Source organism: Curtobacterium sp. PhB136 (assembly GCF_004346855.1).
Classification (GTDB): Bacteria; Actinomycetota; Actinomycetes; order Actinomycetales; family Microbacteriaceae; genus Curtobacterium.
Genome location: NZ_SMGH01000006.1, coordinates 170,939 through 228,609 on the forward strand (window position 1 = coordinate 170,939; position 57,671 = coordinate 228,609).

The following is a 57,671-nucleotide window of genomic DNA, read 5'->3' on the forward strand; positions in this document are numbered from 1 at the left end:
GTTCCTGACCGGGGAAGGTGTGACCGTGGTCCGGACCACGGCCCCACGCGGCGGTCCGGTCACGGTGCCGGACCCGGAACCGAAGACCGCGGTCGTGGTGGCCGACCACGTCGTCGACCCGGCGCTCCGTGCGGCGTGGACCCGTCGCGGCACCCCGCACCTGCCGGTGGTCGTGAGCGACGGGCGCATCCGGGTCGGCCCGTTCCTGGTCCCCGGCGCGGGGCCGTGCATGCAGTGTCTCGAGTACGCGCACGTCGACGACGACCCGACCTGGCCGGCGATCGCCGCGCAGGTGTGGGGGCGGCCGGCCGCGCCGCTCTCGCCGTACCGGGTCGGTGCGGTGGCCGCAGCGGTCACCCGTCTCGTCGTCGAGCGGTTGCCGCGGCGCGCCTCCGTCCCCGGCGACGACCAGCTCGTCTTCGACCGCGACGACCTCAGCGTGTCGCGTCGGCCGGCGCGGCCGCACCCCCGGTGTGCGTGTCGATCGCTGCCAGGAACCGGCTCGGAGCGCGCGCTCCGCCCCGAGTGGACCCCTGTCGTGACCACGTGATCGTGACCGTCCGGCGGGCTCGGGTGAGTCCGACGTAGAACAGCCGGCGCTCTTCGTCGACCTCGGCGTCGGTGGTTGCGTGCGAGATCGGGAGGAGGCCCTCGGCGGCACCGGCGATGACGACGTTCGGCCATTCCAGGCCCTTGGATGAGTGCAGCGTCGCGAGTGTGACGGCGTCGAGTTCGGGCTCGTGGTGGGTCGCTGCCCGGTCGACCAGGTCCTGGGTGAACTGCTGCATCGTCGTGCCCGCGGGGGCGTCCTCGGCGAGGCCCATGATCGCCTGCAGCGCGTCCCACTGCTCGCGGACCGCGCCGGTGCCCTCCGGCGGGGTCGGGGTCCACCCGCTGACCTGCAGCACCAGGCCCACGCGCCGGGTCAGTTCGTCGTCGGTCTGCCGGATCGCCTCACCGCGCATGTGGTGCACGGCGAGCTTCACCTCGGGACGGTCGAAGAACCGGGTGCCGCCCTGCACCCGGTACGGGATCCCGGACCGGCCGAGAGCCGCCTCGAGCGCTGCGGACTGGGCGCCGACACGGAACAGGACGGCGCAGTCGCCGTAGGCACCGCCCTCGCTGACCAGGTCCGTGATCCGGCGTGCGATCGTCGCAGCCTCGTCACCGTCGTGCACGCAGGGCACCACGACGGGCTCGGGGCCGGGCACCGGGTCCTGCGCCGCGAGGTCGAGTGCTCCGGGTCGGCCGCGCATCAACGCGTTGGCGGCGTTGACGACCTCTCGCGTGGACCGGTAGTTCCGCTCGAGCCGCAGCACGGACCCCCGCGGGAACTCCGACCCGAAGCCGAGCAGGTACTTGCTGGACGCACCCGCGAAGGAGTAGATCGTCTGGCTGGCGTCGCCGACGACGCAGAGGTCCTGCCGATCGCCCAGCCACGCCCGGAGCAGGTCGTGCTGGACGGGCGAGACGTCCTGGTACTCGTCGACCACGAAGAACCGGTACTGCTGCCGGACGTAGCTGGCGACGCGCGGTTCGGTCTCGACCATGCCGAGGGTGGCGAGCAGGACGTCCTCGAAGTCCATCTGCCGGCGGTCGTCCTTGAGCCGCTCGTACGCGCGCATCAGGTCGATGACGCGCGCCGGACTGGTCTCGCGCGGCATCACCCGGTCGACGGCCGCCGCCTCGTACTCGTCGAGGGTGAGCCGCTGGACCTTCCGCCACTCCACCTCGGCCGCGAGGTCCCGGAGCACCGGCTTGTCGACGTGCATCCCGATCGTGTCCGCGGCGTGCGCGATCATCCGCGCCTTGGACTCGACGATCTTCGGCGCGTGGCCGCCGACGGTGTCCGGCCAGAAGTAGCTCAGCTGCGACATCGCGGCGGCGTGGAAGGTCCGCGCCTGCACGCTCCCGGCGCCGAGCGCGCGGAGGCGGGAACGGAGTTCACCGGCCGCCCGGGTGGTGAACGTCAGTGCGAGGACGTGCGCCGGCGAGTAGGTGCCGGTGGCGACGCCGTAGGCGATCCGGTGCGTGATGGCCCGCGTCTTGCCGGTCCCGGCGCCGGCGAGGACGGCAACGGGGCCGAGGAGGGTCGTCGCGACGGTGCGCTGCTCCGCGTCGAGCGCTGCGAGCAGCGCCTCCGGGGAGGGTGGTGTCGGCCCGGCCGGGGTGGTGCTCACGGCAGGTCCAGCGGGCCGCCGTACCACTCCTCGATGATCGCCCGGGCGATCGACGTCCGTCCGGGCAGGAGCAGGGTGTCGCCGGCACGCTCGCGGATGTCCTCACGAGAGAACCAGCGGACGTCGAGGATCTCCACGCCGTCCGGGCGGGCGGTCGACGGGTCGCCGTCCACCGCACGGGCACGGAACCCGACCATCAGCGACGCCGGGAACGGCCACGGCTGGGATCCGAGGTACTCCGGCTCCTCGACGTGCACGCCGGACTCCTCGAACACCTCGCGGCGGACGGCGTCCTCGAGCGACTCCCCGGGCTCGACGAACCCGGCGAGCAGCGAGTACCGGTCCTGGTCCCACGCGGCGTTCGACCCGAGGAGGATGCGGTCGTCGGCATCGACGACACCCACGATGATCGCGGCGTCGGTGCGGGGGAAGAGCTCGTGGCCCTGGTCGTCGCGGCGGACCCAGCCGCCGGTGACCACCTCGGTGCTGGAGCCGGTGCGGGGCGAGAAGCCGTGCACCGCGTGCCAGTTCGCCATCGCCACGGCCTCGACCGCGAGGCCCTGGTCACGCGGGGACAGCTCGGTGCCGAACATCCGGAGGCTCTCCCAGGCGGCGTCCTCGGGCTCGATCCGCGCGGCGGTGTCGGCGTCGACGAGGACCGCGGCGAACCGGGTGCCGGCCGGAGCGTCGGCGGCATCGGACACGGAACGGCCGAGGTAGACCAGCGGTGCCCCCTCGGGCACGTCGGCCGCGGCGACGAACCGCAGCGTGCCGTCCGGGTTCCGGAGCATCGCGGCGCCGTGCACCGGCAGGAAGCGGGTCGCCTCGTCGTCGCGCAGCACCCGTCCGAGGTCGGGCGTGCTGCGGTACTCGGCATCACGGTCGAGCTCGTTGCGGGCGAGCGGCAGCCGGGCGGCGAACTCCACGGTCACGGATGACTCCTCGGGTCGGTGTCGTGTCGGGACCGGACCAGCGTGGCGCGCACCGATCCAGACGTCGGCGGACCTACCCTGTGGGGCATGGCGGGATCCCAGTTCACTCTAGCGGCGTTGGCGACGACGGCCGTGCCCGGACTCGTCGTCACGGGCACGCGCACCCTCGGCTCGGTCGCGGCCGGTGACTACGAGTCGGCGGTCCTCCGCGACTCGGACGGCATCGAGTCGGCGATCCGCCGCCCCCGGAACCAGCGGGCCGAAGCGCGGCAGTCGGCCGACCTCCTCGCGATCCGTGCGCTGAGCGCCGGGATCAGGTCGCGCCTCCCGTTCGCGGTCCCCGAGTACCGCGGTCAGGCGCCGATCGGCTCGACCCGCGCCATCGTGACCGGGTTCGTCCCCGGCAGCCACCCGTCGCTCGGCGCCCTCGGCGAGCGTCCGGACCTCGCCACCAGCGTCGGTCGTGCCGTCGCGGCGATCCACCTGCTGCCGACCAGCTTCGTGACCGACGCCGGCCTGCCCTCCCTCACCCCCTTCGAGGTCCTCCGTTCCGCCGTGTCCGTGATGGACCGTGCCGTCGCGACCAAGCTCGTGCCGGCCGCGCTGCAGGACCGCTGGGAGGGCGCCGCGCGCGACCAGCAGCTGTGGCAGTTCACGCCGACCGTCGTGCACGGTGCACTCGGCCCAGACGTCCTGCTCGTGCAGGGCGACGACGTCACCGGTGTCCTCGGCTGGGGCGAGCTCCGACTCGGCGACCCGGCGAAGGACCTGGCGTGGGTGCTCGCCGGCCGTCGCGACGCCTTCGACACCGTGCTCAGCGCCTACGAGGCGAACGGTGGCGGCCGAGACCGCCAGCTCGCCCAGCGGGCCCGGGTCTACCACGAGCTCGAGACGGCGCAGTGGCTCCTGCACGGCGTGCAGGCGAAGAGCACCTCGGTCGTCGACGACGCCGTCGCGATGATGCACCGTCTCGTCGACGCGGTGCACGCACCGTCGGCAGCGCCGCTGCAGTCGGTGTCGCCGGAGACGATGGAGATCGGCGAGGTCGAGCAGCTGCTGTCCTCGACCGAACGTCGGCACGGCTGACGCGGCCGTTCCGGCACTCTCGGCTTCTCCGGCATTTCCGGCCTGGAGGCACGGTGCGGGTCCGTCCCGCGCGTCGCGTCAGCCGATCGCGGCGTCCCAGGCGCGTTCGAGCCCGGCACGGTCGAGCAGCTCCGCCGGCCGGATCTCCAGGTCGTCCGCCACGAAGTAGAACACCGCGTCGACGTCCGCGATCGGGCGCCCGGTGAACTCGGCGTAGGCGACGCGGTACAGCGCGAGCTGCAGCTGCCGGCGTTCCAGGTCGGTCGCTCCGGACGGTGCCTTGCCGGTCTTCCAGTCGACGACCTCGATCCGCCCGTCGATCTCGTAGACCGCGTCGAGCTTGCAGACCACGCTGTGCCCGAGGAACGGGATGTGGATCTCCCGCTCCACCTCGACCGGGGTCAGGCCCGCCCAGCGTGACCGGGCGAAGGTCTCCTGGAACTCGCCGAGACGCCGGGCGTCGTCGTCGCTGACCGCCGCGTCGGGAGCGGCCGACTCGTCCGGGTCGGCGTCCAGCTCGCCGTCCCACACGTCGAGCAGTTCCGGCGATCCGAGCGTCTCGAGCGCCCCGCCGGAGCGCGCACGGAGTTCTACCCACTGGTGGAACAGGGTGCCGAGCCGGGTGGCGCGGTAGGGGCGCTCGGGCATCGGCCGGCGCAGACGCTCCGCGACGGCGTCGGGCTCGGTGAGGTAGTCCTTGAACCCGGAGGCCGGCACCCGGTGCGGGACCACCACGCGGTGCTTCGCGGACCGGGCAGCGCGGCGCTCCGCGAGCAGCAGGTCGATGTCCGCGGCGAAGCGTCCGGCCGCACCCGGGTTCGCGTTCCGCACCCTGTCCGCGGCAGCGGCGACCCGCGGCGCACGGTTCCCGAACGGGACGTGCGGCCACTCCTGGGTCGCGCCGGCGTCGCCGAGGGGGTTCTCCTCGTGCTCGGTGGTCTCCGGGATCCGGTCGGCTGCGACCACCCCGGCGTCGACGAGGTCCGCGAGGTACCGGCTCGGCTGCATCGGCTTCACCCCGCCGGCCCAGAACGAGCCGCTCACCAGCAGCTCGTGGCGCGACCGGGTCAGCGCGACGTACGTCAGCCGGCGCTCTTCTTCCTCGTTGCGGGCCTTCACCTCGTCCTTGAAGGCGTCGATCGCGAGCGTGACGTCCTTCTGGGCGTCGTGCCCCCGCCAGTCCAGGCGCGGGAGCTCGTCCGCGTCGCCGCGGAACTCGTACGGGAGGCGTCCGAACCCGATCCACCCCGATGACCCTTCCTGCGGGCGGGCGGGCAGCGCACCCTCGACCATCCGGGGGACCGCGACCGCGTCCCACTCGAGCCCCTTCGAGCCGTGGATCGTGAGGATCTGCACGGTCCCGGCCTCGGGCTCCTCGGATCGGGGACCCATGTCGTCACGGCGCGCTGCCGCATCGATCCAGCCGAGGAAGGCGCCGAGGTCCGCGCGGTCGTCCGTCCCCACGAACCCGGCGAGTTCGTCGACGAAGGCGTCGAGGTACGCACCGCTCCCCTGCTCGTGCGCGGCGACCTCGATGTCGAGGTGCATCTCCTGGATCACCAGGGTGACGAAGTCGACCAGGTCCCCGGCGGCACGGGACCGGAGCGCGGCGAGCTGCTGCCCGAGCCGGCGCATCCGGTCGCGGCCGGCCGGGGTGATGCCCTGCAGGGCGCCGTGCTCGTCCGGCGCGACCGCGACGAAGTCCAGGGCGTCCACGACCGAGCCGTGCTCACCGACCGCGACCGACGCGCGGAAGGCGGCGGTCACCTCGTCGTCGAGGCGCTGCTGCGTGTGGTCCCGCTTGAACAGCCACTGCGCCAGGCCGTGCAGCGCGACGACGTCCGCCGCGCCCACCCGCCAGCGGGCCCCGGCGAGGAGCCGGATCAGGTCGTTGCCGGCGGCCGGGTCGTGGAGCACCCGGAGGCAGGCCACCAGGTCGACGATCTCCGGACGCTGGAGCAGTCCCCCGGTGCCGAGCACGTGGTACGGCACTCCCCGCTGCCCGAGTGCCCCGGTGAACGCCGCGAGGTCCTTCCGGGCACGGAGGAGCAGCGCCATCGAGCCGCCCTGGTTCCGGCGGCGGTGGTCCTCGAACCAGGCGGCCACGGCGGCCGCTTCTTCGGGCAGGGTCTCGGTGAAGACGGCGTGCACGACACCGGCGTCGGCGCCGGGCCGTGGTGACAGGCGCTCCACGTCGACCTCGGACGCTTCGGACAGGGGCGCTACGACGGCGTTGGCCCCGGCGAGGACGTCGACCGGGTTCCGCCAGCTCGTCGAGAGGGCGAACGTGCGCGGAGCGGCGGCGCCAGCGTCGCCAGCGTCGCCAGCGCGTCCGAAGTCCCGCGGGAACCGGGCGAGGTTCGCCGCGCTCGCGCCGCGGAACCCGTAGATCGACTGGTGCGGGTCCCCGACGGCCATCACCGGGTGGTCGTGGAACAGCCGTGCCAGGAACCGGGTCTGCACCACGGAGGTGTCCTGGTACTCGTCGAGGAGCACCACCCTGAACCGCCCCCGGAGGTCGTCGACCACGCGCGGTGCGGCCTCGGCGGCGGCGAGGGCCAGCGCGATCTGGTCGGAGAACTCCACGAAGCCGCGGTCGACCTTCTGGCGGCGGAACTCCTCGACCAGGTCGGTCAGCGGCTCCAGTGCACCGATCGCCGCCACGGCCGCGGTGATCGCGGCGTACGGCTTCCCGCGGTTGCCGGGGAGCTCGAGCAGCTCGGAGAACTCGATCGCGAAGCGCCGGAGCCGCTCGGGCTCGACGAGGTGCTCCGACGCTGCTCCGGCGAGCGCGACGACGGCCGCGGTGATCGTGTCGACGTTGCGGTCGAGGCCGGCGAGCCGGTCGTCACGGGCGGCGACCACGACCCGGCGTGCCAGCTGCCACGCGGACGGTTCGGTGAGCACCTGGGACTCGCCGTCGCGCCCGACCAGCAGCGCGTTCTCGCGGAAGACGCTGTTCGCGAAGGCGTTGTACGTGGACACGGTCGGGGCTTCGAAGGCGTCGCCGGCCGTGATCAGGCCGGCGTCCTCGAGCGCCCGGATCCGGTCGTTGATCCGGATCGAGAGCTCCCCCGCCGCCTTGCGGGTGAAGGTGAGCCCGAGGATCTCGTCCGGGCGCACGTGGCCGTTGGCCAGCAGCCAGACGACCCGCGACGCCATGGTCTCGGTCTTGCCGCTGCCGGCGCCGGCGACGACCAGGGCCGGTGCGAGGGGTGACTCGATGACGGCGCGCTGCTGCTCGGTCGGGCGCGGACGGCCGAGTGCGTCGGCGATCGCGTCCGCGCCGTGCCGGACCAGGACGTCGTCCTCGAGCAGTTCGTCGGTCACCACGTCACCTCTCCCACCACGTGGATCCGGCACTCGACACCGGTGCGTGCCTTCTCGCAGTGGTCGTCGACGTTGGCGACGAACGTGCGGCCGGCCATGCCCCTGGCGACCTCGTGCAGCCGTTCCCGGTAGGACTCGCGCGCGTCGGGGTCGAACGCGTGCTGGGTCCGCTCCGAGTAGGCGTGCCCGCCCTTCGGGTTCTGCACGAAGACGAGCCGGGCATCGGTCATCGGCGATCCGGCCGGGACGCCCTCGACCGCGCCGTCCTCAACCGCGAGCTGGTAGGCGCCGAGCTGCGGGTGCTCGGGCATGTCGTTCTTCTCGCTCGGCATGCTCCGGCCGGTCTTCAGGTCGACGACGCTGACGCGGCCGTCGGGGTCGATCTCGATGCGGTCGATGCTGCCGCGAACCCGCGCCGGGCCGGTGACGAGTGCGAACGAGGTCTCGGCGCCGAGCAGCTGCCGTCCGGCGCTGGCGAACGTGCGCAGGTAGTCGCTGAGCCCCTCGATCATCCGACGCGTCCTGGCGCGTTCACGGTCGCCGATCCACGGGGACTCGAACGTCAGCTCACCCCACCGGGACTCGACCCGTTCCCACAGCGACTCGACGTCGATCTCGGTCGCGTGCTCCATCGCCTCGTGCACGATCGTGCCGATGCCCATCGCCGGGCTCGGTGCGCCGCCGCCGAACGTCTGCACGAACCAGTGCACGGGGCACTCCTCGAAGGTGCCGATCCGCGACGGGGAGACCCCGACGGTGGGCGGGACGAGGTCGCCGCTGACCGGGTCCTCGACGGCGTCTCCGTCCAGGTCGACGAGCGGGTCTTCCGTCGTCGGCTCGGCGGTGCCGTACCAGTCGTCCGGCGATGCGCCGGGGACCTCGGCCTCGGCCAGGCGCGCGAGTGCGGAGGCCGCCTCGTGGTCACCGGTCGCCACCACCCGACGGCGGAGCGAACCCGCGAGCCCCCGGAGTGAGAGCGGGTGCGCGGTGGGCTGGCGGTCCGGCGGCACGGGCACGAGCCGGACGAACGGGGACGGGGACTCGTCGTCGTTGGCGATCGTCCCGATGACCACCTGGGTCGTGGCGCGGGAGACCGCCCGGGCGAACAGCCGGAGCTCGTCGGCGATCACGGCGGCGCGGTCGTCCACGACGTCGTGGTCGGTCCCGGCAGCGGCGCGGACCAGTCCGTCGGGGTCGAGGAGGCTGCCCCGGACCCGGGTGTTCGGCCACACGCCGTCCTGCAGGCCGAGCACCACGACGACGTCGCACTCGAGCCCGATCGTCGCGGACGGGGTGAGCACGCGGACACGCCCGGCGGTCCGGTCCGGACCGATGCTGTCCTCGGGCAGGTCGGCTCCGAGCAGGTCGTCGACGAAGACCCGCGCGGGGGCGTCCGGCGTGCGCTCGACGAAGCGCTTCGCCGCGGTGAACAGCCCGACCACGGCGTCGAGGTGCCGGTCGGCCTCGCCGGCACCGACACCACCCGCGAGCGACTGGCCGCCCCAGATGCCGGCGAGACCGCTGCGCTCCCAGAGGCCCCAGAGGATCTCCTCGATGCTGGCACCGGACTCGGCGTCGGCGCGGGCCTGGACGAGGCTCCGGGCGAGGCGGGTGGCACGGCGGGCGAAGGCGGCGTCGACGGTGACGAGCCGCTCCGGAGCCCCGAGCGCGTCGACGAGGAGTTCGTCCGCGGTGCGGGTGCCGCCGCCGGCCAGTTCTTCACGCCGGAGCGCGAGCCGGAGCCGCCGCATCGCGAGCGTGTCGAGCCCGCCGAGGGGACCGGTCGCGAACGCGGTCGCGAGGTCGGCGTCGAGCGGCAGCACCCCCAGCGAGACCGCCGCGGCGTCGATCAACGACCGGGCGGCGGAGTCGTCGCGGGGTCGGGTCGGCGCCGCACCCGCGGTGGCGGGGACCTCCGCAACGGAGAGGGCACGGACGAGTTCGGGGATGGCCGCACCACTGCGCGTCACGACCACCATGCGGTGCCACGGGACGCCGTCCATCAGGTGGTGCTCGCGCAGGCGACGGGCGACGGCGACCACGAGCGCGGAACGGCTGCCGCCCTCGAGGTGCAGCACGGAGTCCGGCCGGCCGTCGGTGTCACGGGCGAGCGCGGTCCGCTGCCGCCCCGCCGCGGCAGCCCCGACGCGTCCGGTGATCCCGCTGACGAGCGCCCGGATCGGCGCGGGGTGCCGGTGCACGGTCCCGAGCACGACGTCCTGCACGTGCGCGACACCGAGCCGGGACGCGAGCCGGCCGAGGACGTCGGGCTCTGCACCGCGGAAGGCCGACGCGGCGATGTCCGGATCGCCGAACGCGACGACCTGGACGCCGGAGCGGGCCAGCGCACCGAGGAGTGCGATCTCCCCCTCGACGAGTTCCTGCGTGTCGTCGACGACCACGAGGCGCAGTGCGGCCACCGCGGGCGGGAGTTCCCCGCGGAGCACGGCGGCGGTGGCGAAGGCGACGAGCTCCGCGGCGTCGAGGCTCGTCGTCCGGAAGGCGGTCAACGCGGCCCGGTACTCGTCCACGAGGTCACCGACCGCCCGCCACTCCGGCCGGCCCTTCTCGTCCGCGAGCTCGCGCATGTCGTCCGGTTCGACGCCGGCGGCGACCGCCCGCATCATCACGTCGCGGAGTGCGGTCCGGAACCCGGCGCGTTCCCGGACGACGGCGGTGATCGGCTGCGGCCAGTCCGGGCCGGTGCCGTCGGTCTCGTGGCCGGCGAGCAGGTCAGCGAGGATCCGGTCCTGTTCGCCACCGGTGAGGAGGGTCGGCGCGGGCTGACCCTGCGCGGCCGCGGCGAACGCGACGATCTGGAAGGCCAGGGAGTTCACGGTGCGGGCGAGCGCGCCGGGCGTGACCCGTTCGACCGTCACCGCGAGGTGGTCACGGAGCGCGGTCGCCGCGGTGCGCGAGGACGTCAGGGCGAGCACCGTCGCGTGGCCGTCCGGGGTGATCGCGTCGGGGCGCCGGAGCCGGGTGGCGACGAGGCGGGCGAGCGTCGAGGTCTTGCCGGTGCCGGGAGCGCCGATCACCGCTGCGTGCACGCCGTCGGGCAGCGCGAGCACCGCTGCCTGCCCGGGGTCCGCGACCAGCGCGCGGGACACCTGCGTCGGCGCGGGTGCTGGCGTCAGCGTGGTCGTGGGCACGTCCGTACCGTACCGAGGGCGACCGACAACTCCGGTGACCGACCGGCGGTGCGCCGGACGCCGGACTCCGCACGCCGTGCGCCGGACGCCGTGCGCCGTGCGCCGTGCGCCCAAGGCGAACGGAGGGTCCCGCCGAACACGGCTCGGATATGGTGAGCACGTGGACATCAAGATCGGCATCATCAACAGCCCGCGCGAGATCGCCTTCGAGACGAAGCAGACCGCGGAAGAGATCGAGAAGGCCGTCTCCGAGGCGCTCGCATCCCAGACGCACCTCGCACTGCAGGACGAGAAGGGCCGCAAGTACGTGGTCGCCGCCGCAGCGCTGGCCTACGTCGAGTTCGGCTCCGAAGAAGCCCGCCGCATCGGCTTCGTCGCGTAGCACCGGCGTGGAACTCCTCTTCGCGATCCTCGGCGGCCTGATCTGCGGTGCCATCGCGCACGTGCTGCTGCCGTTGCGCTCGACGCGTGGTCAGCTGCTCGGCCCGACGGTCGGCGGGATCACCGCCGCCGTCCTCTGGGAAGTGCTGACCTGGGCCGGCTGGCAGTACGACGCCACCTGGATCTGGGTCGTCGCACTCGTCGGCGCGGGGGTCGTCGCACTCGCCGCGGAGTGGCTGCTCGGCCGACGCCGCACCGCGAACGACGCCGCCTTCTACGAGGCCGTCAAGAACCGCGGCGGCGCCGGAGCGACACGCCGCGCCTGAGCAGGCCGGACACTGCTGGCGGCACTGCCCGCGGTGCTGCCAGCAGCAGCGCCGCGCTCAGGCCGTGAGCCCGAGGGCGTCCATCCGCCGGGTGTGCGTCGCGATCAGCTCGGTCCAGACCGGCTCCAGCCGCGACTGGTCCTCGCGAGCGTGCGACGCCAGCGCCGACCGTGCGACGAGCAACGTGTCACCCACGAGCCGTCGTCCCCACATCGCCAGCCGGGACGACACCTGCGGTTCTTCGTCGATGCGCGCGCTGAGCTCGTCGACGACGGCCGCTTCTTCGCGCGCGTCGAACACGCCCTGCAGCCGCTGCTGCACGTCGTTCGGCAGTGAGCGCAGCAGGTTCGCGAAGAGGTCGTTGAGGATGCCGGCGGTGACGTAGCCCGTCAGCATCGACTCGTACCAGTCCGCACCGCTCGTCCGGTCGAGGAACAGGTCGATGGCTTCCCGGTGCGGCGCCATCAGCTCGGCCGGGTCGGCTCCGGTCCGCTCGATCTCGGCGACGATCGACCGGTGCCGGTCGAGCGCGGTCGTGGCGAGCACGCCGGTGACCAGCCGTCCGGACAGGGTCGGCGCCGACGCTCCGGCGCGGCCCATCGTCTCGTACAGCGAGAGCTGGAGGTAGGCGGCCTGCCCGAGGTAGACGTCGAGCTCGGGGCTGACGTCGTCGAGCTGCAGGCGCTCCACCTGCGCGGGGTTCTTCGGGTTCCGCGACGCGAGCCATGCTGCTGCGAGCTGCGCCGCGCGCTTCCGGTTCCACCACGACACCACGCCTCCAGCATAGGGGGAAGGACCCGTCCGCTCCGCGCGCCGGTAGACTGGTTCGGACTCCCCGATAGGACAGGGTGACCTTTTTGACTTTCTCAGACCTCAACATCGAGCAGGACATCGTCGATGCGCTCGCCGGCAAGGGCATCATCGAGCCCTTCCCGATCCAGGAGCAGACGATCCCGCTCGCCCTCACCGGCCAGGACATCATCGGCCAGGCCAAGACCGGGACCGGCAAGACCTTCGGGTTCGGCCTCCCCCTCATCCAGCGTCTCGGCGCCGACCCCGCCCACGGCGTGAAGGCCCTCGTGGTCGTCCCGACCCGTGAACTCGCGGTCCAGGTGACCGAGGACCTCGAACTCGCGACCTCGAACCGCTCCACCACGATCGTCTCGATCTACGGCGGCAAGGCGTACGAAGGCCAGATCGAACAGCTCAAGGCTGGCGCGCAGATCGTCGTCGGCACCCCCGGGCGCCTGATCGACCTGCAGCGTCAGCGACTGCTCGACCTCTCCCACGTGCAGGAAGTCGTCCTCGACGAGGCCGACCGCATGCTCGACCTCGGGTTCCTCTCGGACATCGAGCGGATCTTCCAGGCCGTGCCCGACGTGCGCCACACGATGCTGTTCTCGGCGACCATGCCGGCGCCGATCGTCGCGCTCGCCCGTCGCTTCATGTCGCGTCCGGTGCACATCCGCGCCACGGACCCGGACGAGGGCCTCATGCAGGCCAACATCAAGCACCTCATCTACCGCGCGCACTCGCTCGACAAGGACGAGGTCATCGCCCGCATCCTGCAGGCGAACGGCCGCGGCAAGACCGTGATCTTCACCCGCACCAAGCGTGCGGCGGCGAAGCTGGTCGAGGAACTGAAGGACCGCGGGTTCAACGCCGCAGCGGTGCACGGCGACCTCAACCAGGAGCAGCGCGAGCGCGCGATGGCGGCGTTCAAGGCCGGCAAGCGCGACGTGCTCATCGCCACCGACGTCGCGGCCCGCGGCATCGACGTGGACGACGTCACGCACGTGATCAACCACACGATCCCGGACGACCCGGACACGTACCTGCACCGCGCCGGTCGGACCGGTCGCGCGGGCAAGACGGGCATCGCGGTCACGTTCGTGGACTGGGACGACCTGCACAAGTGGACGCTGATCGACAAGGCCCTCGAGTTCGGCATCCCCGAGCCCGTCGAGACCTACTCGTCGTCGCCGCACCTGTTCGAGGAACTCGACATCCCGCAGGGCACCAAGGGCCGTCTGCCCGGCTCGTCGTCGCACGCCGCCACGGCGGGTGCGCCGGAGCGCAGCAGCTCGCGGCCGCCGCGCCAGCCGCGCCAGTCGGACGGCTCCGGTGAGTCCGGCGACTCGCGTCCGCGTCGTCGCACCCGGACCGGAGGCTCGGATCGCCCGGCAGCGCAGGCTGCGGACTCCGCGCCCAAGGTCGAGAGCACGGGTCCGGACAGCACCGACGGTGACGGTGCCGCGACCAAGCGTCGTCGTCGTCGCCGTCGTCGCGGGGCCGGCACGGGGGGCGAGGCGACCGCCTCGTCGCCGCAGCCGGCGTCGGACGGCGAGTAGCGCCTCCCGTCCGGTCATCCGGAAGGACTTCGTGAACGCGACAGTGCCCGTGGGTCTCACCCACGGGCACTGTCGCGTTCCGGCAGCAGTCGGTCAGGCCAGGCGCGAGCCGGGGCCGACGACCGGGGCGCTGCCGGTGGCCTGCGCGAGGATCTCGTCGAAGGCGCGGCGGGACGTCCGGTGCTCGCCGAGCCGGTTCGGCTTGCCGGTGCCGTGGTAGTCGCTGGAACCCGTGACGAACAGGTCGTAGCGGTCCGCCCACTCGAGCAGGGTGCGCTTGCCGTGGGCGAGGTTCTCGCGGTGGTCGACCTCGAGGCCACCGAGCCCGGCGTCGACGAGCTCCCGGAGGGCGGCTTCGTCGATGACGATGCCCCGTGAGGTCGCTGCCGGGTGCGCGATCACGGGCACGCCGCCGGCGCCGCGGATGAGTTCGACGCCCCGGAGCGGTGTCGGGGCCTCGTGCGGTTCGTAGTAGCCGGAGGCCGGGTGCAGGATGCCGCGGAACGCCGCACTGCGGTCGGACTCGAGGCCGCGTGCGACGAGCGCGTCGGCGATGTGCGGCCGGCCGATCGTCGCACCGGGGCTGGCCTGCGCGATGACGTCGTCCCAGGTGATCGGGTGGTCCTGGCCGATGCGCTCGACCATGCGACGCGCGCGGGCGAGCCGTCCGTCGCGGATGCGGGTGGTCTCCGCGACGAGCGCGGGGTCCTCGGGGTCGACGAGGTACCCGAGGACGTGCACGCTCCGGTACCCGACACGGGTGCTCAGCTCGAGGCCGGGGACGAGCGTCAGCGGGAGCTCGCGCGCGGCGGCCGTCGCCTCGGCCCAGCCCGACGTGGTGTCGTGGTCGGTCAGCGCGACGGCGTCGAGGCCGGCAGCGGCTGCGGCCCGGACGAGCGCGGCGGGCGGCTCGGTGCCGTCGGAGACACTCGAGTGCGCGTGCAGGTCGATGAACGGGTCGGGCACGGCACAATGCTATCCACAGGTGAGCGGGTGCACAGGCCGAGGGGCTGGTGCGGTGCGATGATGGGGGCATGGCCGACACGACTCCCCGCGCGACGAGCAACCGCTCCACCACCCCCGGCTCCTCGACCTTCAAGGACTTCATCGGGTCCCAGTGGGCCGAGCGGGACCGCCCCGTGCCCGCTGCACGCGAGCAGGCGACGTTCGCTGCCGCGCGCCGGGCACGCATCTCCGAGCTGCACCCCGGACGCACGATCGTGGTGCCCGCCGGGCAGGCGAAGGTCCGCTCGAACGACTGCGACTACCCCTTCCGTCCGCACTCCGCGTTCGCGCACCTGACCGGGTGGGGAACCGACACGGTCGTCGGTTCCGTCCTCGTGATGACCCCGAACGACTCCGGGCACGACGCCACCCTGTACTTCCGCGCCACCGCCGGGCGCGACTCGGAAGAGTTCTACGCGAACCCCGAGATCGGCGAGTTCTGGGTCGGGCCGCGTCCGTCGCTGGCCGAAGTCGCTGCGGACCTCGGTCTCGCGACGGCCGACCTCGGTGACTTCGCGGGTGTCTCGGACGCCCTCGACGACTCCGTGCTGGTCGTCCGCGACGCCGACGCCGACCTCACCCGCGCGCTCGACGACCGGATCGGCTCCCCTGTCGGTGGCCTGGCCGAGTCCGACGACGCTCCCGCTTCCGACGACGTCCTGGCCCGCGACCTCTCCGAGCTCCGTCTCGTGAAGGACCCGTTCGAGGTCAACGAGCTCCGCAAGGCAGTCGACGCGACCAAGCACGGCTTCGACGACGTCATCGCCGACTTCGACGCGGTGCTCGCCCACCCCCGTGGGGAACGCATCGTCGAGGGAACGTTCAACCGCCGAGCACGCGCCGACGGCAACACAGTGGGGTACGACACGATCGCCGCGTCCGGGCACCACGCCTGCATCCTGCACTGGACCCGGAACGACGGCGCCGTCCAGCCCGGCGACCTGATCCTCATCGACGCCGGCGTCGAGGTCGACTCGTTCTACACGGCCGACATCACCCGCACGCTCCCGGTCAGCGGGACGTTCACCGACGTGCAGCGCCTGGTCTACGACGCCGTGCTCGAAGCCGCCGACGCCGCGTTCGCGATCGTCAAGCCGGGCATCACCTTCCGGCAGGTGCACGCCACCGCGATGGACGTCATCGCCCGGAAGACCGCCGAGTGGGGCTTCCTGCCGGTCTCCGCGGAAGAGTCGCTGCAGCCGGACAACCAGTTCCACCGCCGCTACATGGTGCACGGCACGAGCCACCACCTCGGCCTCGACGTCCACGACTGTGCGAAGGCCCGTCGTGAGATGTACATCGACGGCGTCATCGAGCCCGGCATGGTGTTCACGATCGAGCCCGGTCTGTACTTCCAGCAGGACGACCTGACCGTCCCCGAGGAGTTCCGCGGCATCGGCATCCGCATCGAGGACGACATCCTCGTGACCGCCGACGGTGCCGAGAACCTGTCGATCGGCATCCCCAGGACCCCCTCGGAAGTGGAGGGGTGGATCGCCCGCACCGGGCGCTAGCCTGAGCGGGTGAGCACACCCGAGGCGACACCGCAGAGCACCGCCCCGCAGCAGATCGCGATCGACGTCGAGCACTTCGACTCGCCCGACGCCATGCGGCTGCGCGCTGCCCAGCGCATCGAGATCGACAGCACCTACGGAGGGGACACCGAGCCGGGTGCGAAGCCGACCGCGGAGTCCATCGCGGTGTTCTTCGTCGCGCGGGACGCCGACGGCACACCGCTCGGATGCGGGGGCCTGCGCGTCGTCGAGGACGGCGTGACCGAGATCAAGCGGATGTACGTGCGGCGGGAGTCCCGCGGTGCGGGTGTCGCGACGGGGATCCTCCGGCGCCTGGAAGAAGCGGCGCTCGACCTCGGGTCACCGGCGCTCGTGCTCGAGACCGGCACGGAGCAGAAGCGCGCGATCCGGTTCTACGAGCGCGAGGGGTTCACCCGCATCGCGAACTTCGGCCCCTACGTCGGCGCCCCGCTCTCCGCCTGCTACTCGAAGGTCCTCTAGCGCCGGCCGCTTCTGCGGGTCCCGTGCCCCTGCCGACCGGTCGCAATACCCCGCGCTCCCCTTGCCGACCGGTCGTGAACCATCGACCAGCACCCACGCGCAGGACGACTCGTGACCACTCGGCGGTCGGCTCCGGGGTGTCGTGACCGCTCGAACTCGCGGGCCGTCCCGCACCCGCCGTCTCGTACGCGCCACAGCGCACGTGAGATCGCACTCCGTGTCGGGTCCCCGAAGGGGAAGCGACACGGAGTGCGATCTCGGCGGGAGCGCCAAGCGCGAAGCGCGGAGCGCGGAGCGCGAAGCGCGAAGCGCGGAGCGCGGAGCGCGAAGCGCGGAGCGCGGAGCGCGGGGCGCGGGCGTCGCGGGGCGCCGTCAGCGCCACAGCGCACGTGAGATCGCACTCCGTGTCGGGTCCCCGAGGGGGAAGAGACACGGAGTGCGATCTCGGCGGGAGCACGGCGCGGAGCGCGGAGCGCGGAGCGCGGCGCGGCGCGCGCCGCGCGCCGCGTCAGCGCTTGTCGTCGGGGGACGGGGCCTCGGGCGCGGAAGCGCCGGGCGCCTGCGCGTCGGGGGACGACGCCGGCGCCGGAGGCGTCGCGCCCGGGATCCGCTCCCCGTAGCGCGGGGGCTCGTCGGCACGCGGTGCCGACGGCGCAGCCGGCTGTTGCTGCGCGACCGGCTGGGCGGCCTGGCCGGACTGACCCGGCTGACCGGACTGACCCGGCGCCGCGACCTCGCCGTAGCGCGGACCGTCGTTGGTGCCGTAGCGCGGCCGCGCACCCGTGGCCGGGGCGGCGGGGCCGGACTGCGCCGGGCCTCCAGGCTGGTTGTGGGGTGTGGAGTGCCCACCGTAGGGCGACCCCTGGGGCGGACCCGGACGCCACGGCTGCTGCTGCGGCGGTCCCTGGAACTGCGACCCCGGTGCGCTCGACTGCTGCCCCGGGTTCCACGCGGCGTGCGGCGTCGCACCGGACTGGCCGAGGATCCGCTGCGCCTGCCCGACGAGCTGCGGGTCGACGATGATCTGGTAGTTCGTGGCGAGCACCTGGTGCACGCTCGTGAAGTCCCGCTGCCGCTTCGTGATCGCGAAGGAGACGATGCCGTAGAGCATGCCGAACGCGGCGCCGATGATGGCCGCAGCGAGGATGAGGCCGCCGGCCGTCGGTGAGAACAGCGTCAGCACGATGCCGAAGAAGATGCCGAGCCAGAGCCCGGACAGTGCACCGGCCAGGGCGGCACGGCCGTAGGTCATCTTGCCGGTGACGCGCTCGACGGTCTTGAGGTCGTTGCCGACGATCGAGAGCTTGTTCACCGGGAAGTCGGACTCGGCGAGCTTCGCCACCACCGCCTGCGCTTCGGGGTAGCTGTCGAAGGTGCCGAGGACGTCTCCGCGGGGCAGCGTGGGGAAGACCTGCGCCGTGCGACCGCGGAAGGGGCTCTGAGTGCTCACACAGTCATCATCCACCGTCCCCCTTGCGATCGCACGAGAACCACCGGGGAACCGGCCGGGGCATCGCCAGGGAACCGGCCGGGCCACCACCGGGGAACCGGCCGGGCCACCGCCAGGGAACCGGCCGGGCCACCGCCAGGGAACGGACCGGGTGACCGGCTACGCTGAGATCGTGAGCGCCACGAAGGTCTTCGTCGCCCGCCTGGCCGGGTGCTCCGTCTTCGACCCCGCGGGCGATCGCGTCGGCAGGGTCCGGGACGTCCTCGTCGTCTACCGGCGGGCCGATCCTCCGCACGTCGTGGGGTTGATCGTCGAGGTCCCCGGCAAGCGCCGCATCTTCGTCAGCGTCGGCCGGATCACCTCGATCGGTGCCGGGCAGGTGATCACGACCGGCCTGGTCAACATGCGTCGCTTCGAGCAGCGCGGCGGCGAGGTCCGGGTGATCGCGGAGATGCTCGGGCGCAAGGTGCTCATCACGAAGGACCGCATCCGCGCCACGATCGAGGACATCGCGATCGAGGACCGTGGCCAGGGCGACTGGGAGGTGTCGCAGCTCTTCCTCCGCAAGCCGAAGACGACGCCGTCGCCGTTCGGCAAGGGCCCGACGACGTTCGCCACCTGGAACGAGGTCACCGAGGACGAGCTCCCCGGTGAGTCCCAGTCCGCCGAGCACGTCATCGCCGCGTACTCGGACCTGGTGCCGGCCGACCTCGCGTCGACGCTGCTCGACCTGCCGGCGGAGCGCCGGTTCGAGGTGGCGGAGGAACTCCCCGACGACCGGCTCGCCGACGTGCTCGAGGAGATGCCGGACGCCGAGCGGGTGGCGATCCTGTCCTCGCTCGAGGACGCCCGCGCCGCCGACGTCCTCGACCAGATGCAGCCGGACGACGCCGCCGACCTGCTGGCCGAGCTCTCCGACGAGCGGAGCGAAGCGCTCCTGCAGCTCATGGAGCCGGAAGAGGCGCAGGACGTCCGGATGCTGCTCGAGTACGAGCCGGACACCGCCGGTGGCCTCATGACGACCGAGCCGGTGATCGTCTCCGCGGACGCCACCGTGGCCGAGGGCCTCGCGCTGATCCGCCGGCACGAGCTCGCACCGGCGCTCGGCGCGAGCGTCTGCGTCACGCTCCCGCCGTACGAACCGCCGACCGGCCGGTTCCTCGGGCTGGTGCACTTCCAGCGCATGCTCCGCTACCCGCCGAACGAACGCCTCGGCACGCTCATCGACCAGCAGACCGAGCCGGTCCGTGTCGATGCCAGTGCGGCGGAGGTCACGCGTGTGATGGCGACCTACAACCTCGTGTCCGTCCCCGTGGTCGACGACGCCCACCGTCTGGTCGGGGTGGTGACGATCGACGACGTGCTCGACCACGTCCTGCCGGACGACTGGCGAAGTCAGGGCGACGGTGAACCCGCACGCCCCCGCACCAAGAGCCGTAGGACCCCCGTGAGCGCGGGGAGGAGGACCACACGTGGCACGAACGGATGAGAACACCCGTCTCGACTCCCCCAAGGGCATGCGCACCCGCGTCCTGCCGACCCGTCGGCGCTCGGGCCGCGGTGACGCGTTCGGTCGTGCGACCGAAGGCATCGCACGCGCAATGGGAACGCCCTGGTTCCTGGTCGGCCTGACCCTCTTCTGCGTCGTCTGGATGGCCTGGAACGTCTTCACGCCGAAGCAGCTGCAGTTCGACTCCGCGGCCATCGGCTTCACGGCGCTGACGCTGGTGCTGTCGCTGCAGGCCTCGTACGCGGCGCCGCTGATCCTGCTCGCGCAGAACCGGCAGGACGACCGTGACCGGGTGCAGTTCGAGCAGGACCGGCAGCGCGCCGAGCGGAACCTGGCGGACACCGAGTACCTCGCCCGAGAGGTCGTCGCGCTCCGCCTGGCGATGCGGGACATGGCCTCGAAGGACTTCATCCGCGCGGAGCTGCGCTCGCTGCTCGAGGAACTGGACCGTCGCGACGCGATCGACGACGGCGACCCGGAGCGCGCGGTGGACGTCCGTGGCTGACGCCACGCACCCGGTGGACGACGAGGCGCTCGGCGCGCGGGTCCTCACCGCGCTCGGGCGCGTCATCGACCCGGAGATCCGCCGGCCCGTCACGGAGCTCGACATGATCCGTGGTGTCGACGTCCAGCCGGGAGGCACGGTGCGCGTCGACCTGCAGCTCACGATCGTCGGGTGCCCGGCCGCCGACACGATCGAACGCGACGTCCGCACCGCCGCCGGTTCGGTGGACGGGGTGTCGTCGGTGTCCGTGGACGTGTCGGTGATGGACCCGGCGGTCCGTGCGGCCCTGACGGCGCGGCTCCGCGAGGGCCGGCCGAAGGGTGTCCAGTTCACCCCGGACTCGCTCACCCGCGTGATCGCGGTGACGAGCGGCAAGGGCGGCGTCGGCAAGTCCACCGTCACGGTGAACCTGGCCGTCGCGCTCGCCCGTCGCGGGCTCCGGGTCGGGATCGTCGACGTCGACGTGCACGGGTTCAGCGTCCCCGGGTTGATGGGCCTCACGGACGAGCGCGGCGTCGCACCGCGCCCGACCCGGGTGGACAGCATGATCCTGCCGCCGGTCGCCCACGACGTGAAGGTCGTCTCGATCGGGATGTTCGTCGACGACGCCTCCACCGCGGTGTCCTGGCGCGGGCCGATGCTGCACCGCACCGTGAACCAGTTCCTCACCGACGTGTGGTTCGGCGACCTCGACGTACTGCTCCTCGACATGCCGCCCGGCACCGGGGACGTGGCGATCTCCGTCGGGCAGCTCCTGCCGCACGCCGAGGTGCTCGTCGTGACGACCCCACAGGCCGCGGCGGCGGACGTCGCCGAGCGGAGCGGCATCGTGGCGCGACAGACCGGGCAGCGGGTCATCGGCGTCGTGGAGAACATGGCGGGGCTCGTGCAGCCCGACGGCACCGTGCTGCACCTGTTCGGTGAGGGCGGCGGTGCGGAGACCGCGGCCCGGCTCTCCCGCGGGCAGGATTCCCCCGTGCCGGTGCTCGGCAGCGTGCCGCTCTCGGTGCCGCTCCGGCAGGGTGGCGACGCCGGCGAACCCGTGGTGCTCGGTGCCCCGGACGACCCGGCCGCCGTGGCGCTGACCGGGATCGCCGACCGGATCGTGGCGCTCGGACGCGGGCTGTCCGGCCGGAAGCTGGGACTCTCCCTGTCCTGAGCCGACCGCTCCGGCCCCGCTCCGCTTCCCGCTCCCTGTACGTCTCTTCATGGACGCCGAGTGTTGTCGAGAGCAATATGCAGGGACATTCCACAATGCTCCTGCGGAATCAGGGCGCAGGGGCATCCACCGTGCCGACATCGACGTCGGCCGAAGAACTGGAGCACTCAGGTGAACAGGAACACCAGGATCCGGATCGGCGTGATCGGCGCCGTGGCAGCAGCGGTCGTCGGGGGAACACTCGCGGCCGTCCCCGCCACCGCCGCGACCACCACCACCTGCGCGACCGCGTGGGCATCGGGGACCGCCTACAACGGCGGCGCCACCGTCAGCGAGAACGGCACGAACTACACCGCGAACTGGTGGACGCAGGGGGACGACCCCGCGACCCACTCGGGCGCGACCGGCAGCGGGCAGCCGTGGACCTCGACGGGCGCCTGCACGGGCGGCAGCACCGGGGGCGGCGGCACGGGCGGTGGGACCGGCGGCGGGACCACGACGCCCGGCAACGGCAGCACGGGTACGGCGAGCGGGCTGGTCTTCAGCCCGTACAAGGACGTCACGGTGAACCTCGACTGGAACACGAACGTGATGAACACCGCCGTCACCGGCACCCGCATCCCCGTCGTCGGCTCGTCGAACAGCCTCGTGTCGACGAAGGAGCCCGGCCTGAAGGCCATCACGCTCGCCTTCGCGACCGGGACCTGCGGCAGCGAGAACTGGGGCGGGGTCGCCGCGGACGCGTTCGCGAGCGCCAACATCCCGAAGCTCGACGCCGCCGGGGTGAACTACATCGTCAGCACCGGCGGGGCCGCCGGCTCGTTCAAGTGCTCCGGCACCGCACTGCAGAGCTTCATCGCGCGGTACGCCAGCCCCCACATGATCGGCGTCGACTTCGACATCGAGAGCGGGCAGTCCGCGGCCGACGTGCAGAACCTCGTGAGCGCGGCGGCACTAGCCCAGGCGAAGTACCCGGGCCTGCGCTTCTCCTTCACGCTGGCGACCCTCGCCGCGTCGGACGGCAGCTTCGGCGGGCTCAACAGCACCGGGGACGCCACGGTGAAGGCGATCACGGCCTCGACGCTGACGAACTACACGGTCAACCTCATGACGATGGACTTCGGCCGCGCGACCACCGCGAACTGCGTGGTCGTCGGCTCCACCTGCGAGATGGGACAGTCCACGATCCAGGCGGTGACGAACCTGCAGCACACCTACGGGATCGCGGCGTCGAGGATCGAGGTCACGCCGATGCTCGGCGTGAACGACGCCTCCGACGAGGTCTTCACACTGGCCGACGCCGACACGGTGTCCGCGTACGCGAAGGCGCACGGACTCGCCGGGGTGCACACCTGGTCGCTCGACCGCGACACCCCCTGCGCCACCCCGACGAGCACCGCGTCCGCCACGTGCAGCTCGGTGACGGGGACGGCCGCCCTGGCCTGGACCGACCGCTTCCTGGCCGACCTGCGGTAGTCGGGACCCGCTGCACGACAGGAGGCCCGGTGCCAGCTGGCACCGGGCCTCCCGTCCGTCGTCCTGGCCGCGTGTCGGGCCGGAACGGGTCGTTCCTACGTGGACTCGGCGTCGTACGGCGCCTGCTCGCCTGCGGCGAGCGGGACCACCGGCGCCGGCGCCCGCACCTTCGACGCGGTGACCTGGACCGTCTCTGCCGCTCCCGCACCGGTGGCGGAGTCGAGCAGCGCGTCACGGATGATCCGGCGCGGGTCGTACTGGCGCGGATCGAGCTTCTGCCAGTCGACGTCGTCGAAGTCCGGCCCCATCTCCTCGCGCATCCGGTCCTTCGCGGTGTCCGCGAACCGTCGGACGGCCTTCACGAACTCGGCGAGCTTCTGCGCGTACATCGGCAGGCGCTGCGGGCCGAGCAGGAGCACGGCAATGATCCCGATGATCAGGATCTTGTCGAGCGGGATGTTCACGGAGCGAGCCTAACCCGAACCGACCGTGCTGCGGCCTAGAGTTGTCGTCCGAGGAGTGTGCGTGTCAGAGAAAGAGTCGAACTGGAAGTTCGCGGAGGACATCGTCTCCGAGTCCGAGGTGATCGCTCGCGCGCGTGAGCACTCCCTGGAACTCGGCGTCGAGGCGATCTCGCCGGCGATCGGTGCCCAGATCGGTGTCGTCGCCGCAGCGTCCCGAGCCACCGCGATCATCGAGATCGGGACGGGGCTCGGCGTGTCCGGGCTGTACCTGCTCGGCGGCGCGCCGAAGGCCACCCTCACCACGATCGACATCGAGGTGGACCACCAGCAGTACGCCCGCGACGCCTACATCGCCGCCGGCACCGCACCGTCCCGGGTGCGGCTCATCCCCGGACGCGCGAACCAGGTGCTCCCGCGGATGAACGAGGCGTCCTACGACGTCGTGCTCGTCGACGCGGACCCCGAGCACGTGATCGAGTACGTCGAGCACGGGCTGCGCCTGGCACGGCTCGGTGGGACCGTCCTCGTCCCGCACGCGCTCTGGCGCGGACGCGTCGCGGACCCGGTGAAGCGGGACCGTGCCACCACCGACTTCCGGCTGCTCCTGACCGAGGTCTCGACCTCCGGTGCGGTCATCAGCGCGCTGTCTCCGGCCGGCGACGGGCTGCTGCAGATGACCAAGGTCACGAACTAGTCCGCTCCGAGGTGGCGCAGGTAGCGCTCCGGGGACGCCAGGAACGACCGCTGATTCCGCACCAGGTCGAGGTCGTCCCAGGAGCTGCGACGGATGCCCCACTCCCCCACCTCGTGGATCGTGGCGCCGGGGAACGCCGCGAGCACGGGTGAGTGCGTCGACAGCACCACCTGCCCGAGGCCGTCGTCGATGATCGCCTGCAGCAGCCCGATCAGCGTCAGGCACCCCTGGAACGACAGCGCCGACTCAGGTTCGTCGAGGATCCAGAGGCCTGGCCACTGCGACCGGTCGATCACGAAGTCGAGGAACGACTCGCCGTGGCTGCGCTCGTGGAACACGGGCTCCGGGCGGGCACCCGGGTGCTCCTCGAGGTACGTGAAGAACCCGTGCATCGTCTCCGCACGGAGGAAGAACCCGCCCTTCGGCGCACCAGGCTCACGGTGCAGGGCGATGTGCTCCCAGAGCTGCGACTCACTCGGTCGGGTGCTGTGCCCCGAGTTCGTCGACCCGCCCTCTGGGCTCATGCCGTAGGCGAGCGCGATGGCCTCGACCAGGGTCGACTTGCCGGCACCGTTCTCCCCGACGAAGACCGTGACGGTGTCCAGGTCGATCCCCTCGTCGAGGAGCTGCCGGACCGGGGCGAGCGTCGACGGCCAGACGTCGCGGGGCATCGGGTCGGCCGGGTACTCCTCGACGCGACGGACGGGGCGGCGGGATCGTGGCACGGGGCCATCATGCCGACGACCCCCGACAGCACCCAGGACGACAGCAGGCCCGGGACGAGTATCCCGGGCCTGCTGGCTGGTGCCTGTTGTGGTGCGTCGACGAACTAGGCCGAGACGACCTCGGCGAGAGCGTCGTGGAGTTCCTTCGCCTCGGCATCGTTGACCGAGACGACAAGGCGGCCTCCACCTTCGAGCGGAACCCGCACGATGATGAGTCGACCCTCCTTAACAGCCTCCATCGGCCCGTCACCGGTCCTCGGCTTCATGGCTGCCATCAGATGTCCCCTTTCGTGCAGTATGTGCACCCCCATTATCCCGTACCAGGGGGCGAACTGCGAAACCGCCCAGGTTGGGGGGTGCGGATCCCGTCGTCTTCGCGGCTCGGATTCCTAGTCTGTGGACGTGCCGACCGTTCCCTCCACGCGCCGTCCGAGCCCGCCGGACCCCTCAGCTGACCCCATCGCCGACGCCGTCCCCGTCGGTCTCCGCATCGCCGGTGCGTTCTCCTGGCGGCTGCTCATCGTCGCCGCAGCTCTCGCCGTCGTGATCGCGCTCGTGGTGGTGCTGCAGGACATCATCGTGCCGTTCCTCATCGCGCTGCTGCTCTGCGCGCTGCTCGCCCCGATGTCCTCGTTCCTGCAGCGGCACCGGTGGCCGAAGTGGACGGCGGTGCTCTCGAGCCTGGTGTCCGTCGCGCTGGCGATCGGCGCGCTCGCGCTCGTGGTGACGGCGCAGATCCGGTACGACCTGCCGTCGCTCGAACGGCGCCTCCACCACAGCGTCCGGTCGCTGCAGACCCTGCTCGACAGCGAGCCGTTCGGGATCACGGCCAAGGACGTCAACGGGTGGATCTCGGACGGCTTCGACTACCTGCAGGCGCACGTCGCATCGATCCTGTCCGGGTTCCAGGCAGCGGGGACCGGTGCGGTGCACGTCCTCGAGGGCCTGTTCATCGTCGTCTTCACGACCCTCTTCGTGCTCATCGACGGCCGCCGGATCTGGACCTGGGTCCTCCGGCTCTTCCCCCGGCGTGCCCGGCCGCGGATCGGCGTCGCGGGCGAGGCGGGCTGGCACACCCTGACCAGCTTCATCCGGGTGCAGCTCGTCGTCGCGATCACGGACGCGCTCGGCGTGGTGGTCGGTGCGCTGATCCTGCAGGTGCCGCTGGCGATCCCGATCGGCGTGGTCGTGTTCCTCGGCGCGTTCGTCCCCGTGGTCGGCGCGATCGTCGCGGGGAGCGTCGCGGTGCTCATCGCGCTGGTGTTCAACGGATGGGTGCCGGCGCTGTTCATGCTCGGCATCGTGGTGCTCGTGCAGCAGCTCGAGAGCCACGTCCTGCACCCGTTCCTCACCGGCAGCGCCGTGAAGGTGCACCCGCTCGGCGTCGCACTCGGCGTCGTCGCGGGCACCACGATCGCCGGGGTCGTCGGGGCGTTCTTCGCGGTGCCGTTCATCGCGACGGTGAACGCGATGGTGCTCGCAGCGGCGAACTGGCGACCCGACGTGCCACCGTCCGCGTCAGCCGATGCCGATCACGGTGGGGTCCAGTCGTAGCCGTCGACCCACCAGCAGTAGTACATCCACACCCACTGCAGCACCACGCAGAGCACCACCACGAGCACGCGGTAGGCGCGGGACCTGGGCAGCGCCACGATCCCGAGCAACGGCGCGATCGGCAGCAGGATGCGCCACGTGCTCGACTGCGGGAAGAAGACCGCGAGCAGGTAGACGAGGTACGCGACGGCCCACAGCCGGAGCTCGAGGCCGATCCGGCGCGCGGGCGGCATGAACACGAACGCCGCGAAGCCGATCAGCACGACCACGAGCAGCACCGACCCCGCCGGCTGCCGGAACCACCACCCGAACCCCTGGATCCACGGGGCGAAGGGCACGAGGTCCTTCCATCCGATGTACGACGAGCGCCATGCGAGCTCGGTGTCCGTGTACGCCCGCGGCACTCCGGTGACCGCCCACGCGACGGCGGGCCACGCGAGCCCCACCAGGCCGGACACCACCGCGACGACGGCCGGTGCGACGAGCTGTCGGATGCTGCCCAGCGGCGCGAGCCGGATCCATGCGGGGCGGACGACCCAGACCGCGATGACCATCACCATCAGGAGCGCGAACGCCAGCCCGGTCGGCCGCGTCATGCCGAGCAGCAGCACGACGGGCAGCATCGTCCAGAACCGGCGCTCGACGAGGAGCAGCAGCGCGACGAGGAGCAGGAACAGCCCCATCGACTCCGCGTAGGCGACCTGGAACATCACCGAGAGGGGGGCGACACAGAGCAGCACCGTGGCGAACGTCGCCCGGGCCGGGTCGAGGAAGCGCCCCATCAGCCGCCGGAACACCAGCGCCGCCCCCCAGCCGAAGAGCAGTGACACCGAGATCGCCACGAGCTCGAACGACGCCCCGGTCAGGGTCATCAGCGCCCGGACGAGGAACGGGTACGCCGGCATGAACGCCCACGCGTTCTCCGTCACGTGCCCGGCGGCGTCGACCGGCAGCGTCGACGGGTACCCGTTCGCAGCGATCACCCGGTACCAGGCGCCGTCCCAGATGGACGCGAACGACAGGTAGTGCGGGTGCTGCAGGGTGAACGAGTTCGCCGACTGGATGCGCGCGAACGACATGAGCAGCGCGCCCGTGACGATCCGGGCGAGCACGTACACGACCGTGATCCGCAGCCACCACGGGACCACCCGGTAGCGCGCACGCCACCGAGCCGCACCCGGGCGGGGCCGGCGCACCGGCACGGCGCCGGTGTCCCGGGACGAGCCGGTCGTCAGGCCGTCAGCCACCGACGCAGACCGTCCTCCACCGCGGTGATCTGCGCCACGGGGACCTGCTCGTCGTCGTGGTGCGCGAAGACCGGCTCGCCGGGGCCGTAGTTGACCGCGGGCACGCCGAGCGCGGAGAACCGTGCGACGTCGGTCCAGCCGTACTTCGGGCGAGGGGCCGGGCCGCCGACGGCCTCGACGAAGTGCTGCGCGAGCGGGGCGTCGAGCCCGGGGCGGGCGCCGGCGGCGAGGTCGACGATGTCCACCTGGTAGCCGTCGAAGAGCTCGCGGATGTGGGCGACCGCTTCCTCGGCGGAGCGGGACGGTGCGAACCGGTAGTTCACGTGCACCATCACCTCGTCGGGGATGATGTTCCCCGCGATCCCGCCCGTGATGCCGACCGCGTTGAGGCCCTCGCGGTACTCGAGCCCGTCGACCTCGACGGTGCGCGGCTCGTACGCCGCCAGGGTGGCGAGGATCGGGGCCGCCTTGTGGATCGCGTTGTCGCCGATCCAGCTGCGGGCGCTGTGGGAGCGCTTGCCGAACGCGCGGATCTCGGCGCGGAGGTTGCCGTTGCAGCCGCCCTCGATCTGGGCGCCGGACGGCTCGCCGAGGATCGCGAAGTCCCCGGTCAGGAGCTCGGGCCGGGTGCGGGCGAGACGACCGAGGCCGTTCAGCGCGTCGGACACCTCCTCGTGGTCGTACCAGACCCACGTGACGTCGACCGACGGGTCGGTGAGGTCGTACGCGAGCTTCAGCTGGACGGCGCACCCGGCCTTCATGTCGACGGTCCCACGCCCCCAGAGGATCTCGGTGCCGTCCTCGGCCGTCCGGAACTCCGTCGGCAGGTTGTCGTTGAGCGGCACGGTGTCGATGTGCCCGGCGATGACGACGCGGCGGTCACGGCCGAGGTGCGTCCGCGCGACGATCGCGTCGCCGTCGCGGATCACCTCGAGGTGCGGCAGCGGCGCGAGCACCGCCTCGATCGCGTCGGCGAGGGCCTTCTCGTTGCCCGACACCGACTCGATGTCGCAGATGGCACGGGTGATGTCGATGGACGAGGCGGTGAGGTCGAGCGGCTCCGGCATGCCGAAAGCCTACCGGCCGCCGCACGCCGGGACCCGGGCGCCGCACGCCGGGACCCGGCCGCCGTACGCCGAAACCCGGGCGCACCCCTCGCTACCCTGGAACCGTGACCGAGACGACCGACACCACCGACCGCCCCACCTCCGCCTGGGGCCACGGCCTCGCGACCGTCGCCGCCGACGGCACCGAGCTCGACACCTGGTTCCCGGAGACCCATCTCGGCGCACTGCCCGCCGACGCGGTCTTCCCGCTCGAACTCCAGGAGCACATCGGCGAGGACCCCCGCCGCGGGGTCCGGATCGAGGCCGTCACGGTCGAGATCGACATCGATGCGGCACCCGCGAGCACCCCGGACGCCTACCTCCGCCTGCACCTGCTCAGCCACCTGCACGTGCGCCCGAACACGATCAACCTCGACGGCGTCTTCGGGCACCTGCCCATCGTCGCGTGGACGAACGCCGGGCCCGTGCTCCCCGCCGACCTGACGCGCCTGCGCCCGTCCCTGCAGCGCGCGGGCATCGCGGTGCACGCGATCGACAAGTTCCCCCGCCTGCTCGACTACGTGACGCCCGAGCGGGTCCGCATCGCGGACGCGAACCGGGTCCGGCTCGGCGCGCACCTCGCGCCGGGCACCACGGTCATGCACGAGGGCTTCGTCAACTTCAACGCGGGCACCCTCGGCGACGCGATGATCGAGGGCCGCGTCTCCCAGGGCGTCGTCGTCGGCAACGGCACCGACATCGGTGGCGGCGCGTCGATCATGGGCACGCTCTCCGGCGGCGGCACGCACCGGGTGTCCCTCGGGGAGCGCGCGCTCCTCGGGGCGAACGCCGGCCTCGGCATCTCACTCGGCGACGACTCCGTCATCGAGGCGGGGCTCTACGTCACCGCCGGCACGAAGGTCTTGCTCGTCGGGGCCGCGCCGAACCCGGACGGCACCCCGAGGACGGTGAAGGCCGCCGAGCTCTCCGGGGCCCCGAGTGTCCTGTTCCGCCGCAACAGCCTGACGGGTGCCGTCGAGGCGCTGCAGCGCAAGGGCGAGGGCATCCAGCTCAACACGGCGCTGCACGCGTAGCGCCCCCGCGGCCCGCCGCCGGCCCTCCGTCTGCCCGCCGGTTGGGCCTCCGCCCGCCCGGACCCCGCACAACCGAAAGCACCCCGAACCACGTGATCGCGTGGTGCGGGGTGCTTTCGGTTGTGCGAAGGACGCCCACGCGCCGGGGCGCCCGCCGCCGCCGCGCGTCAGCGCTCGGGCAGGTCCCGCTTCGGCGAGCCGACGTAGAGCTGCTGCGGGCGCCCGATCTTGTTGAGCGGGTCGTTGTTGAGCTCGCGCCACTGGGCGATCCAGCCCGGCAGCCGCCCGATCGCGAACAGCACGGTGAACATCCGCGGCGGGAAGCCCATCGCCTTGTAGATGATCCCCGTGTAGAAGTCGACGTTCGGGTAGAGCTTGCGCTCGATGAAGTACTCGTCGGAGAGCGCGATCTGCTCGAGCTCCTTGGCGATGTCGAGCAGGTCGTCCTGCACGCCCAGGGACTCGAGGACCTCGTCCGCCGACTCCTTGACGAGCTTGGCGCGGGGGTCGTAGTTCTTGTAGACGCGGTGCCCGAAGCCCATCAGCTTCACCCCGCGCTCCTTGTTCTTCACCCGCTCGACGAAGCGCTGCACGGGCTCGCCGGAGTCCTTGATCTGCTGCAGCATCTCGAGCACGGCTTCGTTCGCACCGCCGTGCAGCGGGCCGTACAGGGCGTTGATGCCGGCCGAGATCGAGGCGAACATGTTCGCCTTCGTCGAGCCGACCAGCCGGACGGTGGCGGTGGACGCGTTCTGCTCGTGGTCTTCGTGCAGGATCAGCAGGCGGTCCAGCGCCTTCGAGAGCACCGGGTTCGGCTCGTAGGTCTCGGCCATGGTGCCGAAGTTCAGCCGCAGGAAGTTGTCGACGAACGACAGGGAGTTGTCCGGGTAGAGGAACGCCTGACCGATGGACTTCTTGTGCGCGTACGCGGCGATGACCGGGAGCTTCGCGAGGAGCCGCACGGTCTGCAGCTCGACCTTCTCCGGGTCGTCGACGTCCATGTCGTCCTCGTAGTACGTCGACAGGGCGCTGACGGCGCTGGAGAGGACGGACATCGGGTGCGCCGAGTGCGGGAGGGCGTCGAACAGGCGACGGAGGTCCTCGTGCAACAGCGTGTGCCGGCGGATGCGCGCGTCGAAGTCGGCGAGCTCGGCGTCGTTCGGGAGCTCGCCGTAGATCAGGAGCCAGGCGACTTCGAGGAAGGTGCAGTTCGAGGCCACCTGGTCGATCGGGTACCCGCGGTAGCGCAGGATGCCCTGGTCGCCGTCGATGTAGGTGATCGCGCTCTTGGTGGACCCGGTGTTCACGAACCCGTAGTCGAGCGTGTTCATCCCGGTCTGCTTCTTGAACGTCGAGATGTCGACCGTGGACGCACCGTCGACGCTCGGCAGGATCGGGAACTCCGCCTGGCCGCCCGGGTACGTCAGCGTCGCGGTCTCCGTCGCCTGCTCGGCTTCGGGACTCACGGGGACGGGCGTCGTTGGCGGTGTGGCCGTCGTCTGAGCGTCATTGGCAGTGTCAGTCACACCAACAGCCTAATCGCGCCGTCTGTCGCTCGTGCACACCCAGGTCCCTCGAACTTGGTGGGAGTCACGACTAGCGGTCGACCGGTTCGGTGGTCGGCGCTCCGGTGGTTCAGGCCGAAGCGAGCCGGTGACCGCTGGTCAGACGCTGCGCCGCCGCGGCGATCCGCTCGTCGGTCGCGGTGAGCGCGATCCGCACGTGCTGCCCGCCGGCCGCGCCGTAGAAGGTCCCCGGGGCGACGAGGATGCCCCGGTCCGCGAGCCACGCGACGGTGTCGAGTGCCGGTTCGCCGCGCGTGGCCCAGAGGTACAGGCCCGCTTCGCTGTGGTCGACCCGGAAGCCGGCGCCCTCGAGCGCACGGCGGAGCATGCCGCGACGGGCACGGTACAGCGCCTTCTGCTGCTGCACGTGCGCGGTGTCCTCGAGCGCGACGATCATCGCCTGCTGCACCGGCAGCGGCGGCATCATGCCGGTGTGCTTGCGGACGGCGAGCACCTCGGCGAGGACCGCGGCGTCACCAGCGACGAAGGCGGCCCGGTAGCCGGCGAGGTTCGACTGCTTCGAGAGCGAGTACACGCTGAGCACACCGTCCACCGAGTCCCCCACCACGCGGGAGTCGAGGATGGTCGGCGTCGGCGTGACGTCGTAGGGCGGCTCCCAGCCGAGCTCGGCGTAGCACTCGTCCCCGACGATGACCGCGCCGAGTTCCCGAGCGCGGGCGACGGCGACGCGGAGTTCCTCGACGGAGAGGACGCGGCCGTCGGGGTTGCCCGGCGAGTTCAGCCAGATGAGCTTCGTGCCGACCGGCCACGCGGCGGGGTCGTCCGAGGCCAGCGCGGTGGCACCGACGAGCGCGGCGCCGAGTTCGTACGTCGGGTACGCGGCGGCCGGGAACACGACGGTGTCGCCGCGGCCGATGCCGAGCCAGAGCGCGAGCCCGGCGATGAACTCCTTCGAGCCGATCGTCGGCAGGGTCTGGTCCTCCCGCAGCGCGACCCCGTGCCGGCGGCCGTACCAGTCGGCGATCGCCTGACGGAGCGCGGGGGTCCCGGCGACCTGCGGGTAGGCGTGCGCGTCGGTGGCCTCGGCGAGGGCAGAGCGGACGAGCGCGGGCGTCGGGTCCACCGGCGAGCCGACGCTCAGGTCGACGATGCCGCCCTCGTGCTCCGCTGCGCGCTGCTTGAACGGGACGAGCTGGTCCCAGGGGAAGTCGGGGAGGTCGAGGGCCACGTGCGTGTCCGGCTCAGCCGCGCGGCGGTTCGGCCGCGACGACGGGGTGGTCCTTGTGGATCACGCCGACCTTCGCCGCGCCGCCGGGGGAACCGACCTCGTCGAAGAACTCGACGTTGGCCTTGTAGTAGTCGGCCCACTGGTCCGGGAGGTCGTCCTCGTAGTAGATCGCCTCGACCGGGCAGACCGGTTCGCACGCACCGCAGTCCACGCATTCATCCGGGTGGATGTAGAGCGAGCGGTCACCCTCGTAGATGCAGTCCACGGGGCATTCGTCGATGCACGCGCGGTCCTTGACGTCGACACAGGGCTGGGCGATCACGTAGGTCACGGTCGGGGTGCTCCCTTCGGAAACGAGCGCTTCGAGTCTACTCGCGGGGTGCGGCCGACCCTGACCGTCCGGCGACACCCGTCGCCGCGTCGCCCGCGGCTGGGCGCGCCGCCCGCAGCCCGGACAGGTCCGGCCAGGCGAGCGCGAGCATCGCGACGATCGCCGGCCCGAACGTCCACACGTACCCGGCGGCGTTCGCGAGCACCAGCGGGGAGCTCTGCCCGCCGACGGACACCAGGACCTGCGTGGCGACGATCACCCCGATGCCGACCGCCGCGACCATCGCGCGGGACCGGTAGAGCAGCCGCACGCCGACGACCAGACCGACCACGATGAGCGTGGTGAGGACGATGCCGATCGGGAACGCCCCGAGCGTCTGCTGGTGGGTGATCGTCCCGAGGCCACCGGCGAGCAGCCCGACGACGAGGGCGACCACGACCGCGGTGACCTTGCCCGCCGGGGACATGTCCGCGTACGTCTCGGGAGCGGCCGCTGCGGGCGGCTCGTCGTGCCGGAAGCCCTCGGTCGCCGCCGCGTGCTGCCGGACACCGTGCGGCATCACCCAGGACAGCGCGGTCGGGTCGGCGGGGTCCACCGGGTCCACGGCGACCTGCGAGCGGTACTGCTCGATCGCCGCGCGGACCTTCGCCCGCACGGGCAGGACGTCGACGGTGACGTCCGCCTCACCGGAGTCCGGGTCGACGATCATCGAGAACGGCACGTCCTCGGCCTTCGCCGCGTACCGGGCGGCGTTGTGCACCCGCACGTGGTCCGGGTGGCCGTAACCGCCGTCGTCCGCGTAGCTGATCACCGCATCGGCGCGGGTCGACCGGATCGCGGCGCGGACGTCGTCGACGACCTCGCCGAGGTCGGCCATGGTCAGCGAATCGGCGGGGGCGTCGTCCGCCGCGACCGCGCGGCCGTCCGGGCCCCACTGCATGCCGGAGTCGGAGTAGCGCCGCTCGGGCAGGTCGGTCGGCCGGGCGCCCGGTCCACCGAGCCACAGGTGGGCCGGACGCCCGAGCGCTGCCAGCGCGCCGGCGATCTCGGTCTCCCGGTGCGCGGCGACGCGGGGACCGTCACCGAACAGCGGCGCGAGTTCCGGCGTGAGCATCTCGCCGCGCTCGCCCCGGGTCGCCGTGAGGACGGTGACCTCGGCGCCGAGCTCGAGGAGCGTGGCGATGGTCCCACCGGACGACAGGGTCTCGTCGTCCGGGTGGGCGTGCACGAAGAGGACGCGCTCGGGGCGGGTCGCGGGGGCCTTGGACATCGTCTCCCAGGGTACGGGACGCGCCTCGGTCGGCTACCGCGGGGTGACGATGTAGGTCGCGGTCGCGCCGGCGTCGGACTTCGAGAACGTGAGCACCACGCGGTGGTCCTCGCTCCGGAAGATCCCGAACGCGCTCGAGGAGTCCGCACGCTTCGCCGACTCGGTGAACCCGGCGTCCGTGAGCTGCTGTGCCGCGGTCGCGAAGTCGTCCACCGATGACGCCTGCACCTGCACGACCCAGCCGGAGCCGTTCGGGCCGGAGCCGCCACCCAGGACCGTGCCGTCCACGAGCGGGACGGCCGACGTCGGGAAGCCGTCGGGCACCTTGCCGTCGGAGGTCACGTTCGTGCCCTTGAGGGCGGTGTCCAGCGCACCGTCGATGCCACCGGCGATGCTCGACATGCCCTCGCTGATCGCCGATCCGTCGATGCCCTTGACGCTCTCGCTGACGTCCGAGGCCACCGAGGACCCGAGGTCCGTGGCCTGCTTGACGGCGTCCGAGGAGCAGCCGGTGAGACCGGCCAGGGCGATGCCCGCTGCCACGGCGGCGATGAGCGGGGAACGGAGGGCGTTGCGCATGCGGGCACCGTAACGGACCAGCCGGGAGGCTCGGCGCGAGTTCCCTGGGAGTCTCACCTGCCCGCCGGGCCCGGCCAGGGCCTCCAGGCCGTCATGCGCGTCAGCGCACGTCCGTCAGCGCACGTCCGTCAGCGCACGCCGGTCAGCGCAGGTACGCGCGCACCGCCGCGACGAGCGCGTCGATGCCGACCGGGATCGCCGTCTCCGCCTGCGGCGCGTAGAAGGGCGAGTGGTTGCTCGGGATCTCCTCGCCCCGGCGGAACAGCTCCGGGTCCGTGATGCCGGTGAACCAGTAGACGATCGGCACACCGGCGGCGGTGGCGAGCTGCCCGACGTCCTCGGACGCCATCGCGAGCCCCGACTCGAGGTCGACGGCCTTCGGCACCGCGGCGGCGATCGCCTCGAGGACGCGCGCAGCGTGCTCCGGGTCGTTCACCAGCACGTCGGCACCGGGCCAGCGCTCGATCGTGGGTTCCGGGAGTCCGCCCGCGTCGCTCTCGGCACGGACGATGCGCTCGATGGAGGCGATGATCCGGTTCCGGGTCTCCTCGTTGCGGGCCCGGGTGGAGATCTCGATGACGGCCTTGTCCGGGATGATGTTCGCCCGGGTGCCCGCGTGGAAGCTGCCGATGGTGACGACGCCCGCGTCGCTCGGCGACACCTCTCTCGAGACGATCGTCTGCAGCCGGACGACCGCGGACGCCGCGGTGACGACCGGGTCGAGCGAGGCCTGCGGCGCCGAACCGTGCGCGCCCCGGCCGTTGAACGTGATCGTGAACCGGTCGCTCGACGCCATCACGGGGCCGGAGCCGACCGCGACCATGCCGACCGGGGCCGGGGCGGAGTGCTGTCCGAGGACGATCTCGGGCTTCGGGAACCGGTCGACCAGGCCGTCCTCGACCATCGCGCGTGCGCCGGAGATCACCTCTTCCGCGGGCTGGAAGACGGCGACGACGGTGCCGGACCACGCGTCGCGGGTGGCGAGGAGGCGCTCGAGGGTGCCGAGCAACCACGTGACGTGGATGTCGTGTCCGCACGCGTGCATCGTCGGGACGTCCGTGCCGGTCTCGTCGGTGCCGCGGTGCTCGCTGGCGTAGGGCAGGCCGGTCCGTTCCTCCACCGGGAGGCCGTCCATGTCCGCGCGGAGCCAGATCACCGGGCCGTCGCCGTTCGTCAGCACCCCGACGACACCGGTGCCGCCGACGCCTTCGGTCACGTCGATGCCGCCCAGTTCGTGCAGCTTCGCGGTGATGACACCAGCGGTGCGGTGCTCCTGGAACCCGAGTTCCGGGTGGGCGTGGAGGTCCTGGTACAGCGAGAGGAGGTCGAGGGTCACACACACCACGGTAGCGCCGCCTGTTCACATGTGCGCCATGCGCGTGCACCACACGGCGACTAGAACTGGATGCATGACATTTCACACAACGGTTTCCAGAGTCCTCCTCGTGCTCGGTTCGACCGCCCTCATCGCGGTCCCCGCGGAGCAGGCGGCCGCCGCACCTCCCGCACACTCGTCGCCGACACGCTCGGCGCAGGACATGCCGTCGGTCACCAGGACCGTTTCCTGCTCGGCGGGCGGGATGACGGGCGAAGCAGTCCTCAGCCTGGCGAGCGACGGGACGCGATGGCGCACGACGGTCGAGCGGTACAAGATCTCCGCGAACGGACGGAGCAAGGGCAACGTCAACCCCTACGTCTGGGGTCAGAACTTCGTCGGCCAGGTGACCCTCGACGAGCGCGTCTCGTCCAGGGACGCCATGGTCCAGGACGGGCAGTGGCACGATCTCGGCCTGCAGCTGAACCGATCGAGCCTGCCCTGGGCGGCGATGTCCCAGGCGTCGAGCACCGGGGTCGAGTTCGTGTTCGACAAGTCCGGCTCGGATCCTCGCTGCTCGGCGGGGATCTCGTCGAGCAGCCCACGACGGACCGTCCAGCACCTCGCAACCACCCCTGGCCGGATCGACAAGCTCCACCCGCTGGCTTCGTGCTACGTCCTCAGCGACGGGATCACGTGCAGCATCGCGGAGTCCAGGACAGCGACGAGCTCGGTCAACCTGACCGGCGCGGTCACGCCGACGGGAGAGTCGCTCAAGTGGATCACGGGCAACATCAACGCGTCGTGGACGGCCTCGCGGACCGTCGACGTCCGGTGCACGTCACCGGTCATGCGGAAGGGCGAACTCTTCGTCGCGTACCCGACGGGTGTCGACACACAGTTCCGGGTTCAGGTCGACGCGTTCGGCGTGCACATCGACGGGCCCGGCACGGCGTTCGAGGTCGCGAACGGCATCGCCTGCGAGGTCTCCTGAACGCGGAGGACGAACCGCGAACGGCCCGGCCACCTCGACGAGGTGACCGGGCCGTTCGACGAACCTGGGGCTGACGCCGGTTACGCGTCCTGGCGCTTCAGGCGCGCGTAGGAGCGCTGGCGGGCCTGCGCGTCGAGCTCGACCTTGCGGATGCGGACGGCGGCGGGGGTGACCTCGACGCACTCGTCCTCACGCGCGAACTCCAGGCACTCCTCGAGGGAGAGCTGGCGCGACGGCGTCATCGACTCGAAGGAGTCGGCGTTCGCCGAACGCATGTTCGTGAGCTTCTTCTCCTTGGTGATGTTCACGTCCATGTCGTCGGCGCGCGAGTTTTCGCCGATGACCATGCCCTCGTAGACCTCTTCGGTGGGGTTGACGAAGAACGTCATCCGCTCCTGGAGGTTCGTGATGGCGAACGGCGTGACCACACCGGAACGGTCGGAGACGATCGAGCCGTTGATGCGGGTCTGGATCGGGCCGGCCCACTCGTCGTAGCCGTGCGAGATCGCGTTGGCGATGCCGGTGCCGCGGGTCTCGGTGAGGAACGACGTGCGGAAGCCGATCAGGCCGCGCGACGGGACGATGAACTCCATGCGCACCCAGCCGGTGCCGTGGTTCGTCATGTTCTCCATGCGGCCCTTGCGGGCGGCCATGAGCTGCGTGATCGCGCCGAGGTACTCCTCCGGCGTGTCGATCGTCATGTGCTCGTAGGGCTCCTGGAGCTTGCCGTTCTCGTCACGCTTGGTGACTACCTGCGGCTTGCCCACGGTGAGCTCGAAGCCCTCGCGACGCATCTGCTCGACCAGGATGGCGAGCGCGAGCTCACCACGGCCCTGGACTTCCCACGCGTCGGGGCGCCCGATGTCGAGGACCTTGAGCGAGACGTTGCCGACGAGCTCGCGGTCGAGGCGCTCCTTGACCATGCGGGCGGTCAGCTTGTGGCCCTTGACCTTGCCGACGAGCGGCGACGTGTTCGTGCCGATCGTCATCGAGATCGCCGGGTCGTCGACCGTGATGGTCGGCAGCGGACGGACGTCCTCCGGGTCGGTGAGGGTCTCACCGATGGTGATCGTGTCGAAGCCGGCGACGGCGACGATGTCACCGGGGCCCGCGGACTCGGCCGGGTAGCGGTCGAGCGCCTTGGTGATGAGGAGCTCGGTGATGCGGGCGTTGACGACGGTGCCGTCGTGCTTGACCCACGCGACCGTCTGGCCCTTCTTCATGGTGCCGTGGAAGATGCGCAGGAGCGCGAGGCGACCGAGGAACGGCGAGGCGTCGAGGTTCGTGACGTGCGCCTGCAGCGGGTGCTCGTCGTCGTACTTCGGGGCCGGGACGTGCTGGAGGATCGCTTCGAAGAGCGGCTCGAGGTCGTCGTTGTCGGGCAGCTCGCCGTCGTTCGGCTTGTTGCGCGACGCGGCGCCGTTGCGGCCAGAGGCGTAGACCACCGGGACGTCGAGGATCGCGTCGAGGTCGAGGTCGTCGACCTCGTCGGAGAGGTCGGACGCGAGGCCGAGGAGGAGGTCCTGCGACTCCGAGACGACCTCCTCGATGCGGGAGTCCGGGCGGTCCGTCTTGTTGACGAGCAGGATCACCGGGAGCTTGGCGGCGAGCGCCTTGCGGAGCACGAAGCGGGTCTGGGGCAGCGGGCCTTCCGACGCGTCGACGAGCAGCACGACACCGTCGACCATGGAGAGGCCGCGCTCGACCTCACCGCCGAAGTCGGCGTGGCCGGGGGTGTCGATCACGTTGATGGTGATGGGGCCGTCCGAGCCGAACTCGGTCGCGTGCTTGCCGTTGTAGAGCACCGACGTGTTCTTCGCGAGGATGGTGATGCCCTTCTCGCGCTCGAGGTCGTTCGAGTCCATCATGCGGTCTTCGCCCTCGAAGTGGGCGTCGAACGAGTTGGTCTGCGTGAGCATCGCGTCGACGAGCGTGGTCTTGCCGTGGTCGACGTGTGCCACGATGGCGACGTTGCGCAGGTCGGACCGGGTGGCGAGCGCCATACAGGACATCCTTCAAATTCTGGGAGAGTGTCGGGCCAGTGTTTTTGACGGCACCGCACCCGTGGGCAGAACGCCCGACACACCAGTCTACCGGTAGTTCGCAACCGACAGGAGTACAGCGCATGAGCCGACGGCGAACGTGGGTCGAGATCACGATCGTGCTCATGCTCTCGCTCGGCGGCAGCGCGCTCTACTCGGTGCTGCAGATCATCGACGACCTGTCGCAGACCACCCCGCTCGGCCAGCAGTCCACCGCGCTCAACTCCTCGACCACGACCGTGCAGTACGTGGACCTCGCCCGGCAGCTCGTCGGCATCGCGGTGGACCTGGCCCCGGTCGCGCTGGTCTGCTACCTGCTGTGGTCGACCACCCGCCCACACCTGGCCCGGCTCGGCATCGACCGGTTCCGGGTGAAGCCGGACCTCGGCGGGCCGGTGCTCATCGCGCTGTGCATCGGGATCCCCGGGCTCGCGCTCTACTTCACGGGCCGCGCACTCGGGTTCACCGTGAACGTGAACCCGGCGGCGCTCGACTCCTACTGGTGGACGATCCCGGTGCTGCTGCTCTCGGCGATCCGGTCCGGGCTGCAGGAGGAGGTGATCGTCGTCGGCTACCTGTACGCCCGCCTCGGCGAGATCGGGTGGGGCCGGTGGCAGATCATCCTCTCCACCGCGGTGCTCCGCGGCAGCTACCACCTCTACCAGGGCTTCGGCGCGTTCGTCGGCAACGCCGTGATGGGCATCGCGTTCGGCTGGATCTACACGAAGTGGGGACGGCTGATGCCCCTGATCGTCACGCACTGCCTGCTCGACGCCGCGGTGTTCGTGGGCTACCCGTGGGTCGCCCACGCGTTCCCGCAGCTGTTCTCCTGATTCCCACAGCCACCACACAGCGCGGCGAGGGTCGGCTCCCCTCCCCCGGCCCTACCGTGAGCACATGAGCATCCCCGCGGTCGGCGATCCGGCACCGAGGTTCACCCTGCCGGGCATGATCGTCCGCGACGGGGTGCGGACCGACGGCGAGTTCGCGATCGACTCCGAGATCGGCCGGACGGTCGTGCTCGCCTTCTACCCGGGGGACGCCACCCCCGTCTGCACCGCCCAGCTCTGCAGCTACCAGGAGGAGCTCGACGAGTTCGGGGACCTCGGCGCCGTGGTGTGGGGCATCAGCCCGCAGGCGCTCGACTCGCACGAGGCCTTCGCTCGCGGTTCCTCACTCACCTTCCCGCTGCTCAGCGACACCGCCGGCTCCGTCATCCGCGACTACGGCGTGAACGCCCCGGGCATCGGCCTCCGCCGGTCCGTGTTCGTGATCGGTCCCGACGGGATCGTCCGCTGGCGGCACGTCGGACTGGTCGGATTGCGCTTCCCCAAGGCCGAGATCATCCGCGAACAGATCGAACTGCTCGTCGGATAGGTACATACGCATATTTCTTGTTCGTCCCCGGCGTGTCGATTCTCGTTTTTTCTTCTCGTGGGGTATTGACTCTCGAAGCGGAGTCCGGGACGCTTTGTGTACGAGAGATCCTGATGGATCGGCCTCCCCGGGAAATCGGGTCGTCAGCTGGTACGCGCAAGGCGTTTCACGTCCGCTCAGCCGACGTTCCCGGGGAGGCACTCTCGCATCTCTCGCTCTCCTACGATTGAGCGCATGAGCGACTCCCCCACGCCCGAGCCCGCACGGATCGTCGCTCCCGGCATGCGGACGCTCGCCGTCGTGCTCTGGGTCGTCGCGGTCGTGCTGGTCGTCCTCGGCTTCGTGGGCCGCGGGGACACGTCCGCGTGGCTCGTCCCGGTCCCGAGCGTCTTCGTCGCGTTCGTCGCGTGGGCCGTGCTCTGGCGTCCGCGGCTCGAGCTCACCGCGGATGCGCTCGTGGTCGTCGACGTCCGCCGCACCTCCACCTACGCCTGGCCGCGGGTCACCGGGGTGCGGACGAAGTACGGCCTGGAGATCCAGTCGAACGAGCCCGACCGGCGCACGTGGATCGCGCCGCGTCCCACGGCACGCCTGCGCGTCGACCGGCCGGGAGGCTCGGTGCCGGTCAGCGTCGACGCCGCGGCCGCCGAGGTGCTCGCGTTCGTCCCCGAGGCCGCCCCGCAGGACGGCCCACCCCCGGCGTCCGTGGCCCGGCAGCCGATCACGCACCGGCTGCACGGGTGGTCCGTCCTCGCGATGATCGTCCTCGGCATCGCCGCGTCGCTCTCCGCCGCCCGCCTCTGACCGGCCCGGCGCGACCCCACACCGGTCCGGAGGCTCGTGGCGGCGCCGCCACGAGCCTCCCGTCCGCTGCCCACGCACGTTCCCACCCATCTCACGCGCGTTGGAAAGGCGAATCGCGCGTACCGGGTCGAAAGAACCGACCCCCTACGCGCGATTCGACTCCCTACGCGCGATTCGACCCGCTGCACGGGACGGGGGCGGGGCAGGGAACGTGGACGACGAGGGGCGCGTCACCGTGGTGACGCGCCCCTCGCTGGTGGTGCTGGTTACTTCTTGTAGCCCACGTCCTGCCACTTGACCGAGTACTGCTGGAACTGTGCCGGACCGTAGTTCACGAGGTCCTTCCGCACACCCCAGGCGTAGGGCTCGGCGAACAGCGGGATGGTGCCGGCGACCTTGACGATCTTCTTGTCGATCGCGTTCGCGTCGGCGATGCGCTTCGTGGCGTCGAGCTCGGCGTTCGCCTTGTCCCACGCGGCACCGAGCGACGAGTCCGTCACGCCGGAGTAGTTCTGACCGGCGTCGGCCGGGTAGTAGATCGACTTCAGCGAGGACACCGGGAACGGCGTGCCCTGCCAGGCGAAGTACGTGGCGTCGAAGTCGCGGCCGTCCGTGGTGATGTACTTCGTGAAGAAGTCATCGGTCGGGACGGTGTCGATCGTCACCTTGAAGCCGGCGGCCTTCGTCTGCTGCTGCACGAGCTGCGCGATGTTGGCCGAGTTCGGGTTGTCCGAGGGGATCACGAACCGGACCTCGAGCGTCTTGCCGCCCTTGGTCGCGTAGCCGTCGGAGCCGATCTTGTACCCGGCGTCCTCGAGCTTCGACTTCGCCTTGGCGGTGCTGTAGCCGTACACGCTGGTCGCGTGGTCGGTGTAGCCCTTCTGGCCGGGCAGGTAGGTGAGGCTGTTCAGCACGCCACCCGGGCTCTTCACCGGCGACAGGATCGCCTGCGAGAGGACCTTGCGGTTGATCGCCTGCGCGAACGCCTGACGGACGTCCTGGTCCTTGAACACGTCGGCGGTGCCGTTCAGCGTGATCTGGCGCTGCGTGGTGCCGAGCGAGCGCTCGATCTTCGAGTCCGAGCGGGAGTTCGCGGTCTTGTAGTTGTCCGCGCTGCCGTTCAGGTTGAAGGCGTCGAGCTCCTTGTTGGCGTACGCCTGGGCGACGCCGTCACGGGAGACCGTCTTGAAGATGATCGTGTCGAGCTTCGGCGCGTCACCCCACCACTTCGGGTTCTTCGCGAAGGTCACGACGCCGCCGTTGGCGTCGAAGGACTTGACGATGTACGGACCACCGGAGACGTAGGTCTTGCCGTCGGCCGCGTACGGGCCCTTGGCCCACGCCTTGTTGAAGTGGTCGGGGGTGTCGACCGCCCAGGAGGGGTAGATCGAGGAGAACACCGACGGCCAGTCCGCGTTCACCTTCGAGAAGGTGATGAGGACGTCCTGCGCGCTGGAGCCCTGCTTCACCGAGTCGACGTCTTCCCAGACGTTGGTGGCGAGCGGCGCGAAGGCCGGGTCGGTGCCGTTGAGCGCCTTCCAGTTCGCCGCGACGTCCTTCTCGGTGATCGGGGTGCCGTCGGACCAGACCGCCTTGGGGTTGATCTTGATCTCGACCGTCTGGGGCGAGTCCTTCGTCAGCTTGATCGAGTCGACGTAGTCCTTGTTCGCCTCCCACTCACCGTTCTCCTTGAACTGGATGAAGCTCGGGAGGTAGGTGCCGGCGATCGTCTGGTCGTCGACGGTGCCGGAGTCCAGGTTGCTGATCTGCCAGTTGGCGGGCGCCGAGTCGATCGGCAGCGTGAGCGAGCCGCCGTCCTTGACCGAGGCGCGATCGGCGGTGCTCCACCCGGTCGACTTCAGTGACGACGACGCGACCGCCGAGCTGTCGTCACCAGCCGTCCCGCCGCCGGAGCAGCCCGCGAGCACGATGGCCGAAGCCGCCGCGACGGCGAACACGGCTGTTGCTTTGATCCTCATTCGCATGGCGAGGATTCCCTTTCGTTGTTTCGCGCGGATCGCGCTGAACACGGCGACCCCCGTCGCCGTGGCTGTTGGGAGTTGACCCTAGCCACACCTTGGCCGTTGCCGTGAATGGTCGTACGGAATCGAAACAAGTCCGTAACAGTCGTTGTCTAGCGTTGCGGCCGTCGTCCTGAGCATGACTCCGGGGCGGCTACGCTGTCCCCACCGACAGCGCCGTCCGGCCGGACGGTCAATCGACCCCTGGGAACCGCCAATGCTCGCATTCATCGCGAAACGGATCGTCAACTACGTGATCCTGACGATCGTCGCGACGACGCTGGGATACATCCTGGCCAGCACGACGCTCAATCCGGCAGCTCGCTTCTACGGACGGAACCCCCCGGTCCCGCAGAACACGATCGACGCGTCGCTCGCGAAGATCGGCGCCGACCCCGGGGTGCCCGTCCTGGTGCGGACCTGGAACTGGTGGGTGGACCTCGTCACCCACGGGTCGCTCGGGATCAGCACGCGGAACACCGAGGTGACGGCGGACATCATCGCCCGCTCCGGCACGAGCCTCCGGCTGCTCATCATCGGCGCGCTGCTCGGCGCGATCCTCGGTGTCCTGCTCGGCGTGTGGAACGCGGTGCGGCAGTACAAGACCTCCGACCAGGTGTCCACGTACCTCTCGTTCGCGGTCCTCGCGACGCCGGTGTTCGTCATCGCGGTCGTGCTGATGATCCTCGCGACCGGGCTGAACAGCGCCGTCGGGTCGCAGGTGATCCGCTTCACGGGCGAGTACACGCCCGGCTACGGAGGCGGCTTCTTCGCCAACCTCGGCGACCGGCTCGTCCACCTGCTGCTCCCGACGATCTCGCTCACCATCGGTGCGATCGCCAGCTACTCGCGGTACCAGCGGTCCGCGATGCTCGACGTCCTGTCGAACGACTTCATCCGCACCGCCCGCTCGAAGGGCCGCACCCGCGGCTCCGCGATCATGCGGCACGGTGTCCGGGTCGCGCTCATCCCGATGTCCACGTTCTTCGCGTACTCGTTCGGTCTGATCCTGACCGGCGCGAGCGTCACCGAGCTCGTGTTCAGCTGGCACGGGATGGGCGAGTACTTCGTCACCAGCATCACCAACAACGACATCAACGCAGCGGCCGGGACGATCCTGTTCACGGCGATCCTGGTGCTCATCGCCGGGACGCTCGCCGATCTCCTGTACGCGGCGCTCGACCCGCGAGTGAGGGTGTGACCCGTGTCGCTTCTCGACCCCACCACCACGACCACCGCCGGTGACCCGGGCGACGGCAACGCCGGGGTGCCCGCGCACGTCGTCGACGCCACCAGCCGACGGACGCCGTTCTGGCGGAAGGTGCTCAGCACCTGGCGCGCCCGGATCGGTGCGACGGCGCTGCTGCTCATCATCCTGTGGGCCTTCGTCGGCCCGCTGCTCTACCAATGGAACTCGGTGGACTCCGACGGGCTCGCGTTCGGCATGGGCCCGAGCGCGTCGCACTGGTTCGGCACGAACGACATCGGCCAGGACATCTACGCGCAGACCCTCGTCGGCCTGCAGAAGTCGCTGCTGATCGGCCTCATCGCCGGCCCCGGTTCGACGCTGATCGCCGGCATCGTCGGTGCGATCGCGGGGTACTTCGGCGGGTTCGCCGACCGGGCGATCGTCTGGGCGATCGACCTGCTGCTCGTGATCCCGTCGTTCTACGCGCTCGTGCTCCTCAGCCCGGTGTTCAAGAACCTCACCTGGGTGGCGCTCATCGTCGGCCTGGCGATCTTCAACTGGATGATCATGGCCCGCGTGATCCGCGGGCAGACGATGTCGCTGCGGGAGCGCGACTACGTCAAGGCAGCTCGGTTCATGGGCGTCCCGTCGTCCACGATCATCCGCCGGCACATCCTGCCGAACGTCGCCTCGCTGCTGATCATCGACGCCACGCTCGGCGTCGGCGCGATGATCCTGGCGGAGAGCACGCTGAGCTTCTTCGGCTTCGGCATCCAGGTGCCGGACGTCTCGCTCGGCACGCTGCTCGCCGCCGGCAGCCAGTCGGCGGTGACCCGGCCGTGGCTGTTCGTCCTCCCCGCCGCGACCCTCGTCGCCACCGTCCTGTCCACGAGCCTGCTCGGCGACGCCCTGCGCGACGCCATCGACCCCACCTCCGGAGCCAACCGTGACTGACCCCCTGCTCTCCGTCTCGGACCTCTCCGTCACGTTCAACGCGAACTCGCGCCCCGTGTACGCCGTCCGCGGCGTCGACTACGAGGTCCGTCAGGGCGAGTTCCTCGGCATCGTCGGCGAGTCGGGCTCCGGCAAGTCGGTGTCCTCGATGGCCGTGATGGGTCTGCTGCCCTCCTCGGCGCAGGTCGGGGGCAGCATCAAGTACGACGGGCAGGAGCTCGTCGGCCTGAACGACCGCGAGATGTCGAAGCTCCGCGGCCGGGACATCGCGATGGTGTTCCAGGACCCGCTGTCCGCGCTCACGCCGGTGTACACGATCGGGCAGCAGATCGTCGAGGGGCTCCGCCTGCACGACCGGTCGCTCACCGCGCACGCCGCCCGGACCCGCGCGGAGGAGCTCCTCCGCGTCGTCGGCATCCCGAACCCCGCCCGGCGGCTCGACGCGTTCCCGCACGAGTTCTCCGGCGGCATGCGGCAGCGCGCGATGATCGCCATCGCGATCGCGAACGACCCGAAGCTCATCATCGCGGACGAGCCGACCACCGCGCTCGACGTGACGATCCAGGCGCAGATCCTCGACGTGCTGCAGACCGCGAAGGACATGACCGGCGCCGCCGTGGTGCTGATCACCCACGACCTCGGGGTCGTCGCGGGCAACGCCGACCGGGTCGCCGTGATGTACGCCGGCCGGATCGTCGAGACGGCGCCCGTGCAGACCCTGTTCCGCGAACCGGTGATGCCGTACACGATCGGCCTGCTCCGGTCGATGCCGAACATGTCGGCGCCCCGCACGGAGCGGCTCGTGCCGCTCGAGGGCCGCCCGCCGCTCCTCACGCAGCAGCCGACGGGGTGTCCGTTCGCCGACCGCTGCCCGGCCGCGATCGACGCCTGCCGTGACGGCGAACCGGCACTCCTGGCGCCGAGCATCACGAACGCCGGCGCCGGTACCGTCGGGGAGACCGTCCCCGGCTCCGTCGCCGACCTGGCCACCGGCGCGACGGTCGCCGCCCCCGCCGTACTGCCCGACCACACCGCCGCGTGCATCCGCCGCGACGAGATCGCCGCGGGCACCCTCGAGCGCTCCGAGATCTTCCCCCGCCCGGACGACATCGAAGAGGCCGCGACGGACCACGGCGACGACGTGGTCCTGCGACTCGACGACGTCGTGAAGACCTTCCCGCTCACCAAGGGCGCGGTCTTCCGTCGGCGGATCGGCGAGGTCCACGCGGTCGACGGCATCTCGCTCGAGCTCAAGCGCGGCAAGGTCCTCGGCCTGGTCGGCGAGTCCGGCTGCGGCAAGACGACGACGATCATGGAGATCCTCGAGCTCGCGGGCGCCCAGCAGGGCTCCATCACCGTGAACGGCGTCGACACCGCCACGCTGAGCAAGCGCGACCGTCTCGCGCTGCGGAGCGACATCCAGGTCGTCTTCCAGGACCCGATGGCGTCGCTCGACCCCCGGCTCGACATCGGCTCGGTGATCGGGGAACCGCTCACCGTGCAGGGTGTCCCGAAGGCCGAGATCCGCCAGCGTGTGCAGGACTCCCTGGCGCTGGTGGGCCTCGAGCCGAGCTACATCGACCGGTTCCCGCACGAGTTCTCCGGCGGCCAGCGGCAGCGCATCGGCATCGCCCGGGCGCTCATCGTCGAGCCGAAGATCCTGGTGCTCGACGAACCCGTCTCCGCGCTCGACGTCTCGGTGCAGGCCGGTGTCATCAACCTCCTCGAGGACCTGAAGCACCGCCTGGGCCTGTCGTACCTGTTCGTGGCGCACGACCTGTCGGTCGTCCGGCACATCGCCGACGACGTCGCGGTGATGTACCTCGGTCGCATCGTCGAGTACGGCGAGGGCGACCTGGTCTTCGACGACCCGCAGCACCCCTACACGCGGGCGCTGCTGTCCGCGGTGCCCGTCCCGGACCCCGACGCCGAGGCCGCACGCGGCCGGATCCTGCTCGAGGGCGACCTGCCGTCGCCGACCGAGCGGGTCGACGGGTGCCGGTTCCGCACCCGGTGCCCGCTCTACCAGCTCCTCGACGAGACCCGGCAGGAGCAGTGCCGCAGCATCGACCCGGCCCTGCAGGCCGTGCACGGCCGTGGCGTGGCGTGCATCCAGACCGACCAGAACGACCTGCTCACGCAGCGCGCGGTTGCGGCCGTGTAGCGGCGGTCACGTCTCCACCTGACAGACGGGAGGCTCCGCACCGGACCGGTGCGGAGCCTCCCGTCCGTCATCTCCTGACGTGACGTGCTCTGGTCAGGCGACCAGGGCGAGGACCAGCAGGAGCACCGCGACCACGCCGGAGACGACGGCCGTACGGTCCCAGGACCGGACCACTTCGCCGTCGGCCGCGCCGCGGTCGCGTGCGAGCGCCCAGGCGTCGAGGACGACCGAGAGCTCGGCGGAGGTCGGCATCACGGGCCGCTCGCCGCGCCGGGCGGGCTTCGGCCGGGGCAGGGTCGGACCGCCCCAGCAGGTCAGCTTCCGCGGCTCGGTGGTCTCGACGACGATCTGGTACCGCAGCCGGACGTCCGCGACCGCGCCCCACGGCACCACCGTCACCCGGAGCGGGTTGACCACCGTCAGGCGGTCGGCGGTGACCCGGACGGACGGCTGGACCATGAGCACCCAGACGCCCCAGACGATGACCGCGATCGGTCCGACGGCGTGCAGGACCACGTCCCAGCTGCCCCGGACCGCCGCGTCGACGAGCAGGGCGAGCCCCAGGAACGCGACGAGGCCGGACGACACCAGTCCCCCGCGGCCACCGCGGAGGACGATCGGTCGTCCGGCCTCGTCGTTCGTCAGGTCGATCAGCGCCCGAACTCGAAGGACGCACCCGGGATCGCCGCGAGGAGGTCCCTGGTGTACTGCTCGCGCGGGTTGGCGAAGACCTCGTCGGTCGTCGCCTTCTCCACGATCTGGCCCTTGCGCATCACGCACACGTTGTCCGCGACGAGGCGGACGACCGCGAGGTCGTGCGTGATGAACAGGTAGGTCAGGCCGAGCTCCGACTGCAGCTCCGTGAGCAGGTCGAGGATCTGGCCCTGGACGAGCACGTCGAGGGCGGAGACCGCCTCGTCGAGCACGATGACCTCGGGCTTGAGCGCCAGCGCACGGGCGACGGCGATGCGCTGTCGCTGACCGCCGGAGAGCTCGTTCGGGTAGCGGTTCACCATCGATGCCGGCAGGGCCACCTGGTCGAGGAGCTCACGCACCCGGGCACGGCGCGAGGCCTTGTCCCCGATGCGGTGCGTGACGAGCGGCTCGGCGATGGTGTTCCCGACGTTGTACATCGGGTCCAGCGACCCGTACGGGTCCTGGAACACCGGCTGCACGCGACGGCGGAAGTCGAAGAGCTCCTTGCCCTTCAGCGCCCCGATGTCGATGCCGTCGAACTGCACGCTGCCGCTCGTGATGTCCTCGAGCTGGAGCACGAGCTTGGCGACCGTGGACTTGCCAGAGCCGGACTCGCCGACGAGCGCCATGGTGGTGCCCTTCGGGATCGAGAACGACACGTCGTCGACGGCCTTCAGCTCACGGCTCGCGAGGTTCTTGCCGCGCAGCTTGTAGACCTTCTCGAGGTTCTTCACCACGATGAGGTCCTTCGCCGGCTGGTGCTCGCGCTCCTGGGCGCGGGCGATCAGCTCGGCGTCGTCGCTGCCGGCGTCGGCGATGTCGACGTGCGCGTGCTGCACCTTGGACTGGATGCGACGGCTCGCCAGCGACGGCGCCGCAGCGACCAGGCGCTGCGTGTACGGGTGCTGCGGGTTGCCGAGGATCTCCTTCGACGGACCCGCCTCGACGACCTGGCCCTTGTACATCACGACGAGCTTCTCGGCGCGCTCGGCGGCGAGGCCGAGGTCGTGCGTGATGAAGAGCACGCTCGTGCCGAAGTCACGAGTCAGCGTCTCGAGGTGGTCGAGGATGACGCGCTGCACGGTGACGTCCAGGGCGCTGGTCGGCTCGTCCGCGATGAGCAGCTGCGGGCGGCTCGACAGGCCGATGCCGATGAGCACGCGCTGGCGCATGCCGCCGGAGAACTCGTGCGGGTACTGCTTGAGGCGGTTCGCGGCGTCGCCGAGGCCCGCTTCCTTCAGGACCTCGATCGCACGCTCGCGGACGGCCTTCTTGCCGACGGCCATGCCGTTCGCACGGATCGCCTCCTCGACCTGGAACCCGATGGTCCACAGCGGGTTGAGGTTCGACATCGGGTCCTGCGGGACGTAGCCGATCTCCTTGCCGCGGATCTCGGACATCTCCTTGTCGGAGAGACCGACGAGCTCGCGACCGTTGAACTTGATCGACCCGCCGGTCACCTGGCCGGCGCCGGGCAGGAGCTTGATGATCGCCTGGGCGCTCGTCGACTTGCCGGAGCCGGACTCGCCCACGATCGCGAGGCGTTCGCCCTGCTCGAGGGTGAAGTCGACGCCACGGACGGCCTGCACGAAGCCGCTCTGGGTCTTGAAGCCGATCTGGAGCCCGGAGATCTCGAGGAGCGGGGCGCCGCTGTTGCCGGCGCGACGGGCCGTCGTCTCGGTCAGAGTCTCGCTCATCGGCGGGCCCTCGCCTTCGGGTCGAGTGCGTCGCGGACCACGTCACCGAGGAGGAGGAACGCGAGCACGGTGATGGACAGGGCGGCGGACGGCCAGAAGATCGTCGCCGGGTTGGTCCGGATGGAGGACTGTGCGGCGCCGATGTCGAGGCCCCAGCTCAGTGCCGACGGCGGGAGACCGATGCCGAGGAAGGACAGCGTGGCCTCCGCGACGATGAACGTGCCGAGGGACACCGTCGCGACGACGATGACCGGTGCGAGCGAGTTCGGGATGACGTGGCGCACGAGCGTCTTGACGCGGCTGACCCCGAGCGCCGCCGAGGCGGTGACGTAGTCGGCCTGCTTCGCACTGAGCACCGCGCCACGCATGATGCGGGCGATCTGCGGCCAGGCGAAGGCGGCGAGCACCAGCGACACCGTGAGGGCGTTGCGGGCCGGGATCACGGACATGATCACGATCGCACCGAGGACGGTGGGGATCGAGAAGAAGATGTCACCGATGCGGGACACGATCGTGTCCAGCCAGCCGCCGAAGAAGCCGGCCAGGGCGCCGATCACGATGCCGACGACCGAGACCAGGACGGTCGCGACGATGCCGACGATCAGCGAGTTGCGGGCACCCCAGATCACGCGGGCGTACGTGTCGTAGCCCTGACGCGTGAAGCCGAGGATGTGCCCGGCGCGCGGGCCCTCGTCGCTGTTGTTGAGGTTCGACGCACGGGGGTCGATGTGCGTGAAGAGCCCGGGGAACACCGCGACGACGATGATCAGCACGATCAGGATCGACGAGACCCAGAAGGTCGGACGGGTGCGCATGGACTCCCAGGCGTCGGTCCAGAGCGACCGTGCCTTCTCGTCCTCGTTGACGTTGTCGATCGCCTGGAGCGGCGTCTCCTCGAGCGGCGCGACGTAGTGCGTCGCCGAGCGCGATTCGGTGTTACTTGGCATAGCGGATCCTCGGGTCCAGGACGGCGTACAGCAGGTCGACCAGGAGGTTGGCGAGCATGAAGATGATGACCATCACGGCGACGAAGGACACCACGGTGGGGCCCTGGCCGAGCTTGACGGCCTGGTAGACCGTGCCGCCGACGCCGTGGATGTTGAAGATGCCCTCGGTCACGATCGCGCCGACCATCAGGTTGCCGATGTCGATGCCGAGGTACGTCACCACCGGGATGAGCGAGTTCCGGAAGATGTGCACACCGATCACGCGGCGACGCGGGAGGCCCTTCGCCGTCGCGGTGCGGACGAAGTCGGCACTCATGTTCTCCGCGATACTCGCCCGGGTCAGGCGGACGATGTAGGCGAACGACACCGATGCCAGCACGATCGCCGGGAGCACGAGCTCGGACCACGGCGCGTCACCGGAGACCGTCACGCGGAACAGCCCCAGGTTGATGCCGAAGACGTACTGCAGCACGAAGCCGACGACGAAGGTCGGGACCGAGATGAGCAGCAGCGACACGACGAGCGCGGTGGCGTCGAACCACTTGCCCTTCTTGAGGCCGGCGATGACACCGACGACGATGCCGGCGACGGCCTCGAAGACGAGCGACAGGATCGCGAGCCGGGCCGTGATCGGGAAGGCCTGCGCGAGCTGCTGGCTGACCGGGATGCCCGAGTAGGTCATCCCGAGGTCGCCGCGGAACACGCCGCCGATCCAGAGCAGGTACTGGATGATGAACGGCTTGTCGAGGTTGTACTGCGCGCGGATCTGTTCGATCACCTGCGGCGACGGCTGGTGGTCGCCGAAGAGCGCTGCGATGGGGTCCCCGGGGAGGGAGAACACCATGAAGTAGATGAGGAACGTGGCACCGAAGAACACGGGGATCAGCTGCAGGAGGCGCTTCCCGAGGTACCAGAGCATCAGATCTCCGCCTGGTTCGGAGCGAGCATGTGGATCACAGTCATTTCGTCAGGGTGGACGTTCCGTGCGGTGACACGGTTGCCCGACGCGGGGGCGGCGCCCGCTGTGGGTTGTGGGGAGGTGGTGCCGCCGCGGTACGGGGGCTCGGGAACCTGTGGCTCCCGAACCCCCGTCCGGTGGTGCTGCTGAGGCAGGATACCTGCTCTCAGTTGGTTACTTCTTGACCTCGACGTCGTAGTACAGCGGCACCGAGTCCCAGCCGAACTTGACGTTCGACACGTTGTCGGCAGACCAGACACCGGTCACGTTCGAGTACCAGAGCGGGATCTCCGGCAGGTCCTTGAGCAGGAGCTCCTGGGCCTGGTCGAAGATCTTGTTGCCGGCATCGACGCTGCTGGCCGACTGACCCTTCTTGAGCAGGTCGTTGTACTCGGTCGACGCGTAGCGCGAGTAGTTGTTCGACGAACCGGCACCCATGGTCGGGCCGAGGAAGTTGTACAGCGACGGGTAGTCGGCCTGCCAACCGGTGCGGCTACCGCCCGTGAGCTTGTCGTTCGTCTGGACGTCCAGCGCTTCCTGGAAGGTCGGGTACGCCTTGCCCTCGGCCTTGATGCCCAGCGTGTTCGAGATGCTGTTCGTGACCGCGGTCACCCACGCCTCGTGTCCGCCGTCGGCGTTGTACGAGATGGTGAGGGTGTCGTTGTACGGCGAGATCTTGTCGGCCTCGGCCCAGAGCTTCTTGGCTTCGGACTTGTTGTACTTGAGGACGTCAGCGCCGTCGAGGTTCTTCGACCAGCCGTCGATGACCGGCGAGGTGAAGTCGCTGGCCGCGGTGCGGGTGCCGTCGAAGATCTTCGAGGTGATCTGCTTGCGGTTGATCGACATCGAAACGGCCTGGCGGCGGAGTTCGCCTTCCTTGCCCTTCCAGTGGTCGAGGTAGTAGGGCAGGTAGATGCCCTGGAAGATCGCCGCAGGCTGGTTCACGTTCGAGTCGGGGAAGTCCGACTTGTAGTTCGCGAAGGCCGAGTCCGGCACGGCGTCGAGGATGTCGAGGTTGCCACCCTGCGCGTCGGAGTACGCGGTGTCCTGCGAGGTGTAGAACGTGATCGTCAGACCACCGTTCTTCGGCTTGCGCTTGCCCTCGTAGTCCTTGTTGGTGACGAGCTTGATGTCCGTGTTGTGCGTCCAGGCGCTCTTGCCGTCGAGCTTGTACGGACCGTTGCCGATCGGGTTCTCACCGAAGGCCTTGGTGTCGTCGTAGAAGACGGAGGGCAGCGGGACGAACGCCGAGTAGCCGAGCGACAGCGGGAAGTCCGACTGCGCCGCCTTCAGCGTCACCGTGAACTCGGTGTCGCTGACCGTCTTGAGGCCCGTGAGCTTCGCGTCGGCGTCGGCGTTGTAGCCCTCGATGTTCTCGAAGTAGTAGCTCGCGCCCTGGGCGTTCGACTTCTGCGCCGCCCAGTTCCACGCCTTCGTGAACGACTCGGACGTGATCTTCTCACCGTTGGTGAAGGTCCAGCCCGAGTTGAGCTTGATGTCGAACGTCTTGGAGTCGTCCGTGGTGATGCTCTTCGCGACCTCGTTCACCGGCTTGCCGTCGGCGTCGTAGGAGCGGAGGCCCTCGAAGATCGAGTTGATGATCTTGCCACCACCGGTCTCGGTGGTGTTCGAGGGGATGAGCGGGTTCTGGGGCTCGCTGCCGTTCGTGGTGACGATGCCGCTCGCGTTCGTCGAGCCGGAGCTCGAGTCACTGCTGCTGCTGCCACTGTTGCTGGAGCAGCCGGCCAGGGCGATTGCTGTGGCCCCGAGCACGGCGAGGGCTGCGAGCCCAGCGCGCTTCTTGATCAAAGGTTCCTCCTGGTGCATGGGACGCGCCGGGCACAGAGGTGTCGCCAGGCGCGTTTGACCTTTGCACTGTAGGCAGTGGGCTGAGAACCCACCAAACCCTGGGCCGAACGGTTACACGCTGGTAACCAACTTGCATGATCCTTGCGAGATGCTGCAAGATACCCGCGTTTCACCACCCAACATGCTGTTTTGTTGCATGCGCATGGGTTTCGTTGCACCCCTGGAGAGTTCTTCGCAGTGTGCCACCCCTTCGGGGGTCGTGTCACGCGGGCGCGCTGCCGCGCCGTCACTGGCGTGACTCGCCCGGTGCAGTGGGTGGGCTGTGCGGTCGCTGGACGCAACGATCCATCCCCTGGACGAAAGGGACCGCTCCACTGGCGCGGGGCGCGGCGGGGGCGGGGCGGCGCGGGGCGCGGCGCGGGGCGGGCGGGCGGACTCGAAACGACGACCTCGCTGTCGTACGACAACGACCATGTCGTCCAAACGCGCACGCAAGTACCGGCGCGCACAACCGGTGACGAAGTGGTCGTCGTACGACAGCGACCATGTCGTTCGGGGTCGGCGGGCGCCGGAAGCCCGGGCTGCGCAGCGACGTCGGCGGCCCGCACCGGGCGCGCGGAAGGCCCGGAGCCGAGGGGCTCCGGGCCTTCCGTGGTCGTGCGGCTGCGGCTGCGGCTGCGGCTGCGGCTGCGGCCTACGCGAACGCCTCGATCGGCGGGCACGCGCAGACCAGGTTGCGGTCCCCGTACGCCTGGTCGATGCGGCGCACCGGCGGCCAGTACTTCCGCTCCGCGATGCCCGGCAGCGGGTACACCGCCTGCTCCCGCGTGTAGGCGTGCGTCCACTCCCCCGAGATCACCGACGCGGCCGTGTGCGGCGCCCCGACGAGCGGGTTGTCGTCCGCGGGCCATTCCCCGCGTTCGACGGCGGCGGCCTCGGCGCGGATGGCGAGCATCGCGTCGACGAAGCGGTCGAGTTCGGCGAGGTCTTCGCTCTCGGTCGGCTCCACCATCAGCGTGCCGGCGACCGGGAACGACATGGTCGGCGCGTGGAAGCCGTAGTCCACCAGGCGCTTCGCGACGTCGTCCACGGTGATGCCGGTGGCGTCGCGGAGCGGTCGGAGGTCGAGGATGCACTCGTGCGCGACGAGGCCGGACTCCCCCGTGTAGAGCACCGGGAAGGCGTCACGGAGTCGTGCGGCGATGTAGTTCGCCCCGAGCACCGCGGTCTCCGTCGCACGGGTCAGGCCGTCGAGCCCCATCATGCGGACGTACGTCCACGTGATCGGGAGGATGCTCGGGCTGCCGTACGGCGCCGCCGAGACGGGACCGCCGGCGTGCGCCAGGCGCCCGCCCGAGGTCGACCCCGGCCGGCGGTCCTCGTCCTGGGCCATCGGGTGACCGGGCAGGAACGGCGCGAGGTGCGCCTTCGCCGCGACCGGACCGACGCCCGGGCCGCCGCCGCCGTGCGGGATGCAGAACGTCTTGTGTAGGTTGAGGTGCGAGACGTCGCCGCCGAAGTCCCCGAACCGCGCGTGCCCGAGGAGTGCGTTGAGGTTCGCCCCGTCGACGTAGACCTGACCGCCCGCGTCGTGCACCGCGTCGCAGATCTCGCGGATGTCGTGCTCGTACACGCCGTGGGTCGACGGGTACGTGATCATCAGCGCGGCGAGTGCGTCGGCGTGCTCGGCCACGCGGGTGCGGAGGTCCGCGAGCTCGACGTTGCCGTTCTCGTCGCAGGCGACCACGACGACCTTCATGCCGGCGAGCACCGCCGACGCGGCGTTCGTGCCGTGCGCGCTCGACGGGATGAGGCAGACCGTTCGGGCCTCGTCGCCACGGGACCGGTGGTACCCGCGGATCGCGAGGAGCCCCGCGAGCTCGCCCTGGCTGCCGGCGTTCGGCTGGACGGAGACGGTGTCGTACCCGGTGACCTCGGCGAGCCAGGTCTCGAGGTCGCTGATCATGCCGAGGTAGCCCTCGACGTCGGAGCGCGGGGCGAACGGGTGGATGTTCGCGAACTCCGGCCAGGTCACCGCCGCCATCTCGGTTGCGGCGTTGAGCTTCATCGTGCAGCTGCCGAGCGGGATCATGCCGCGGTCGAGCGCGTAGTCCTTGTCGGCGAGGTGCTTGAGGTAGCGCATCATCCGGGTCTCGCTCCGGTGGGAGCTGAACACGGGGTGCGTCAGGTACTCGCTCTGCCGCAGCAGGTCGGACGGGAGGCTCGGGGCCGCGTCCGCCACGGCGGTCTCGACCGCACGCTGGTCCGGACCGGTGCCACCGGCGAGGAGGCTCGCCAGCACACGGACGTCGTCGGGCGTGGTCGTCTCGTCGACGGAGGCCAGCACGGTGTCGGCGTCGACGAGGTGGAGCAGGTAGCCGGCGTCGTGGGCTGCGCTGACGACCGCCTCGGCCCGCCCGGGCATGCTGAGCGTGACGGTGTCGAAGAACGCGTCGTGGACGACACGCACGTCGGCGGCACGAGCGGCATCGGCGAGCGCCGTCGCCGTGCGGGCCACGCGGTTCGCGATGAACCGCAACCCTTCGGGCCCGTGGTAGACCGCGTACATCGAGGCCATCACGGCGAGGAGCACCTGCGCGGTGCAGATGTTCGAGGTCGCCTTCTCACGGCGGATGTGCTGCTCGCGGGTCTGCAGGCTGAGCCGGTAGGCCATCCCGCCGGCAGCGTCGAAGGACACCCCGACGAGGCGGCCGGGCAGCTGGCGCTCGAGCCCGGCGCGCACGGCGAGGTACCCGGCGTGTGGGCCGCCGAAGCCGAGCGGGACGCCGAAGCGCTGTGACGTGCCGACGGCGACGTCCGCGCCGAGGTCGCCCGGGCTCGCGAGGAGCGTCATCGCGAGGAGGTCCGCCGCGACCACAGCGATCCCGCCGCCCGCGTGGACGCGCTCGATGGTCGAGGACGGGTCGACGACGTGTCCGGAGGCGCCCGGGTACTGCAGCACCACGCCGAACGCCCCGTCGAGCTGGTCGTCGGACGGTCCGGCGACGGCGTCGAACGCACGCAGGGTGATGCCGACGGCTTCCGCGCGGTGTTCGAGCAGCGCGCGCGTCTGCGGCAGCAGGTCGGTGTCGACGAGGAACGCGTCGCCCTTCACCTTGGACGCGCGCCGGGCGAGGAGCATGCCCTCGACCACGGCCGTGCCCTCGTCGAGCATCGAGGCGCCGGCCGTGGCCATGCCGGTCAGGTCGGCGACCATCGTCTGGAAGTTGATGAGCGCTTCGAGGCGCCCCTGCGAGATCTCCGGCTGGTACGGCGTGTAGGCCGTGTACCAGCTCGGGTTCTCGAGCACGTTGCGCTGGATCACGGCGGGCGTGTGGGTGCCGTAGTACCCGAGGCCGATCATCGCGCGGTGGACGGTGTTCCGGGACGCTGCCGTGCGGAGTTCGGCGAGCGCCTCGGTCTCGCCGATCGCCGCCGGGATCGACGACGACGCGACGGGTGCCGCGTGGATCGCGGCCGGGATCGCGGCGCGGACGAGTTCGTCGAGCGAGCTGTGCCCGACGGTCTCGAGCATGACGCGCTGGTCGGCCGGGGTGGTCCCGATGTGCCGGTCCGCGAACGTGGTCTGGAGGTTCAGGTCGGTGTCCGTCATGCGATGGACGCCCGGTACGCGTCGTGGTCCATCAGGTCCTCGGGGAAGGAAGTGCCCTCGACCTTGATCTTCACGAGCCAGCCGGCGCCGAACGGGTCCTGGTTGACCGTGTCGGGGGCGTCGACGACGGCGTCGTTGACCTCGATGACCTCACCCTCGATGGGGGCGAAGAGTTCACCGACGCTCTTGGTCGACTCGATCTCACCGAGCTGGTCCCCGGCGGTCGCGGTGGTGCCGACGGCGGGCAGCTCGACGTAGACGACGTCACCGAGCTGCTCGGCGGCGTGGTCGGTGATGCCGACGGTGACGACGTCACCCTCGACGAGGAGCCACTCGTGGTCCTTGGTGTACTGCAGAGCGGTCTGGTCGGTCATGGGGGTCAGCCTTTCGCGGGGCGGCGGTAGAAGGGGAACGCGGTGACGGTGGCGGGGATGGCCGTTCCGCGGACGTCGATGTGGAGGAGTTGTCCCCCGGT

General features: G+C 70.8%; 49 protein-coding genes (2 of these 49 running past the window's edge). 21 read left to right on the forward strand and 28 right to left on the reverse strand.

Annotated features, from left to right (window positions below; all coding sequences use genetic code 11):
* A protein-coding gene (locus tag EDF27_RS10250; protein ID WP_132048643.1) for a TOMM precursor leader peptide-binding protein crosses the window boundary here: on the forward strand, positions 1-550 show its 3' portion. 308 nt of this gene lie to the left of the window's left edge; only the last 550 of its 858 coding nucleotides appear in the window; the start codon falls outside the window, past its left edge; it ends in the stop codon at positions 548-550.
* On the opposite strand, the gene EDF27_RS10255 is transcribed toward EDF27_RS10250, so the two are convergent.
* A complete protein-coding gene (locus tag EDF27_RS10255; protein ID WP_123654089.1) occupies positions 435-2,180 on the reverse strand; it encodes an ATP-dependent helicase in 1,746 nt (581 codons plus the stop codon). The two genes, EDF27_RS10250 and EDF27_RS10255, sit on opposite strands and share 116 nt — an antisense overlap.
* On the reverse strand, positions 2,177-3,112 hold the full coding sequence (gene nudC, locus EDF27_RS10260; RefSeq protein ID WP_132048645.1) for an NAD(+) diphosphatase: 936 nt from the start codon (positions 3,110-3,112) through the stop codon (positions 2,177-2,179). Before nudC ends, EDF27_RS10255 begins: the two co-directional genes overlap by 4 nt.
* 87 nt (positions 3,113-3,199) lie before the next feature.
* Here nudC and EDF27_RS10265 point away from each other — a divergent pair, with 87 nt between their 5' ends.
* A complete protein-coding gene (locus tag EDF27_RS10265; RefSeq protein ID WP_132048647.1) occupies positions 3,200-4,198 on the forward strand; it encodes a phosphotransferase in 999 nt (332 codons plus the stop codon).
* A gap of 78 nt (positions 4,199-4,276) precedes the next feature.
* Here the strand turns inward: EDF27_RS10265 and EDF27_RS10270 are convergent, their stop codons facing one another.
* Entirely contained in the window at positions 4,277-7,528 is a 3,252-nt protein-coding gene (locus EDF27_RS10270; RefSeq protein ID WP_243698299.1) for an ATP-dependent DNA helicase, read from the reverse strand.
* Positions 7,525-10,680 carry a UrvD/REP family ATP-dependent DNA helicase gene (locus EDF27_RS10275; RefSeq protein WP_165931441.1) on the reverse strand — a complete coding sequence of 1,052 codons (3,156 nt, stop codon included), beginning with the start codon at positions 10,678-10,680 and terminating at the stop codon, positions 7,525-7,527. The genes EDF27_RS10270 and EDF27_RS10275 overlap by 4 nt, the downstream gene beginning before the upstream one ends.
* Before the next feature lie 160 nt (positions 10,681-10,840).
* On the opposite strand from EDF27_RS10275, the gene EDF27_RS10280 reads away from it, so the two are divergent.
* Positions 10,841-11,062: a DUF3107 domain-containing protein gene (locus EDF27_RS10280; protein ID WP_123654093.1), complete on the forward strand. Its 222-nt coding sequence runs from the start codon at positions 10,841-10,843 to the stop codon at positions 11,060-11,062.
* 7 nt (positions 11,063-11,069) lie between these two features.
* Positions 11,070-11,387, forward strand: a complete 318-nt coding sequence (locus EDF27_RS10285) for a hypothetical protein (RefSeq protein WP_132048651.1) — start codon at positions 11,070-11,072, stop codon at positions 11,385-11,387.
* A 57-nt stretch (positions 11,388-11,444) separates the two neighbouring features.
* Here EDF27_RS10285 and EDF27_RS10290 read toward each other — a convergent pair whose 3' ends face one another.
* Positions 11,445-12,161, reverse strand: coding sequence for a ferritin-like fold-containing protein (locus tag EDF27_RS10290; RefSeq protein WP_243698300.1), 717 nt, complete (start codon positions 12,159-12,161; stop codon positions 11,445-11,447).
* A gap of 83 nt (positions 12,162-12,244) precedes the next feature.
* On the opposite strand from EDF27_RS10290, the gene EDF27_RS10295 reads away from it, so the two are divergent.
* Entirely contained in the window at positions 12,245-13,738 is a 1,494-nt protein-coding gene (locus EDF27_RS10295; protein ID WP_123654095.1) for a DEAD/DEAH box helicase, read from the forward strand.
* A gap of 93 nt (positions 13,739-13,831) precedes the next feature.
* On the opposite strand, the gene EDF27_RS10300 is transcribed toward EDF27_RS10295, so the two are convergent.
* Complete coding sequence (locus tag EDF27_RS10300; RefSeq protein WP_123654096.1) at positions 13,832-14,704, reverse strand: PHP domain-containing protein; 873 nt, start codon at positions 14,702-14,704, stop codon at positions 13,832-13,834.
* Between the two features lie 68 nt (positions 14,705-14,772).
* Here EDF27_RS10300 and EDF27_RS10305 point away from each other — a divergent pair, with 68 nt between their 5' ends.
* Positions 14,773-16,257 carry an aminopeptidase P family protein gene (locus EDF27_RS10305; RefSeq protein ID WP_123654097.1) on the forward strand — a complete coding sequence of 495 codons (1,485 nt, stop codon included), beginning with the start codon at positions 14,773-14,775 and terminating at the stop codon, positions 16,255-16,257.
* Between the two features lie 9 nt (positions 16,258-16,266).
* Positions 16,267-16,758 (forward strand): GNAT family N-acetyltransferase, encoded by a 492-nt coding sequence (locus EDF27_RS10310; protein WP_243698301.1) that lies wholly within the window; start codon positions 16,267-16,269, stop codon positions 16,756-16,758.
* A gap of 508 nt (positions 16,759-17,266) precedes the next feature.
* On the opposite strand, the gene EDF27_RS10315 is transcribed toward EDF27_RS10310, so the two are convergent.
* A complete protein-coding gene (locus tag EDF27_RS10315; RefSeq protein ID WP_132048653.1) occupies positions 17,267-18,208 on the reverse strand; it encodes a general stress protein in 942 nt (313 codons plus the stop codon).
* A 172-nt stretch (positions 18,209-18,380) separates the two neighbouring features.
* On the opposite strand from EDF27_RS10315, the gene EDF27_RS10320 reads away from it, so the two are divergent.
* The 4 genes from EDF27_RS10320 to EDF27_RS20260 all read left to right on the forward strand — a co-directional run bounded on the left by EDF27_RS10320 (position 18,381) and on the right by EDF27_RS20260 (position 22,858).
* Positions 18,381-19,697, forward strand: coding sequence for a CBS domain-containing protein (locus EDF27_RS10320; protein ID WP_123654099.1), 1,317 nt, complete (start codon positions 18,381-18,383; stop codon positions 19,695-19,697).
* A complete protein-coding gene (locus EDF27_RS10325) occupies positions 19,681-20,223 on the forward strand; it encodes a DUF1003 domain-containing protein (protein WP_123654100.1) in 543 nt (180 codons plus the stop codon). Before EDF27_RS10320 ends, EDF27_RS10325 begins: the two co-directional genes overlap by 17 nt.
* Positions 20,216-21,382 (forward strand): Mrp/NBP35 family ATP-binding protein, encoded by a 1,167-nt coding sequence (locus tag EDF27_RS10330; protein WP_243698302.1) that lies wholly within the window; start codon positions 20,216-20,218, stop codon positions 21,380-21,382. The genes EDF27_RS10325 and EDF27_RS10330 overlap by 8 nt, the downstream gene beginning before the upstream one ends.
* A 171-nt stretch (positions 21,383-21,553) precedes the next feature.
* Positions 21,554-22,858, forward strand: a complete 1,305-nt coding sequence (locus EDF27_RS20260; RefSeq protein WP_207909607.1) for a carbohydrate-binding protein — start codon at positions 21,554-21,556, stop codon at positions 22,856-22,858.
* Between the two features lie 95 nt (positions 22,859-22,953).
* Here the strand turns inward: EDF27_RS20260 and EDF27_RS10340 are convergent, their stop codons facing one another.
* Positions 22,954-23,322 (reverse strand): twin-arginine translocase TatA/TatE family subunit, encoded by a 369-nt coding sequence (locus EDF27_RS10340; protein WP_123654102.1) that lies wholly within the window; start codon positions 23,320-23,322, stop codon positions 22,954-22,956.
* Between the two features lie 61 nt (positions 23,323-23,383).
* Here EDF27_RS10340 and EDF27_RS10345 point away from each other — a divergent pair, with 61 nt between their 5' ends.
* Positions 23,384-24,016 carry a class I SAM-dependent methyltransferase gene (locus tag EDF27_RS10345; protein WP_123703493.1) on the forward strand — a complete coding sequence of 211 codons (633 nt, stop codon included), beginning with the start codon at positions 23,384-23,386 and terminating at the stop codon, positions 24,014-24,016.
* Here EDF27_RS10345 and EDF27_RS10350 read toward each other — a convergent pair.
* Both EDF27_RS10350 and EDF27_RS10355 read right to left on the reverse strand, forming a co-directional pair.
* Positions 24,013-24,741, reverse strand: coding sequence for an AAA family ATPase (locus EDF27_RS10350; RefSeq protein ID WP_243698303.1), 729 nt, complete (start codon positions 24,739-24,741; stop codon positions 24,013-24,015). The two genes, EDF27_RS10345 and EDF27_RS10350, sit on opposite strands and share 4 nt — an antisense overlap.
* Before the next feature lie 104 nt (positions 24,742-24,845).
* The gene (locus tag EDF27_RS10355) at positions 24,846-25,016 is read right to left on the reverse strand and encodes a DUF3117 domain-containing protein (protein WP_017887054.1); all 171 of its coding nucleotides are present in this window, start codon (positions 25,014-25,016) and stop codon (positions 24,846-24,848) included.
* 127 nt (positions 25,017-25,143) lie between these two features.
* Between EDF27_RS10355 and EDF27_RS10360 the strand changes: the two genes are divergently transcribed.
* Positions 25,144-26,295 (forward strand): AI-2E family transporter, encoded by a 1,152-nt coding sequence (locus EDF27_RS10360; protein WP_165931442.1) that lies wholly within the window; start codon positions 25,144-25,146, stop codon positions 26,293-26,295.
* Here EDF27_RS10360 and EDF27_RS10365 read toward each other — a convergent pair.
* Together EDF27_RS10365 and dapE are read right to left on the reverse strand one after the other, a co-directional pair.
* A complete protein-coding gene (locus EDF27_RS10365; RefSeq protein ID WP_132048659.1) occupies positions 26,274-27,542 on the reverse strand; it encodes a hypothetical protein in 1,269 nt (422 codons plus the stop codon). The two genes, EDF27_RS10360 and EDF27_RS10365, sit on opposite strands and share 22 nt — an antisense overlap.
* Positions 27,527-28,609 (reverse strand): succinyl-diaminopimelate desuccinylase, encoded by a 1,083-nt coding sequence (gene dapE, locus EDF27_RS10370; RefSeq protein ID WP_132048661.1) that lies wholly within the window; start codon positions 28,607-28,609, stop codon positions 27,527-27,529. Before dapE ends, EDF27_RS10365 begins: the two co-directional genes overlap by 16 nt.
* A 104-nt stretch (positions 28,610-28,713) precedes the next feature.
* On the opposite strand from dapE, the gene dapD reads away from it, so the two are divergent.
* Positions 28,714-29,682, forward strand: a complete 969-nt coding sequence (gene dapD, locus EDF27_RS10375) for a 2,3,4,5-tetrahydropyridine-2,6-dicarboxylate N-succinyltransferase (protein WP_132048663.1) — start codon at positions 28,714-28,716, stop codon at positions 29,680-29,682.
* Positions 29,683-29,849: 167 nt separating this feature from the next.
* Here dapD and EDF27_RS10380 read toward each other — a convergent pair whose 3' ends face one another.
* The 6 genes from EDF27_RS10380 to EDF27_RS10405 form a co-directional block, all read right to left on the reverse strand.
* Entirely contained in the window at positions 29,850-31,148 is a 1,299-nt protein-coding gene (locus tag EDF27_RS10380; RefSeq protein WP_123654108.1) for a citrate synthase, read from the reverse strand.
* 169 nt (positions 31,149-31,317) lie between these two features.
* Positions 31,318-32,436, reverse strand: coding sequence for a succinyldiaminopimelate transaminase (dapC, locus tag EDF27_RS10385; protein ID WP_132048665.1), 1,119 nt, complete (start codon positions 32,434-32,436; stop codon positions 31,318-31,320).
* 13 nt (positions 32,437-32,449) lie between these two features.
* The gene (gene fdxA / locus EDF27_RS10390; protein WP_123654110.1) at positions 32,450-32,767 is read right to left on the reverse strand and encodes a ferredoxin; all 318 of its coding nucleotides are present in this window, start codon (positions 32,765-32,767) and stop codon (positions 32,450-32,452) included.
* Between the two features lie 37 nt (positions 32,768-32,804).
* Positions 32,805-34,037 carry a PIG-L family deacetylase gene (locus EDF27_RS10395; protein WP_123654111.1) on the reverse strand — a complete coding sequence of 411 codons (1,233 nt, stop codon included), beginning with the start codon at positions 34,035-34,037 and terminating at the stop codon, positions 32,805-32,807.
* A 33-nt stretch (positions 34,038-34,070) separates the two neighbouring features.
* On the reverse strand, positions 34,071-34,616 hold the full coding sequence (locus EDF27_RS10400) for a hypothetical protein (RefSeq protein WP_123654112.1): 546 nt from the start codon (positions 34,614-34,616) through the stop codon (positions 34,071-34,073).
* A 142-nt stretch (positions 34,617-34,758) separates the two neighbouring features.
* Entirely contained in the window at positions 34,759-35,952 is a 1,194-nt protein-coding gene (locus EDF27_RS10405; protein ID WP_165931443.1) for an amidohydrolase, read from the reverse strand.
* Positions 35,953-36,061: 109 nt separating this feature from the next.
* Here EDF27_RS10405 and EDF27_RS10410 point away from each other — a divergent pair, with 109 nt between their 5' ends.
* Positions 36,062-36,925, forward strand: coding sequence for a hypothetical protein (locus tag EDF27_RS10410; protein ID WP_132048669.1), 864 nt, complete (start codon positions 36,062-36,064; stop codon positions 36,923-36,925).
* 80 nt (positions 36,926-37,005) lie between these two features.
* On the opposite strand, the gene typA is transcribed toward EDF27_RS10410, so the two are convergent.
* The gene (gene typA, locus EDF27_RS10415) at positions 37,006-38,928 is read right to left on the reverse strand and encodes a translational GTPase TypA (protein WP_132048671.1); all 1,923 of its coding nucleotides are present in this window, start codon (positions 38,926-38,928) and stop codon (positions 37,006-37,008) included.
* Between the two features lie 122 nt (positions 38,929-39,050).
* Here typA and EDF27_RS10420 point away from each other — a divergent pair, with 122 nt between their 5' ends.
* The 3 genes from EDF27_RS10420 to EDF27_RS10430 all read left to right on the forward strand — a co-directional run bounded on the left by EDF27_RS10420 (position 39,051) and on the right by EDF27_RS10430 (position 41,148).
* Entirely contained in the window at positions 39,051-39,800 is a 750-nt protein-coding gene (locus EDF27_RS10420) for a CPBP family intramembrane glutamic endopeptidase (RefSeq protein WP_123703062.1), read from the forward strand.
* A 64-nt stretch (positions 39,801-39,864) separates the two neighbouring features.
* Complete coding sequence (locus EDF27_RS10425) at positions 39,865-40,344, forward strand: peroxiredoxin (protein WP_132048673.1); 480 nt, start codon at positions 39,865-39,867, stop codon at positions 40,342-40,344.
* Between the two features lie 234 nt (positions 40,345-40,578).
* A complete protein-coding gene (locus EDF27_RS10430; protein ID WP_123654118.1) occupies positions 40,579-41,148 on the forward strand; it encodes a PH domain-containing protein in 570 nt (189 codons plus the stop codon).
* Positions 41,149-41,414: 266 nt separating this feature from the next.
* Here the strand turns inward: EDF27_RS10430 and EDF27_RS10435 are convergent, their stop codons facing one another.
* Entirely contained in the window at positions 41,415-43,133 is a 1,719-nt protein-coding gene (locus tag EDF27_RS10435) for an ABC transporter family substrate-binding protein (protein WP_123654119.1), read from the reverse strand.
* A 253-nt stretch (positions 43,134-43,386) separates the two neighbouring features.
* Here EDF27_RS10435 and EDF27_RS10440 point away from each other — a divergent pair, with 253 nt between their 5' ends.
* From EDF27_RS10440 to EDF27_RS10450, 3 genes are read left to right on the forward strand one after another with little or no spacing between them, the layout of a single operon-like run.
* On the forward strand, positions 43,387-44,370 hold the full coding sequence (locus tag EDF27_RS10440; RefSeq protein WP_123654120.1) for an ABC transporter permease: 984 nt from the start codon (positions 43,387-43,389) through the stop codon (positions 44,368-44,370).
* Between the two features lie 3 nt (positions 44,371-44,373).
* Positions 44,374-45,312, forward strand: coding sequence for an ABC transporter permease (locus tag EDF27_RS10445; protein ID WP_132048675.1), 939 nt, complete (start codon positions 44,374-44,376; stop codon positions 45,310-45,312).
* Positions 45,305-47,476 carry an ABC transporter ATP-binding protein gene (locus EDF27_RS10450; protein WP_123654122.1) on the forward strand — a complete coding sequence of 724 codons (2,172 nt, stop codon included), beginning with the start codon at positions 45,305-45,307 and terminating at the stop codon, positions 47,474-47,476. Before EDF27_RS10445 ends, EDF27_RS10450 begins: the two co-directional genes overlap by 8 nt.
* 93 nt (positions 47,477-47,569) lie before the next feature.
* Here the strand turns inward: EDF27_RS10450 and EDF27_RS10455 are convergent, their stop codons facing one another.
* From EDF27_RS10455 to gcvT, 8 genes are all read right to left on the reverse strand, one after another.
* A complete protein-coding gene (locus EDF27_RS10455) occupies positions 47,570-48,064 on the reverse strand; it encodes a PH domain-containing protein (RefSeq protein ID WP_123703070.1) in 495 nt (164 codons plus the stop codon).
* Positions 48,065-48,126: 62 nt separating this feature from the next.
* Positions 48,127-49,869, reverse strand: coding sequence for an ABC transporter ATP-binding protein (locus tag EDF27_RS10460; RefSeq protein ID WP_123654124.1), 1,743 nt, complete (start codon positions 49,867-49,869; stop codon positions 48,127-48,129).
* Positions 49,866-50,816, reverse strand: coding sequence for an ABC transporter permease (locus tag EDF27_RS10465; RefSeq protein WP_123654125.1), 951 nt, complete (start codon positions 50,814-50,816; stop codon positions 49,866-49,868). Before EDF27_RS10465 ends, EDF27_RS10460 begins: the two co-directional genes overlap by 4 nt.
* On the reverse strand, positions 50,806-51,735 hold the full coding sequence (locus tag EDF27_RS10470) for an ABC transporter permease (RefSeq protein WP_123654126.1): 930 nt from the start codon (positions 51,733-51,735) through the stop codon (positions 50,806-50,808). Before EDF27_RS10470 ends, EDF27_RS10465 begins: the two co-directional genes overlap by 11 nt.
* Before the next feature lie 213 nt (positions 51,736-51,948).
* Positions 51,949-53,583 carry an ABC transporter substrate-binding protein gene (locus EDF27_RS10475; protein ID WP_132048677.1) on the reverse strand — a complete coding sequence of 545 codons (1,635 nt, stop codon included), beginning with the start codon at positions 53,581-53,583 and terminating at the stop codon, positions 51,949-51,951.
* 694 nt (positions 53,584-54,277) lie between these two features.
* On the reverse strand, positions 54,278-57,196 hold the full coding sequence (gene gcvP / locus EDF27_RS10480) for an aminomethyl-transferring glycine dehydrogenase (protein ID WP_123654128.1): 2,919 nt from the start codon (positions 57,194-57,196) through the stop codon (positions 54,278-54,280).
* The gene (gcvH, locus tag EDF27_RS10485) at positions 57,193-57,570 is read right to left on the reverse strand and encodes a glycine cleavage system protein GcvH (RefSeq protein WP_123654129.1); all 378 of its coding nucleotides are present in this window, start codon (positions 57,568-57,570) and stop codon (positions 57,193-57,195) included. The genes gcvP and gcvH overlap by 4 nt, the downstream gene beginning before the upstream one ends.
* A gap of 5 nt (positions 57,571-57,575) precedes the next feature.
* On the reverse strand, positions 57,576-57,671 hold the 3' end of the coding sequence (gene gcvT, locus EDF27_RS10490; protein WP_132048679.1) for a glycine cleavage system aminomethyltransferase GcvT. It continues 1,020 nt past the right edge of the window; 96 of the gene's 1,116 nt are visible here — the last part of the coding sequence; its start codon lies beyond the right edge, outside the window — the gene reads right to left on this strand; its stop codon occupies positions 57,576-57,578.

What these genes read in the sequence shown, in the direction of transcription:
- EDF27_RS10420 (WP_123703062.1), top strand. Translation starts at nt 39,051, where the DNA reads ATGAGCCGACGGCGAACGTGGGTCGAGATCACGATCGTGCTCATGCTC.
- EDF27_RS10305 (WP_123654097.1), top strand. Translation starts at nt 14,773, where the DNA reads ATGGCCGACACGACTCCCCGCGCGACGAGCAACCGCTCCACCACCCCC.
- EDF27_RS10265 (WP_132048647.1), top strand. Translation starts at nt 3,200, where the DNA reads ATGGCGGGATCCCAGTTCACTCTAGCGGCGTTGGCGACGACGGCCGTG.
- EDF27_RS10425 (WP_132048673.1), top strand. Translation starts at nt 39,865, where the DNA reads ATGAGCATCCCCGCGGTCGGCGATCCGGCACCGAGGTTCACCCTGCCG.
- EDF27_RS10465 (WP_123654125.1), bottom strand. Translation starts at nt 50,816, where the DNA reads ATGCCAAGTAACACCGAATCGCGCTCGGCGACGCACTACGTCGCGCCG.
- EDF27_RS10435 (WP_123654119.1), bottom strand. Translation starts at nt 43,133, where the DNA reads ATGCGAATGAGGATCAAAGCAACAGCCGTGTTCGCCGTCGCGGCGGCT.
- EDF27_RS10440 (WP_123654120.1), top strand. Translation starts at nt 43,387, where the DNA reads ATGCTCGCATTCATCGCGAAACGGATCGTCAACTACGTGATCCTGACG.
- EDF27_RS10400 (WP_123654112.1), bottom strand. Translation starts at nt 34,616, where the DNA reads ATGCGCAACGCCCTCCGTTCCCCGCTCATCGCCGCCGTGGCAGCGGGC.
- typA (WP_132048671.1), bottom strand. Translation starts at nt 38,928, where the DNA reads ATGGCGCTCGCCACCCGGTCCGACCTGCGCAACGTCGCCATCGTGGCA.
- EDF27_RS10355 (WP_017887054.1), bottom strand. Translation starts at nt 25,016, where the DNA reads ATGGCAGCCATGAAGCCGAGGACCGGTGACGGGCCGATGGAGGCTGTT.
- EDF27_RS10460 (WP_123654124.1), bottom strand. Translation starts at nt 49,869, where the DNA reads ATGAGCGAGACTCTGACCGAGACGACGGCCCGTCGCGCCGGCAACAGC.
- gcvH (WP_123654129.1), bottom strand. Translation starts at nt 57,570, where the DNA reads ATGACCGACCAGACCGCTCTGCAGTACACCAAGGACCACGAGTGGCTC.
- EDF27_RS10395 (WP_123654111.1), bottom strand. Translation starts at nt 34,037, where the DNA reads ATGTCCAAGGCCCCCGCGACCCGCCCCGAGCGCGTCCTCTTCGTGCAC.
- EDF27_RS10470 (WP_123654126.1), bottom strand. Translation starts at nt 51,735, where the DNA reads ATGCTCTGGTACCTCGGGAAGCGCCTCCTGCAGCTGATCCCCGTGTTC.
- dapE (WP_132048661.1), bottom strand. Translation starts at nt 28,609, where the DNA reads ATGCCGGAGCCGCTCGACCTCACCGCCTCGTCCATCGACATCACCCGT.
- EDF27_RS10430 (WP_123654118.1), top strand. Translation starts at nt 40,579, where the DNA reads ATGAGCGACTCCCCCACGCCCGAGCCCGCACGGATCGTCGCTCCCGGC.
- gcvP (WP_123654128.1), bottom strand. Translation starts at nt 57,196, where the DNA reads ATGACGGACACCGACCTGAACCTCCAGACCACGTTCGCGGACCGGCAC.